Source organism: Nesterenkonia sandarakina, assembly GCF_014138825.1.
Lineage (GTDB): Bacteria > Actinomycetota > Actinomycetes > Actinomycetales > Micrococcaceae > Nesterenkonia > Nesterenkonia sandarakina.
The window spans coordinates 851,976-908,775 of sequence record NZ_JACJIH010000001.1; the positions used below are offsets into that span (position 1 = coordinate 851,976).

General features: G+C 68.4%; 52 protein-coding genes (2 of these 52 only partly in view). 15 read left to right on the forward strand and 37 right to left on the reverse strand.

The features are described 5' to 3' along the window. On the reverse strand, window positions 1-218 hold the beginning of the coding sequence (locus HNR24_RS03900) for an SOS response-associated peptidase (protein ID WP_182495063.1). The gene continues 559 nt to the left of window position 1, outside the view; 218 of the gene's 777 nt are visible here — the first part of the coding sequence; it begins with the start codon at window positions 216-218; its stop codon lies beyond the left edge, outside the window. Between the two features lie 73 nt (window positions 219-291). Then, window positions 292-507 (reverse strand): hypothetical protein, encoded by a 216-nt coding sequence (locus HNR24_RS03905; RefSeq protein ID WP_182495064.1) that lies wholly within the window; start codon window positions 505-507, stop codon window positions 292-294. 476 nt (window positions 508-983) lie between these two features. Here HNR24_RS03905 and HNR24_RS03910 point away from each other — a divergent pair, with 476 nt between their 5' ends. From HNR24_RS03910 to HNR24_RS03930, 5 genes are all read left to right on the forward strand, one after another. Beyond that, window positions 984-1,343 (forward strand): nuclear transport factor 2 family protein, encoded by a 360-nt coding sequence (locus tag HNR24_RS03910; RefSeq protein ID WP_058889294.1) that lies wholly within the window; start codon window positions 984-986, stop codon window positions 1,341-1,343. A gap of 245 nt (window positions 1,344-1,588) precedes the next feature. Next, window positions 1,589-2,737 carry an ATP-grasp fold amidoligase family protein gene (locus tag HNR24_RS03915; protein ID WP_083504959.1) on the forward strand — a complete coding sequence of 383 codons (1,149 nt, stop codon included), beginning with the start codon at window positions 1,589-1,591 and terminating at the stop codon, window positions 2,735-2,737. Window positions 2,738-2,827: 90 nt separating this feature from the next. Beyond that, a complete protein-coding gene (locus tag HNR24_RS03920; protein WP_182495065.1) occupies window positions 2,828-3,289 on the forward strand; it encodes a hypothetical protein in 462 nt (153 codons plus the stop codon). A 376-nt stretch (window positions 3,290-3,665) separates the two neighbouring features. Beyond that, window positions 3,666-5,435 (forward strand): DNA-3-methyladenine glycosylase 2 family protein, encoded by a 1,770-nt coding sequence (locus HNR24_RS03925; protein ID WP_182495066.1) that lies wholly within the window; start codon window positions 3,666-3,668, stop codon window positions 5,433-5,435. Beyond that, the gene (locus tag HNR24_RS03930) at window positions 5,432-6,016 is read left to right on the forward strand and encodes a methylated-DNA--[protein]-cysteine S-methyltransferase (RefSeq protein WP_182495067.1); all 585 of its coding nucleotides are present in this window, start codon (window positions 5,432-5,434) and stop codon (window positions 6,014-6,016) included. Before HNR24_RS03925 ends, HNR24_RS03930 begins: the two co-directional genes overlap by 4 nt. Here the strand turns inward: HNR24_RS03930 and HNR24_RS03935 are convergent. Together HNR24_RS03935 and HNR24_RS03940 are read right to left on the reverse strand one after the other, a co-directional pair. Beyond that, window positions 5,934-9,353 (reverse strand): DNA polymerase III subunit alpha, encoded by a 3,420-nt coding sequence (locus HNR24_RS03935; RefSeq protein ID WP_182495068.1) that lies wholly within the window; start codon window positions 9,351-9,353, stop codon window positions 5,934-5,936. The genes HNR24_RS03930 and HNR24_RS03935 overlap by 83 nt on opposite strands. A gap of 17 nt (window positions 9,354-9,370) precedes the next feature. After that, the gene (locus HNR24_RS03940; RefSeq protein ID WP_220477156.1) at window positions 9,371-9,721 is read right to left on the reverse strand and encodes a hypothetical protein; all 351 of its coding nucleotides are present in this window, start codon (window positions 9,719-9,721) and stop codon (window positions 9,371-9,373) included. Window positions 9,722-9,996: 275 nt separating this feature from the next. Here HNR24_RS03940 and HNR24_RS03945 point away from each other — a divergent pair, with 275 nt between their 5' ends. Beyond that, on the forward strand, window positions 9,997-10,506 hold the full coding sequence (locus HNR24_RS03945; RefSeq protein ID WP_182495069.1) for a DUF805 domain-containing protein: 510 nt from the start codon (window positions 9,997-9,999) through the stop codon (window positions 10,504-10,506). Window positions 10,507-10,550: 44 nt separating this feature from the next. Here HNR24_RS03945 and HNR24_RS03950 read toward each other — a convergent pair whose 3' ends face one another. The 5 genes from HNR24_RS03950 to HNR24_RS03965 form a co-directional block, all read right to left on the reverse strand. Further along, window positions 10,551-11,063 carry a flavodoxin family protein gene (locus HNR24_RS03950; protein ID WP_083505003.1) on the reverse strand — a complete coding sequence of 171 codons (513 nt, stop codon included), beginning with the start codon at window positions 11,061-11,063 and terminating at the stop codon, window positions 10,551-10,553. An 80-nt stretch (window positions 11,064-11,143) separates the two neighbouring features. Beyond that, window positions 11,144-12,634, reverse strand: a complete 1,491-nt coding sequence (locus HNR24_RS03955; protein WP_182495070.1) for an NCS2 family permease — start codon at window positions 12,632-12,634, stop codon at window positions 11,144-11,146. Window positions 12,635-12,698: 64 nt separating this feature from the next. Beyond that, window positions 12,699-13,640, reverse strand: a complete 942-nt coding sequence (locus tag HNR24_RS03960; RefSeq protein ID WP_310735383.1) for an ion channel protein — start codon at window positions 13,638-13,640, stop codon at window positions 12,699-12,701. Window positions 13,641-13,663: 23 nt separating this feature from the next. After that, on the reverse strand, window positions 13,664-13,972 hold the full coding sequence (locus HNR24_RS13940) for a voltage-gated chloride channel family protein (protein WP_259392399.1): 309 nt from the start codon (window positions 13,970-13,972) through the stop codon (window positions 13,664-13,666). Between the two features lie 58 nt (window positions 13,973-14,030). Next, on the reverse strand, window positions 14,031-14,435 hold the full coding sequence (locus HNR24_RS03965; RefSeq protein WP_220477157.1) for a phage holin family protein: 405 nt from the start codon (window positions 14,433-14,435) through the stop codon (window positions 14,031-14,033). A gap of 159 nt (window positions 14,436-14,594) precedes the next feature. On the opposite strand from HNR24_RS03965, the gene HNR24_RS03970 reads away from it, so the two are divergent. The 3 genes from HNR24_RS03970 to HNR24_RS03980 all read left to right on the forward strand — a co-directional run bounded on the left by HNR24_RS03970 (window position 14,595) and on the right by HNR24_RS03980 (window position 16,717). Further along, complete coding sequence (locus HNR24_RS03970; protein WP_182495072.1) at window positions 14,595-15,863, forward strand: phospholipase D-like domain-containing protein; 1,269 nt, start codon at window positions 14,595-14,597, stop codon at window positions 15,861-15,863. Between the two features lie 88 nt (window positions 15,864-15,951). Continuing rightward, the gene (locus HNR24_RS03975; RefSeq protein ID WP_182495073.1) at window positions 15,952-16,419 is read left to right on the forward strand and encodes a hypothetical protein; all 468 of its coding nucleotides are present in this window, start codon (window positions 15,952-15,954) and stop codon (window positions 16,417-16,419) included. After that, window positions 16,412-16,717: a transcriptional regulator gene (locus HNR24_RS03980; protein WP_182495074.1), complete on the forward strand. Its 306-nt coding sequence runs from the start codon at window positions 16,412-16,414 to the stop codon at window positions 16,715-16,717. Before HNR24_RS03975 ends, HNR24_RS03980 begins: the two co-directional genes overlap by 8 nt. A gap of 98 nt (window positions 16,718-16,815) precedes the next feature. On the opposite strand, the gene HNR24_RS03985 is transcribed toward HNR24_RS03980, so the two are convergent. The 3 genes from HNR24_RS03985 to HNR24_RS03995 are packed head-to-tail and all read right to left on the reverse strand — an operon-like array spanning window position 16,816 to window position 20,123. Beyond that, entirely contained in the window at window positions 16,816-17,709 is an 894-nt protein-coding gene (locus HNR24_RS03985; RefSeq protein ID WP_182495075.1) for an oxidoreductase, read from the reverse strand. A 60-nt stretch (window positions 17,710-17,769) separates the two neighbouring features. Then, complete coding sequence (locus tag HNR24_RS03990; protein WP_182495076.1) at window positions 17,770-18,504, reverse strand: response regulator; 735 nt, start codon at window positions 18,502-18,504, stop codon at window positions 17,770-17,772. Next, the gene (locus HNR24_RS03995) at window positions 18,501-20,123 is read right to left on the reverse strand and encodes an ATP-binding protein (protein WP_220477159.1); all 1,623 of its coding nucleotides are present in this window, start codon (window positions 20,121-20,123) and stop codon (window positions 18,501-18,503) included. The genes HNR24_RS03990 and HNR24_RS03995 overlap by 4 nt, the downstream gene beginning before the upstream one ends. Window positions 20,124-20,358: 235 nt before the next feature. On the opposite strand from HNR24_RS03995, the gene HNR24_RS04000 reads away from it, so the two are divergent. Further along, window positions 20,359-21,921 carry a CitMHS family transporter gene (locus tag HNR24_RS04000; protein WP_182495077.1) on the forward strand — a complete coding sequence of 521 codons (1,563 nt, stop codon included), beginning with the start codon at window positions 20,359-20,361 and terminating at the stop codon, window positions 21,919-21,921. Between the two features lie 105 nt (window positions 21,922-22,026). Here the strand turns inward: HNR24_RS04000 and HNR24_RS04005 are convergent, their stop codons facing one another. Both HNR24_RS04005 and HNR24_RS04010 read right to left on the reverse strand, forming a co-directional pair. Further along, window positions 22,027-23,388: a CynX/NimT family MFS transporter gene (locus tag HNR24_RS04005; RefSeq protein WP_182495078.1), complete on the reverse strand. Its 1,362-nt coding sequence runs from the start codon at window positions 23,386-23,388 to the stop codon at window positions 22,027-22,029. A 7-nt stretch (window positions 23,389-23,395) separates the two neighbouring features. Continuing rightward, a complete protein-coding gene (locus HNR24_RS04010) occupies window positions 23,396-23,869 on the reverse strand; it encodes an Lrp/AsnC family transcriptional regulator (protein ID WP_058889497.1) in 474 nt (157 codons plus the stop codon). 463 nt (window positions 23,870-24,332) lie between these two features. Here HNR24_RS04010 and HNR24_RS04015 point away from each other — a divergent pair, with 463 nt between their 5' ends. After that, on the forward strand, window positions 24,333-25,064 hold the full coding sequence (locus tag HNR24_RS04015; protein WP_182495079.1) for a LysM peptidoglycan-binding domain-containing protein: 732 nt from the start codon (window positions 24,333-24,335) through the stop codon (window positions 25,062-25,064). 139 nt (window positions 25,065-25,203) lie between these two features. Here the strand turns inward: HNR24_RS04015 and HNR24_RS04020 are convergent, their stop codons facing one another. Beyond that, window positions 25,204-26,262, reverse strand: a complete 1,059-nt coding sequence (locus HNR24_RS04020) for an NAD(P)-dependent alcohol dehydrogenase (RefSeq protein WP_259392400.1) — start codon at window positions 26,260-26,262, stop codon at window positions 25,204-25,206. Window positions 26,263-26,779: 517 nt separating this feature from the next. On the opposite strand from HNR24_RS04020, the gene HNR24_RS04025 reads away from it, so the two are divergent. Then, entirely contained in the window at window positions 26,780-27,619 is an 840-nt protein-coding gene (locus tag HNR24_RS04025) for a class II glutamine amidotransferase (RefSeq protein ID WP_182495080.1), read from the forward strand. Between the two features lie 110 nt (window positions 27,620-27,729). On the opposite strand, the gene HNR24_RS04030 is transcribed toward HNR24_RS04025, so the two are convergent. The 4 genes from HNR24_RS04030 to leuS all read right to left on the reverse strand — a co-directional run bounded on the left by HNR24_RS04030 (window position 27,730) and on the right by leuS (window position 34,960). Beyond that, window positions 27,730-30,243, reverse strand: coding sequence for a ComEC/Rec2 family competence protein (locus HNR24_RS04030; protein WP_182495081.1), 2,514 nt, complete (start codon window positions 30,241-30,243; stop codon window positions 27,730-27,732). Then, complete coding sequence (locus HNR24_RS04035; protein ID WP_182495082.1) at window positions 30,240-31,190, reverse strand: ComEA family DNA-binding protein; 951 nt, start codon at window positions 31,188-31,190, stop codon at window positions 30,240-30,242. Before HNR24_RS04035 ends, HNR24_RS04030 begins: the two co-directional genes overlap by 4 nt. A 216-nt stretch (window positions 31,191-31,406) precedes the next feature. After that, window positions 31,407-32,408, reverse strand: a complete 1,002-nt coding sequence (locus HNR24_RS04040) for a DegV family protein (RefSeq protein WP_182495083.1) — start codon at window positions 32,406-32,408, stop codon at window positions 31,407-31,409. Next, window positions 32,408-34,960, reverse strand: coding sequence for a leucine--tRNA ligase (leuS, locus tag HNR24_RS04045; RefSeq protein ID WP_182495084.1), 2,553 nt, complete (start codon window positions 34,958-34,960; stop codon window positions 32,408-32,410). The genes HNR24_RS04040 and leuS overlap by 1 nt, the downstream gene beginning before the upstream one ends. A gap of 77 nt (window positions 34,961-35,037) precedes the next feature. Between leuS and HNR24_RS04050 the strand changes: the two genes are divergently transcribed. After that, entirely contained in the window at window positions 35,038-36,108 is a 1,071-nt protein-coding gene (locus tag HNR24_RS04050; RefSeq protein WP_182495085.1) for an alpha/beta fold hydrolase, read from the forward strand. Window positions 36,109-36,160: 52 nt separating this feature from the next. Here HNR24_RS04050 and HNR24_RS04055 read toward each other — a convergent pair whose 3' ends face one another. Then, window positions 36,161-38,179: a primosomal protein N' family DNA-binding protein gene (locus HNR24_RS04055; protein WP_182495086.1), complete on the reverse strand. Its 2,019-nt coding sequence runs from the start codon at window positions 38,177-38,179 to the stop codon at window positions 36,161-36,163. A gap of 98 nt (window positions 38,180-38,277) precedes the next feature. On the opposite strand from HNR24_RS04055, the gene HNR24_RS04060 reads away from it, so the two are divergent. Further along, entirely contained in the window at window positions 38,278-38,973 is a 696-nt protein-coding gene (locus HNR24_RS04060; protein ID WP_259392401.1) for a TVP38/TMEM64 family protein, read from the forward strand. Here the strand turns inward: HNR24_RS04060 and HNR24_RS04065 are convergent. Continuing rightward, window positions 38,959-39,867, reverse strand: coding sequence for an EamA family transporter (locus HNR24_RS04065; protein WP_220477160.1), 909 nt, complete (start codon window positions 39,865-39,867; stop codon window positions 38,959-38,961). The genes HNR24_RS04060 and HNR24_RS04065 overlap by 15 nt on opposite strands. Before the next feature lie 68 nt (window positions 39,868-39,935). On the opposite strand from HNR24_RS04065, the gene HNR24_RS04070 reads away from it, so the two are divergent. After that, on the forward strand, window positions 39,936-40,799 hold the full coding sequence (locus tag HNR24_RS04070) for a LysR family transcriptional regulator (protein WP_182495087.1): 864 nt from the start codon (window positions 39,936-39,938) through the stop codon (window positions 40,797-40,799). A 138-nt stretch (window positions 40,800-40,937) separates the two neighbouring features. Here HNR24_RS04070 and metK read toward each other — a convergent pair whose 3' ends face one another. The 16 genes from metK to HNR24_RS04150 all read right to left on the reverse strand — a co-directional run. Then, window positions 40,938-42,155 carry a methionine adenosyltransferase gene (gene metK / locus HNR24_RS04075; protein WP_182495088.1) on the reverse strand — a complete coding sequence of 406 codons (1,218 nt, stop codon included), beginning with the start codon at window positions 42,153-42,155 and terminating at the stop codon, window positions 40,938-40,940. Between the two features lie 44 nt (window positions 42,156-42,199). After that, window positions 42,200-43,495: a bifunctional phosphopantothenoylcysteine decarboxylase/phosphopantothenate synthase gene (locus HNR24_RS04080; protein ID WP_182495089.1), complete on the reverse strand. Its 1,296-nt coding sequence runs from the start codon at window positions 43,493-43,495 to the stop codon at window positions 42,200-42,202. A gap of 32 nt (window positions 43,496-43,527) precedes the next feature. Next, window positions 43,528-43,791 carry a DNA-directed RNA polymerase subunit omega gene (gene rpoZ / locus HNR24_RS04085; protein WP_058889324.1) on the reverse strand — a complete coding sequence of 88 codons (264 nt, stop codon included), beginning with the start codon at window positions 43,789-43,791 and terminating at the stop codon, window positions 43,528-43,530. Then, window positions 43,788-44,393 (reverse strand): guanylate kinase, encoded by a 606-nt coding sequence (gene gmk / locus HNR24_RS04090; RefSeq protein WP_058889325.1) that lies wholly within the window; start codon window positions 44,391-44,393, stop codon window positions 43,788-43,790. Before gmk ends, rpoZ begins: the two co-directional genes overlap by 4 nt. A 25-nt stretch (window positions 44,394-44,418) precedes the next feature. Continuing rightward, window positions 44,419-44,739, reverse strand: a complete 321-nt coding sequence (gene mihF / locus HNR24_RS04095; RefSeq protein ID WP_058889326.1) for an integration host factor, actinobacterial type — start codon at window positions 44,737-44,739, stop codon at window positions 44,419-44,421. 125 nt (window positions 44,740-44,864) lie between these two features. Further along, window positions 44,865-45,803: an orotidine-5'-phosphate decarboxylase gene (gene pyrF, locus HNR24_RS04100; protein ID WP_310735384.1), complete on the reverse strand. Its 939-nt coding sequence runs from the start codon at window positions 45,801-45,803 to the stop codon at window positions 44,865-44,867. A gap of 59 nt (window positions 45,804-45,862) precedes the next feature. Then, complete coding sequence (gene carB, locus HNR24_RS04105; protein WP_182495091.1) at window positions 45,863-49,240, reverse strand: carbamoyl-phosphate synthase large subunit; 3,378 nt, start codon at window positions 49,238-49,240, stop codon at window positions 45,863-45,865. Continuing rightward, complete coding sequence (gene carA, locus HNR24_RS04110) at window positions 49,233-50,501, reverse strand: glutamine-hydrolyzing carbamoyl-phosphate synthase small subunit (protein WP_182495092.1); 1,269 nt, start codon at window positions 50,499-50,501, stop codon at window positions 49,233-49,235. Before carA ends, carB begins: the two co-directional genes overlap by 8 nt. Next, on the reverse strand, window positions 50,498-51,049 hold the full coding sequence (locus tag HNR24_RS04115) for a PH-like domain-containing protein (protein ID WP_058889328.1): 552 nt from the start codon (window positions 51,047-51,049) through the stop codon (window positions 50,498-50,500). Before HNR24_RS04115 ends, carA begins: the two co-directional genes overlap by 4 nt. Next, window positions 51,046-52,425, reverse strand: coding sequence for a dihydroorotase (locus HNR24_RS04120; RefSeq protein WP_182495093.1), 1,380 nt, complete (start codon window positions 52,423-52,425; stop codon window positions 51,046-51,048). Before HNR24_RS04120 ends, HNR24_RS04115 begins: the two co-directional genes overlap by 4 nt. Beyond that, window positions 52,422-53,417 carry an aspartate carbamoyltransferase catalytic subunit gene (locus HNR24_RS04125; RefSeq protein WP_179442218.1) on the reverse strand — a complete coding sequence of 332 codons (996 nt, stop codon included), beginning with the start codon at window positions 53,415-53,417 and terminating at the stop codon, window positions 52,422-52,424. The genes HNR24_RS04120 and HNR24_RS04125 overlap by 4 nt, the downstream gene beginning before the upstream one ends. Next, window positions 53,417-54,013, reverse strand: a complete 597-nt coding sequence (gene pyrR, locus HNR24_RS04130) for a bifunctional pyr operon transcriptional regulator/uracil phosphoribosyltransferase PyrR (protein WP_157075487.1) — start codon at window positions 54,011-54,013, stop codon at window positions 53,417-53,419. Before pyrR ends, HNR24_RS04125 begins: the two co-directional genes overlap by 1 nt. Window positions 54,014-54,152: 139 nt before the next feature. Continuing rightward, window positions 54,153-54,578: a transcription antitermination factor NusB gene (nusB, locus tag HNR24_RS04135; RefSeq protein ID WP_058889331.1), complete on the reverse strand. Its 426-nt coding sequence runs from the start codon at window positions 54,576-54,578 to the stop codon at window positions 54,153-54,155. A gap of 8 nt (window positions 54,579-54,586) precedes the next feature. Further along, a complete protein-coding gene (gene efp, locus HNR24_RS04140) occupies window positions 54,587-55,150 on the reverse strand; it encodes an elongation factor P (RefSeq protein WP_058889332.1) in 564 nt (187 codons plus the stop codon). A gap of 109 nt (window positions 55,151-55,259) precedes the next feature. Further along, window positions 55,260-56,417 (reverse strand): 3-dehydroquinate synthase, encoded by a 1,158-nt coding sequence (gene aroB / locus HNR24_RS04145; protein WP_083504966.1) that lies wholly within the window; start codon window positions 56,415-56,417, stop codon window positions 55,260-55,262. After that, window positions 56,414-56,800, reverse strand: the 3' portion of a protein-coding gene (locus tag HNR24_RS04150; protein WP_058889333.1) for a shikimate kinase. 171 nt of this gene lie beyond the right edge of the window; the window shows 387 of its 558 coding nt (coding positions 172-558); its start codon lies beyond the right edge, outside the window; its stop codon occupies window positions 56,414-56,416. The genes aroB and HNR24_RS04150 overlap by 4 nt, the downstream gene beginning before the upstream one ends.

Genomic DNA, 56,800 nt, shown 5'->3' on the forward strand with positions numbered 1-56,800 from the left:
CAGATCGGCAGCAGGCCCCAGCGGGCGGGGTGGAGTTCGCGCAGCAGCTCTCCGGCCTCGTCATAGCGTTCCACCAGGATCGGCACCGTGGAGGTCGGGGCGATGTTCCAGTTGGGTGCCAGCTCGAAGGCCGGGGGCTGGACCGGGCCAAGGCGTGCCCGGTTCAGATCATCGGCCAGATCCCCGGTGTCCTTAGCCATGACGTAGCGTCCACACATGGTGTGAGCTTGGCAGATGCGGGGTCACAGGGCAATCGTCGTCGATCCCCTCGGACGGCTTAGGCTCGCCGTCTCAACGCTGAGCGGAACCGGGATGTGCGCGCCTCAGGGCGAGAGCGCAGCCAGCGAATCCGGCGGTCAGAGTCCCCAGGATGACGGCCGCCCAGATCTGCGCCGACGATGGGGCGTCGAAGAGCTGCGGGATCAGCAACATCCGGGCCGAAGCCGTAAGCGCCAGCCCGAAGATGACAGCGACGATGACGATCTGTGCCGGAGTCTTTTCACTCATCTGCCCCATTCTGCGCGGAGCCGACGGGTCCCACAAGGCGCGTCCTCCATCTGAGGAGGAAGTACCCTCACAGGCATCGGAGGTCGACCAGCCTCGGACAAGCCCCTCACGGCGGCGACGGGGGCCCGTTCGTCGCACCGCTTTGCCATGTCCCATCCGTATTTCCTTCCATAGCCATGGGACTTTGCACAGAGGTGCGATAAAGCCGGGCAGGGGTGTGCGGTAGAGCCGGGGCAGCCTGAACAGCCGGCCCGTCGAGATCGGGTGCGTCTATTCGGCGACGACGCCAGGGGCACCTTCGGTGATCTCGGCGAGAGCAGCCAGATGGGCCTCCAGCGCCTTCTTGCCCTCTGCAGTGAGCCCGACCCAGGTGAGCCGGCGGGCGTCCAGCCTGGCCGAGACCTTTTCGCACAGATCCCACCCACAGCAAAGGTGACGCGGATGAGCGTAGCCTGGGCGCAGGTTACGGTGACACTATGTGGGAACCGGATTCGCAGGCATTCGCCCCGGTCAAGGCCGCAGAGCTGGCTCTGTTGTCATCGGCCGTGAGACAGGACGACGACGAGCTCTCCAGGCTGCTTTCGACCGATTTCTCGGAGATCGGCCGCTGGGGCAGGCGCTGGACCGCTGCGGAGTTGGCCGAAAGTCTGCGTCGGGAGGCCCCGCGGGAGGTCCCGCAGACCTCAGAGTGGTTGTTCAACCGACTCAGCCCCGAGCTCGTCCTGGTGAACTACCGGATCCACGGCTCCCCAGACGACAGCCGCCACACATCCCTCTGGGAGGTCCCGGACCTGGTGTTGAGGTTTCATCAGGGAACGTTCATCTCGGAGAGCTGATCTTCGCCGGCCAGCCCGGGTCCCCGGGAGCCGCACCTGCGCGTCACAGAACGCCCCAGACACTCGCAGCCATATACCTTTGAAACTGCGAAAAACGCAGACCAGAGACTTCTGGGCATCTGAGCACTGATGCTTCGACCACACCTGGACAAGACCACGGCCCCTTTCACCACGCAAGTGGCAGAAATCGACCAACAGCCCGCAGAGCTGACTCATTACGACGCGCGAAGAACCGGTATCCCTACATGACATCCGCCACACCCGATACGAAATCTGCCTTCCTGAATTTCGTAGCGGCCGAGTTTCGTAAACGCGGCTCCCAACATCGACGCGACCTGTCGAACAAGACCTACGTGCACCGGCTGCTCTCGGAGAAGACCCTCGGCGGAGAACGCATCGGACTGCCTCAGCAGTACGCAGTGCTGAGCTCCACCGCGGAGATCACCCCGGAGCTGCTGGGTGAGCGCATCGCGCTGAAGTTCGCCAATGGCTGGTCGGCCAAGGGGGTCATGCTGCTGGAACGCCGCGGCGATGATCGCTACTACGACCACATGGCCAAGCGTGAATGGACTCTCGAAGGGATCCGCGAGAAGCAGGACGCGGTGGCTGCCAAGTTTCCCGGGAAGAAAGCCGAATGGATCGTGGAAGAGCTGCTCCGCGGGATGCAGCCCGGCGCGGTGCCCTTCGACTATAAGTTCTATATGTTCCAGGGCCAGATCGGGATGGTCGCCCAGATCGACCGGAACTTCTCACCCCCACGGATGGTGAAACTCGATGGCGATCTGAAGCCATTCGTCCCCGGGCGGGACTATAAGTTCCGGCCCTCAGACATCCAGCCCGGAGTCCCGGTGGTCCCGCGCTCGGCGGTCATGCTCTCACGGTGGGCGATCGAACTTGCCAAGATGACCGACGCGCCGTTCGTACGCGTGGACCTCTACGACACAGAAGACGGACCCTACTTTGGTGAGTTCACGTTCTCCTCGGGAGCGGAGTTCAAGAAGACCGTCACCTACAGCGACGAGGTGCTCGACTACTTCGATGCCTTGTTCGCCGACGCGGAGAAGACCCTTCGGGGGGAGGTCGTCGAACCACCGCAGAACTGGAGCACATTGCTGCAGTCCACCGACGCTGAGGTGCTGGCCTCACACCCCCGGATCAGCCGCGCGCGCTATCAGCGCATCGCCGACTTCCTCTATACCCGTGGCAGTTTCGGCGGATTTCGACTGGCGCGCGCTCAGGAGAAGCTGCTGGAAGAAGGCGGAGACGCTGCAGTCAATGAGTACCTCGCCCAGGCGCATAAGTCAGCAGGACGCCGGGCTTTGGCTCGACGACCTCAGATCCCTTCCGCTCTGCATAAGGTCACGCGGCGAGTCAAGAGAAGGCTCCGCAGATAGTCGATAGCAGCCCCGGCCGCACCCCGGAGAGGATATGCCGATCTCGTCGAGGCATATCTTCCCACCAGGGAGATCTATAGGGTTGGAACAATGACACATTCCACAGCACAGACGATCTCCGAGGTCGGCCTGAGCCGGCGCGTGTCCATCCCGCTGTTCGTGCTCCTGGTCTTCGGCGCGCTGCCTGCACTCCTCTTCGCCCCCATCGGGGTCGGCATCAGCGTGCTCGCGCTGGTGGCGGTGATCGGCGCCGCCGTCGCGTTCTCTCGGGTCAGGATCATCGCCAGTGATACGGACCTGAGTGCCCGGTGCATGGGAATCTTCCATGTGAGCTTCGCCTGGGATGAGATCCTCTCGGTCCAGGAGGGCCCCGAGACCGGGGTCCTGGAAGGGGCCGGTTATCGGATTCTCCCGGGTGGAAAAGTGGGTCTCCTGGTCGGTGGTCCAAGCGTCGAGGTTCGTGATGCACGCAAGACCTATCTGCTCAGCGTCAGCGATTCTCAGCAGACCGTGCAGCAGATTCGCCGGCACCTCTCGGATGAGAGGCCCTGAGGGCGACTCCCCGGTGAGTCCAGTGCCTCAGGCCTTCCGACCTCGCGGCGCATCAGGATCAGCAGGAGATTCGTGTGGACTCCCACTCCGGGAAGGCCTGCATCACCAGCCACAGGAACAGCCACCCACCGGCCAAGTTCGCCACCAGCGTCCCGCCCCAGAGCTTGCCCAGTCGGCCGATGCCGCCCTCCTGTGCTGCACCTGGTAGCTGTGAGTCTAGGACCCGTGACGGCACGGTCTACCGTCTCTCGGGCCTCATCGGTTCTCAGGCGTACCGGATGCTGAGCGGCGTCGGATGCCGGGGGTTCCTCCCCGGAGTGACCGCCACGTCCGATTCCCGCTAGCTTTCCTCCCCGGTGAAAGGTGGAATAGAGGCATGGACCAGGAGGATGAGTTTCAGCGCCGCTACCGGGCCGTGAGGTCTCGGGATCGCCGCTTCGACGGGCAGTTCTTCACCGCTGTGTCCTCCACGATGATCTACTGCCGCCCGTCCTGCCCGGCGCAGACCCCTCAGCCGCAGAATGTCACCTTCTACTCCACCTCAGCCGCCGCACATGAGAACGGATACCGCGCCTGCAAACGCTGCCTCCCCAAGGCAGCGCCAGGCACCCCGGAGTGGAATATCCGACAGGACCTGGCCGGGCGGGCCATGCGACTGATACGGGAAGGCACCATGAACGACGGCGGCGTGGCCGCTCTCAGTGCCACATTGGGCTACAGCAGCCGGCACCTGCACCGGACGCTGCGTGCTGAACTAGGCGCCGGTCCGCTGGCCCTAGCCCGTGCCCACCGGGTCCACCTGGCCCGAAGTCTGCTGGTCAGCACGTCTCTGCCGATCACCGAGATCGCCTTCGCCTCCGGATTCTCCTCGGTCCGCCAGTTCAACGACACCGCCCGCACCGTCTTAGGTGCAGCGCCCCGCGAGATCCGCCGGCGGGCACATCGCTCTGGCGTGCCCGCAGGACCCCCTGGGCCCGGCACCACGGAGTCCTCGCCGGGTCAGCCCTTCGCGCTGCGCCTGGACCTGCCGGTGCGGGCCCCGTTCAACGCGACCGAAGTCTTCAGATTCCTCGCCGAGCGCGCGATCCCGGGCGTGGAGGCCGTCCAGTTCCACGAGGAGACGCTGATCTACGCGCGGACCCTGCGGCTGGCCCATGGCCCGGCCGCGATCCAGGTCACCGCGACTCCAGTCCAGACCTCCCCGGCTCAGCGCAGACCGTCACCGGGCCCGGCACTCTCACCAGAGCCAGCACCAGCACCAGAACCAGCACCAGCACCAGCGACCGTGCCCTCAGCAGTCCCCGCCGGGCAGGAACCAGCGCGGCGATGCCTGGACTGGCAGCTGCACCTGGAGTGCGAGCTCAGCGCCTGGGCGGACATTCCGGTCGCCGTCGCCGTGGCGCGGCGGCTCTTCGATCTTGACGCCGACCCGCTCGCTGTCCAAGACGCCCTCTCCGTTGACCCCGTGCTGGCTCCCCTGGTGGCCCGCGCCCCGGGACTGCGCATCCCGGGCACCGCGGACGGTCCCGAGTACCTGATCCGCGCCATCGTAGGTCAACAGATCTCGGTGGCGGCGGCCCGTTCCCACCTCACCCGGCTGGTCGACGCGCTGGGCACAGCGCAGGAATCATCCTTCACCGGCCTGTACCGGCTCTTCCCCACCCCGGAGGAGATCCTCGCCGGGGTCCCGGCGCCGCCCTCGCGCACCGACTCGACACTCCCCGTCGCGCTGGATCCGCAGCGGCCGCTGCGGCTTCCCGCTCGCTCCATCGCCACTGTCCGCCGCGCCGCGGCCGCGGTGGCCAGCGGTGAACTCAACCTGCACCAGGGGGCAGACACCCGAGAGCTGCACGAGGCACTGACCGCCATGCCCGGCATCGGACCCTGGACCGCGTCCTACCTGATGCTGCGCGTGCTCGGTGACCCTGATGTCTGGATGAGCGGCGACGTCGTCCTGCTGAGCAGCGCGAAGATGCTCGGACTGCTGGACCCGGAGCTGAAGAAGACCGCCGCGCACCGCAGGCTCCAGACCCATGCCCAGCGCTGGTCCCCCTGGCGCTCCTACGCCGCGATGCACCTCTGGCACGCCGCAGCCACCGCAGCCGAGCACCCGCCAGGACATACTCGAAAGGACACCGCTCCATGAAACCCCCACAGAACTCCCTGCACCACGCCAGCTTCAGCACCCCCGATGGACCGTTCAGCGTGGTGGCCAATGACAGTCATGTCCTGGCCTCGGGTTGGACCTGGGACATCGGGTCCCTGGTCGAGTTGATCCACCCGGCGCTGCGTGAGGCAGACCCTGCACCGGGCGACCAGGCTGCCGGGCCGGGGCAAGGGTCGGTGCTCACCCATGCCGCTGAGGCGGTGGCGGACTACTACGCCGGGGACACCGCGGCGTTGGACAGCGTGCCGGTGGCACAGCGCTCCGGCCCGTTCCGGGAACATGCCTGGGAGGTGCTGCGCCAGGTGGCACCGGGCGCCCCGCTGACTTACGCCAGCTACGCGCAGCGCGCGGGACGCCCGGCGGCGGTCCGCGCAGCGGCCGGGGCCTGCGCGATGAACGCAGCGGCGCTCTTCGTGCCTTGTCATCGGGTCATCCGCACCGACGGCGGGCTAGGTGGCTTCCGTTACGGGGTTCAGATCAAAGAGAGCCTGCTGCGGCGGGAAGCCGCCCCGGCACCGTCTCCCCCCGCAGATCCCAGGCTCGAGTCGCCTGCACGGTGACCGCCCGGGGACCGGTGCGCCGGATGGTGCCTTCGGCCATCAACATCTTCGCCGCGAAGAGGCACTCCCCGGTGTTGCGCTGCGCCTCTTCGAAGAAGCTCAGATCCACGCAGCCGGTACCGTCGTCGAGAGTGATGAACACGACCCGCCTGCCCGAAGCCATCGGCGGGGTCTGGGTGGCCACCCGAATGCCGGCCACCCGGACGGTGGCGCCGTTGCGCAGGGAGAGCAGGTCTTCAGCGAAGCTGACCCCGGCGGCCTGAAGCACCGGGTGGTGGATATCCATCACATGCCCGCTGGTGTCCAGCGAGGTCAGGTCCAGCTCAGTGGTGACGATCTCCTGGACCGCGAGCTCCCCCGCTCCGGTGGGCAGGTTCGCGATCTCCACATCCCCGATGGGCAGGGGCAGCTGGCCCTGGACCTGGCGGGCCGGCAGCTTCTTCGCGTACTCCAGGTTGGTGGACTCCACCCATTGGATGAGGTCCTTCCGGTGCTTGCGCCCTTCCGGCAGCAGCGCGTCCAGGGCCCCCACCTTGGCCAGATCTCGCAGCGTGGAGCGCTTCAACCGGGCCCGGTCGCGCAGATCAGCCAGGGAGGCGAAGGGCTGCTCAGCCTCGATCCGGCGCAGCTCGGCCTTCGAGATCCCCTTCAGCCCGACCAGCGACATCCGGATCCCCCATACCGGCAGCCCCGCCACCGAGGTCGCCTCCACGTGATAGCTGCTGGTGGAACGGTTGACGTCCATCGGCAGCAGCGGGATCTTCAGCCGGCGGGCCTCGGAGACCAGCAGCCGCAGCGGGTACATCCCCGGGTCATGTTCGAACAGACCGCACAGGAAGTGGGCCGGGTGGTGGGTCTTCAGCCACGCCGACTGGTAGGTGGGCACCGCGAAGGCCGCCCCATGGGCCTTGCAGAAGCCGAAGCTGCCGAAACTGAGCAGGATCTCCCAGACGCGATCGATCACCGCAGCGGAGTAGTCGCGCTTGGCCGCCTCCTCGCGGAAGAAGATCTCCACCGGCCCGGACTTGTCCTTGCTCATCGCCCGGCGCAGCTCATCGGCGACGTCCAGACCGCACCCGGTCATCGTGTCGAACATCCGCAGCACCTGTTCGTGGAAGACCACCACCCCGTAGGTCTCATCGAGGATCGGCGCCAGATCAGGGTGCGGGTAGCTCACAGCTTCATAGCCGTGACGGCGTTCCAGATAGGGCTTGACCATGCCTGAGCCCATAGGTCCGGGACGGAACAGCGAGATGTCCACCACCAGGTCGTTGAGCGTCTTGGGCACCAGCTTCCCGATCAGCTCGCGCTGCCCCGGGCTCTCGATCTGGAAACAGCCCAGAGTATGGGTGGATTGGATCATCGCGAAGGTCGCAGGATCGGCATAGTCCACGTCCTTGACCATGTCGATGACCTCCCCGGTGGTGCGTTCGAGCTCGGTCAGGGCGTAGGCGATCGCCGACTGCATCCGCACCCCCAGGACATCAAGCTTGATGAACCCCATCGGGTCCATGTCGTCCTTGTCGAACTGGCTCATCGGCAGCCCGTTGACCCCGGAGCGTTCCACCGGGGTGAGCTTGAGCAGATCGTTGTTGCCCAGGATCACCCCGCAGGGATGGGTGGAGATGTGCCGGGGCAGCCGGTCCAGCCGCTCTGAGAGATCCACCAGCAGGTCCAGCTGCTGACGCCCGGAGCTGCGCTCGGTCTCGATCCGCTCGGCCAGGCTCTGCAGCTCGGGCTTCTCCTCGAGCGCGCGGCGGAACTCCCGGGCGGGAAAACGCCACATGATCTCCGCAAGCTGATCGATCTCCTCCTCAGGGAGTCCCAGTGCGAGCCCGGCATCCCGGACCGCGCCACGGATCCGGTACGCGTTCTGCATGCTCATCAAGGTGACTCGCTGGGCACCGAAGCGTTTGAACACGGCCCGGTAGATCCGGTGCCGCTCAGAGGACTCCACATCGATGTCGATATCGGGCAGGGTGGAGCGCCTCCGAGAGAGGAAACGCTCGAAGATCAGGCCGTGCTGCAACGGATCAATCGGGCTGATCCCCAGCGCGTGGACCACCAGCGAGGAGACCGCCGAGCCGCGCGCCGCGGCACGGACCCCCATCTCGCGGATCAGCCGGGCCACCTCGGCCACGGTCAGGAAATAGGGGGCGAAGCCGAGATCGGCGATGATGCTCAGCTCATGCTCCAGGCGCGCCCGGGCGACTCCCATGCCCGCGGGGTTTTCTGGGCCTCCCAGGCCTTCTGAGCTTCCAGGGCTCCCCGCACCCGCCGGGTTCACCGGGCCCGCCGGGATCCCCGCACCCGCCGGGTTCACCGCGCTTCCTGGGCTCCCCGCGCTTCCAGGGGCGCGGCTCTCTTCGGCCTGCCGCTCGATCTCCTCCTGGGCGAGCATTGCAGCCAGACCTGCTTCACAGCGGGCACGCAGCTCCTGATCCGGATCACCTTCGATCCCGATGACGGAGGTCTCGGGCACCTTGGGCTGACCCCAGCCCATGTCCTGGACCGGGTCCAGCTGACACTGCCGACCCAGCGCCTCGGTGTGGGCCAGCAGCTCCTCGGCCGAGATCGGAGTGGTGCTCGCCGCGCAGATCTCCTCGGCCAGGGCCTTCATCGCGGCGGCGGGCTTGAGCCAGCCCTGATCGTTGGGCTGCAGCGCGGAGGTGCTGTGCAGGTCGGAGAGCACCCGCACGGCGTCGAGCACATCGGCGGTGGCCGCCTCATCGGTGCTCAGCAGCCGCACCGCATTGGTCAGCACCGGGGCGACCCGGCTGACCTGAGCCGCGCTGAGCATCCGCACGGCGTGCGCGGTGGACAGCGCCTCCCCCGGCGGCGCCAGATGCGAGACGACCTCCACCCGCAGCGCCTCACCGAGCACCTCACGCCACTGGCGCAGCAGCGCCCGCGTGCTGCGGTAGTCCCGAGAGGCCGCCGCAGACCCGATCTCACTCTCCGGTCCGGCCAGGACGAACAGACGACGGCGCACCTCACCCTCCCCGGGGGCCGCACACTCGGCCAGGTCCTGCAGGCTCACCCGGACCGCCTCACCCTGCGGGCGTTCATGAGCCCGGGAGATCAGCCGACACAGCGCCGCATACCCGCCGGAGGCGTTGCTGGCCAGGACCACGGCACGGCCGCGGTCCTCCACCGCAAGACTGACCCCGAGGATCGGTGCGACGCCCAAGTCGATGCAGGCACCGATGTGCTTGACCGCCCCGTAGAGGCCGTCACGATCGGTGAGGGCCAGCGCTGTCATCTGATCTGCCGCAGCGGCCGCGACCAGCTCCTGGGGGCGATTGGTGCCGTAGTGGCTGCTGAAGGAGCTGGCCACGTTCAGGTGGGTGAAGGTCAATGGACCCGGACCAGACGCCAGCGCCCGGAGGCCAGATGCCGACTGACATCGATGGTCTGCACCTCGGGGACCTCGGTGCGAGAGGTGGCTTCGGGCTGGACCTGCAGCCGCCACATCTCATGGGCCACCAGTCCAGGGCGACCGCGCTCTGCGCGAGGCTCCTCCACCCACCAGCTGCGCCGCTGGTACCAGCGGACCGGCGCTTCGACCACGAGGTGCCTCCGCTCTTTCCAGATCACCCGATGGGGCAGGAACTGCTCGTCGCATTCAATATCGATGGATTCGGTGAGCGTCACCGCTCCGCGGCGGGGTGCTCGGTCGGCTTCGGGACGAATAACGGTGGACATGGGCAGGCTCCTCTTTCATGTCTCTAAGAGGTATGACGAAGCCGATGGGAAGCCCGGGAGCCTCATCGTATTCGAACATACATTCGATAGCAACAGAGGTGAGCTTAGGGCTGGGCACGGACACGACTGACTGCACGCCGAGAAACGTGCAGGGGCGCGGGCCGGAACCCGATAGGACCAAGGCCCCTTCATTCCCTGACGAAATGCGACCAGAGTGTGCTTGATCGATGCGGTCTCCGGACCTGCCCTCCGCGCGATCAGATCGGGGATATCTCATGCAGCTCTACGCCGGCGAGATCACCTCGCCGATGATCGATGCTTCCGGACCAGACGCCACACTCTCCTCCTTCTTGGAGAACTACATCCAGTTCCGGGGCTACTCCACCCGTCCGGAGTTCTGGTGGCCCTTCCTGTTCCTGATCCTCGTGCACACGGCCATCGGCATGACGGCGATCATCACCATCAGCACGCTCTTCGCCGAGGATATGGTCACCGGCGCGCAGAACCTCTTCGGAGTCGCTGGGTTCTCCCCCAGCGTCTGGCTCGAAGGCTTCGGCGCCGTGTTCGCCGCGGCGATCCTCTGTCTGCATCTGCTCATCGCGGCGCTCACCGTCATCCCGCTGCTCGCGCTCACCTGGCGCCGGCTCCACGATTCTGGACTTCCCGGGTCGATGTGCCTCCTGGGGTTCATCCCCCTGGTGGGATGGCTCGTGCTGCTTCTTCTGCTCGCACGGCCCTCCGCCCCTCAGAAGCACCGTCCGGAGTTCTCCGCCGCCTGGTACTGAGCCCCGGACATCCGGTGGCGCCCTCAGGCATCACGGCTGCGCCCTCAGGCAGCGCGGGAACGCTCTGGCAGCAGCCTTGCGAGCTCGGCGCCCCACTTCGTGGCGCGATCGACCTCTCCGGGCAGAACCGGGCCCTCGTATCCCGCCACATAGAAGCTCTCCGGCTTCACCAGCAGCCGGGCGCCATGGCTGCGCAGCAGCTTGGCGGCCTTCTTGCTGGCTGTGCCGGGGAGGTTCGGACGGCGGACATGGGTGTCGAACACCGCGACCGGGAGGTTCAGCTCGCCGGCGGCGCCGATCCACTCGCGCACTCCGAGGTCCCCGGGGTGTCCGCCACGCCGGGTGGCCTCTTCGCGGGTCTGTGGCCGGCTCAGTCCGAAGGCATGGGTCGGGGCACCCAGAACGAGGAGGTCAGCCTCGCGCGTCTGGGAGGGGGCGGCGGAGCCGACGTCGAGGATCTTGCTGACATCGACGGTGGCGGCCAGACCTTCGGCGACCGCCTCGGCGATGATCTTGGTGTTTCCCCACGCGGACTCGTAGACGATCACAGCATCCATGGTGTCGTTCTCCTCTCGAGGCACCATCGTCTCGCCGCCGCTCAGGAGCACACCAGGACCTTAGGTCCCACAGGTGTCGATCAGCCGACCCCCAGGGCCTCCTGGATGGGGCCGGAGACGAAGTAGAGCACGAACAGCGCCGCGGTGATGTACATCAGCGGGTGCACCTCACGCCATTTTCCGCGGAAGACCCTGATCGCCACGTAGCTGATGAAGCCGGCCCCGATCCCGTTGGTGATCGAGTAGGAGAAGGGCATGACCACGATGGTCATGAAGGCCGGGATCGCCATCTCCACATCGGTCCAGTCGATCCGCACGATCTGCTGCATCATCAGGAACCCGACGAGCACCAGAGTGGCGGAGGCGGCCTCGGTGGGGATCACGGCTGCCAGCGGAGCCAGCACGATGGTGGCCAGGAAGAGCACTCCGGTGACCACGTTGGCCAGACCGGTGCGCGCGCCGTCGCCCACGCCCACGGTGGACTCGATGAACCCGGAGTTCACCGAGGTCGAACCCACGCCGCCACCGATGGTGCCGACCGCGTCGGCGACCATGATCCGGCGGGAGTGCGGGATCTCGCCGTCGTCGTCCTTGATCCCTCCGGCGTTGGAGACGCCCACCATGGTGCCCAGCAGGTCGAAGAAGTTCGCCAGCAGCAAGGTGAAGATCGCCAGGGTCGCGGCGACCACACCGATGCTCTCCCAGGAGCCCAGCAGGTTGAAGTCACCGATCAGGCTCAGGTCCGGCATGGTCAGCCAGTCCTGGTCCAGGGTCGGCACCGTCAGGCCCCAGCCGTAGGGGTTCTCGGTGCCGTCCTGGGCGACCTGCGGGCCGATCCGGAAGACCGACTCCAGGGTGATGGCGAGCACTGTGGCCCCGACGATCGAGTACAGGATCGCGCCCCGGACCTTCGCGGCCCACATGGCGAACAGGGCGAACATGGCGAGCAGGAAGATCAAGATCGGCCAGCCATAGAGGGATCCCCCGACGCCGAGCTCCAGTCCGGTGCTGCCGTTGTTCTGGATGAAGCCGGCATTGACCATGCCGATCAGCGCGATGAAGAGTCCGATGCCCACGCTGATCGCGATCTTCAGCACCCCAGGAACGGCGTTGAAGATCGCGGAGCGGAAGCCGGTGAGCACCAGGAGCAGCAGGATGACACCTTCGATGACCACCAGACCCATGGCATCGGCCCAGGTCATCCCGGGAAGCACCACGATGCCGTAGGTGATGAAGGCCGAGAGCCCCAGGGAGGAGGAGACCGCCATCGGGAACTTGCCGATGACCCCCATCAGGATGGTCATCAGACCGGAGATCAGCGAGGTCGCCGCGGCGACGGCGGGCAGGTTCGGCTCGGAGCCGCCGCCCAGGAAGCTGCCGGTGGAGTCGGCTGAGGCGCCGATGATCAGCGGGTTCAGCACGATGATGTAGGACATCGCGAAGAAGGTCGCCAGACCACCACGCACCTCGCGGCCAAGACTGGATCCGCGGGCCGTGATGTGGAAATACCGGTCGAGGAAGCCGAGCTGCTTGGGCGCGGAGGTCTGGGAGGCGGGGCTCTGAGTGCTCACGGAGCACTACCTTATGGCCCCGCAAGGAGTTCCGACCAACGGAATTCACCCGAGGAGACCGGGGTCACGCCGGGAGCTGCTCCTGCTCCTTGCGCACCAGCATCTTCGGAGCCCGCATGACCAGGAGCCAGACCGGAAGCACCACCACGCAGAGCAGGGACAGCAGGGAGATGTCCCCCGCCACCAGGACCGCGATGAACAGGGCGATCCACCCGTCCCGACACTCGGCCAGGACCGCGCCGAGCACTCCACAGGCCAGGGCAAGGCCCAGCGGTGTCCCGGGGAGCACCGTCTGAACGAGCAGGCCCACCGCTGCCCCGATGAACACCGCTGGGAAGATCCGGCCGCCGCGGAAGCCTGCTGTGGCCGCGATGAGCAGTGCGGTGAGCTTCACGGCCGCGATCAGCAGCAGCTCAGAGGTGGTGTAGTCCTCCGCATGAGCGACCAGCTCTGCCATCTGCTGACCTCCCTTGAACAACGTGATCGGACCACCCAGCGCCCCGAGGGCGCCCAGGATGACGCCTCCCAGAGTCGTGTAGAGCAGCGGGTGGCGAAGCCGGCGGAAGAGCCCATGCAACCTGCCGAACACGAAGGCCCCGGCGAGGATCACCAATGCAGCGGCGCAGGCGACGAGGCCCCCGATCAGGAGATCCGAGGGTTCTGGCACGCCCAGCGGCGGCACGTCCGTGAGTCCCAGCTGCGGTCCGTGGAGCAGCCTCATGGTCAGCGACCCCGAGGCGGCGGCGAGCAGCGGCAGGAACAGCCGGTCCCACAGTGCGCCAGCGCCAGGGGCCTTCGCCACCACACCGGTGAGCACCAGCGCCGCGGCCACCGGAGTGCCGAACAAGGCACCGATGGTGCCCGCGGCCGCCATCATCACGATCAGCCGCACCTCGAGTGCGGGCCGGAACCGCGCGAGCAGCGCCACCAGGATCGCGGTGTTGATCGCGATCACCGGCGATTCGGGGCCGAGGCTCACCCCACCGGCCAGGACCAGGACGCTCACCAGCACCAGTCCCGGCAGGGCTGTCAGGGCCAGCGGGGGCCCATCAGCTCCACGGTGGCGGAGTCCTCCCCGGCACCGCCTGGAAAGAACGAGACGATCAGTGCGACGCCCAGCCCCACGGCAGTCAGCACCCCGAAGATCCACCAGCCCGAGTCGGGATCCGAATCCCAGGCCTCAGGCAGCCTCTCCCAGAGGAGCTGCTCCAGCAGGTGAGCTGCGCCCTCCACGAGGAGAAGTCCCAGGGCGGAGACCACGCCCACGAGGATCGCGGGGACGCAGAGCCGCAGAAGTGTGCCAGCCGTGGGTGCTTCCTGTGCCTGTGCGGGTGGCATGGGCGTCAGAGCCTCTGTCCTGGATCACCGTGCACGACGTGGTCGGGCGCACCCAGGCTCAGGCGATGGCCTGCCGGATGTTCTTCTCCTCTTTGCGCTTGTCCCACCAGCGTTTGAGCACGAGATATCCCAGGATCCAGGTTCCCAGTGCGGTGACGATCCAGACCAGGAGCGGGGCGAAGACCCACGCGGTGACCCCCGAGATGGTCAGCCCGTCCGGCACCAGGGTCGCGATCCAGAGTGCCAGGAAGGTTGATATCAGACCCACGCCTCCGAGGATGGCGGAGGCGTACTGCCGTGCCATGTTGAACACGAACGGCCCCAGCACGGCCTGCGCCAGGACGAAGACCAGGACGGCGGTGATGAACCCCGAGGCCTGCAGCGTGACCCCATCGACCAGGGTCTGAGCGAGCAACAGCCCCAGGGAGGCCATCACCACGTTGATGGCGGCTTGAAGCAACATGCGAATCATGGCGATCCCTCTTCCAGGAGCTTCGCTGACCGGCGATCACCGGCCAGCGCCAGCGTGTTGAGATGGACGAGATGCATCCGGTACCTCCATGAGAATCCTCGAGACACCGGGGGTCAAGAGATGGGGGCTTCACCCGATTAGAGTGACTCCATGAGCCTCTTCACGACCCGCCAGACCCGCCTGATCAGCCTGCGGCCTCCGCGGCGGACTCTTCCGCTCGTCGTCGCCGGCTCGGCGCTGGCCGTGCCCACGCTCACCGCGGTCTCGGTGGTGGCGCTGGATCTGATTAAGCACCGCGGCCGGAAGGATCGTGACGCGCAGCGCCCCGGGACGTTCACCGCCCGGATCGACGAGACGCCGATGGATATCTACACCGACGGTGGAGCGCTCTACGGGGACATGCTCGAGGCGATCAACACCGCCCAGGACACGATCCTGATGAAGACCTACATCTGGAAGAACGATGAGGTCGGTCAGAAGTTCATCGACGCCTTCAACGCGGCGGCTCGTCGCGGGGTCAAGGTCTTCATCATCTACGACGGCTTCGCGAACCTGGTCGTGCCGCGCAGCTTCTACGCCCAGCTCTCGGACGAGGTCCAGGTCTATCGCATGCCCGCAGCCGGTCGCAGCTTCTGGAAGGCCCCTATCCGGTCCACCGGGTTCAACCACTCCAAGATCCTGGTCGTCGATGACACCGTCGGCTTCGTCGGGGGATACAACATCGGATCGCTCTACGCACAGAAGTGGCGCGACACCCACCTGCGCGAAGTCGGCCCCGCGGTCTGGGGCCTGCGCCAGACGATCGCCCGGCTCTGGAACGAGGACCGCCCCGCGGACCAGCAGATCCCCTGGATCGCACCGGATAACTGGAACCCCGCGGTCCGCGTGGTCGCGAATCTTCCCGTGGACCTGGTCTACCCGATCCGGAACATGTATCTGAAGGCCATCGAGCGGGCCAAGGACCGAATCTGGATCTCGACCCCGTACTTCATCCCGGACCAGCAGATCCTGCGCGCCCTGAAGCTCGCCGCGGAACGCGGGGTCGACGTGCAGGTCATGGTGCCCAAGGATTCCAACCACGTCCTCGCCGACTGGGTCTCCCGCGGGTTCTTCGGGGAGATGCTGGACTCAGGGATCTCGATCCTGCTCTATGCCAGCAGCATGATGCACTCCAAGACCGCCACGATCGACGGTGAATGGTCCACGATCGGCACGGCCAACATCGACCGGCTGTCGCTGTCCTTCAACTACGAATCCAACGTGGAGGTCATCGACCCGGGGTTCGCCGCCGAGATGGAGAAGGTCTTCCTCAGCGACCGGGAGCACTGCGAGATCGTCAGCACCGACAGGTGGCGCGAACGGCGCCCCATGGCGCGGCTGACCGAGTGGGCGCTGATCCCGTTCCGGCCGGTGCTCTGAGCACCCCTTCCCCCTCGCCCAGGCCGTCCGGAACACCGGCACCAGATTTCACTTGCCGCTATGGAAAACCACACTTAGACTTTCCGGCATGGAAAAGAACTCTTCGGGCGTCTCTCCCACCGAGGCCGCCTCTGCCCTGGACACGCTCACCGAGGACCGAGCACGCCTGGCGTACCGGGTGGAAGTCCCGCGGACGCTCATGGCCGCCTTCGGAGGCGTGGCGGCGTGGTGGGTGGCCTCCGCGGCGAGCACCTCTCCCGGGGAGCACTATGAACCCCCAACCTCGGGGTGGCTGGCCCTGGTCGGCGCGCTGATCATCACCCACCTCCTCCAGCGCGAGACCGGCCTGCGGCTGCGCAGCATGGGAGCCCGCGCGGGCTGGGCCCTCGCCGGGATTCTGGCGGCATGTCTGGTGCTCTTCAGCGTCTCCCTGGGCCTGGTCTCCCTCGGTCTTCCCTGGGCGGTGGCGCTGACTGCCCTGGTCGCCTTCGTGACGACGACGTGGCTTGCCGGACTCGCCTACCGCAGCGCCCTGGAGGAGCTGCGGCGTGACTGAGGCCCGGTTCGACGAGACCATCCACGCGCCGGTGCGGCTGCGCATCTGCGGCCTCCTGCGACCGGTGGATCACCTGGACTTCGCGGTGCTGCGTGACACGCTCCAGGTCTCGGACGCCACGCTCTCGAAGCACCTGAAGACCCTCTCCGCCGCCGGCTATGTGTCCTCGAGCAAGGCCGCCTCGACCGGTCGCGGAGACTCCCGGCAGATCACCTGGCTTCGCCTCACCCGCACCGGACGCTCCGCCTTCGCCGCTCATGTCCAGGCGCTGCAGGAGATTGCCGGGGCAGCGGGCTGAGGGCCGCCGCCCGCACCCTCCAGTCGCAGCCCGCACCCTTTGGCAGCCGCCCACGACCAGTGCCGAAGCCGGCCACAGGTCCGAGGCAGCTGGGGCGGCTACTCGGACCCGAGGCCGAAGCGAATCCCGGTGAGCTCCTCCGAGACCTCCCAGAGTCGCCGGGCAAGGTCGGGATCGCTGGCCCTGGCTGAGCGCCCGACCAGGGACGGGCTGCCGTGCAGCTCCCAGCGCCCGTCGGGACCGACATAGCTGGCGCCGGGCAGCTCCTGGGTGGCGGCGAACAGGCTCGGCAGCGCACCCTGCTCACTGGTCTGCGCCAGCAGCCGTCCGGCGAGATCGACGGTGGCGACCAGCGGCTTGCTGCGCCCCTGCGTGCCGAGGTTGGTCGCGGAGTACCCGGGGTGGGCGGCGAGGGACTGCACCCGGGATCCGCCGCGGCGCAGTCGGCGCTCGAGCTCCAGGGTGAACAGCAGGTTGGCGAGCTTGGACTGACCATAGGCCTCTGCCAGGGAGTACCGGCGGGTGCGCAGCGCCAGGTCCTCGAAGTAGATGTCTCCGGCGCGGTGCGCCCCCGAGGCCAGGGTGATCACCCGATCGCACACCTGCGGCAGGAGCAGATTCGTCAGCGCGAAATGCCCCAGGTGGTTGGTGCCAAGCTGGAGGTCGAATCCGTCCTTGGTGAGGGACCCTCGGCCTCCGGCGACCCCGGCATTGTTGATCAGCAGATCCAGCGGCCCACTCCAGGCGGCCGCGAAGTCCCGGACCGAGCCCAGATCCGCCAGGTCCAGCCGACGCACCTCGGTGCGCCCGGGCATGGCCGCCGCGGCGGTGTGCCCGCGCTGTTCATCTCGCACCGCGAGCACCACATGCGCCCCGGCACGGGCCAGCGCGCTCGCCGTCGCGAAGCCGACCCCGCTGTTGGCCCCGGTCACCACAGCGGTGCGGCCGTGGAGGTCCGGAAGGTTCGCTGCGGTCCAGGTGCGCCTGCTCATGGCATGAGCCTAGTCAATGCGACACCGACGGCGGGGTCCGGCCTGCCCTGCGGCCTCGGCTCAGGGAACCCAGCGGTAACGGTGTTCTGGTCGTCCGGCCTGGCCGTAGCGCAGCGTGAGCTCAGCGCGACCTTCGGCGCACAGGTGCTCGAGATAGCGGCGGGCGGTGACCCGGGCGATCCCGGTGCTCTCCGAGACCTCGACGGCGGAGACATCGCCCTGCCGCGAGCGCAGCTCACGGGCGACCCGTTCGGCAGTGGCCGCGGTGAGGCCCTTGGCCATGGAGCGCGACGCCATCGGGCGCATCATCCCGAAGAGCGCGTCGACGTCGCTCTGGGTGACGGTGGCCAGTCCGGACATTCGCTGGCGGGCGGCCGCGTAGCGCTCCAGCTGATCGCGCAGCTGGCGCAGCGGGAAAGGCTTGATCAGATAGTGCAGCGCACCCATCGCCATGGCCGTGCGCACATGCTCGACGTCGCGCAGCGCAGTGATCAGCAGGACGTCGACCACACCGACCTCGCGCAGCCAGGTGGAGCTCCGGAGCTCCTCAAGCACCGCCAGCCCGGTGCGGTCGGGCAGGAAGAGATCCAGCAGCACCAGGCCCGGACGGTGGCGGCGGACCGCCTCGAGGGCCTCGGCGGCGGTGTGGGCGGTGGCCACCACCGTGAAGCCGGGCATCGAGTCGACCATCTCCTGGTGATTCCGGGCCACGCGGACGTCGTCGTCGACGATCAGCACGGGAACCTGGGCGGCGCCCGCCGGTCCGCGGGAGCTCGGGGCTGGCGAGCGGGTCATGGCGTGCACACCTCAGCTCGGATCGGCAGGTAGGCGCAGAAGCTGGTCTCTGGGTCCTGCTCCACGGTGACCGAGCCGCCGCGTCTGCGGCAGGCCTGGTGCACCAGGGCCAGGCCCAGGCCGCGCCGACCTGCGGAGTCCTTGGTGGAGCGCCCGATGCTGAAGATCTCCTCGGCGATCCCGGGGTCCAGACCTGGGCCTGAGTCGATGACGCGGACCTCGACGAGACCCTCGGTGACCTCGCCGTGCTGTCTGACCATCAGCTCCACCGCCCCGTCCACGCCTGCCGCGTCCATGGCGTTGTCCACCAGGTTCCCGATCACCAGCAACAGATCATCGCGCAGGTCGTGGGGGCTGCCGGCGGGCAGCGCCGAGAGTTCGGAGAGGCTGAACTCCACGCCGCGCTCGGCGGCCTGGACCGACTTGGCGAGGACCAGGGCCGCGACGGTGAGGTCCTCGATCCGGGCTGCGATCTCGGCATCGGCCCCGGAGGTGGCCAGTGAGAGCTCGCAGAGGTAGTCCTGGGCCTGGTCCACACCGCCAAGCTCCAGCATCCCGGAGACCGTGTGCAGCCGGTTGGCGAACTCGTGGCGCTGTGCGCGCAGCCCGTCGGTGACGGTGCGCGCCCCGTCGAGCTGGTCGCTGAGCCGGGTGAGCTCGGTGCGATCGCGCAGCGTGACGACGACGCCGCCGTCGGCCTGGCGCATGCGCACCGGCCTGCGGTTGCAGACCAGGATCAGCCCATCCACGCTGAGCAGCAGATCCTCCCCCGGCTCTGGTCCGGTGAGCACCTTCTGAGCGTCCCGGCTGAGGCCCAGCTGCGCGGGGGTGCGTCCCAGGTGGTCGGCCGGCAGACGCAGCAGTTCGCGGGCCGGGGTGTTGGCCAGCACGACGCGCCCGTCGCGGTCCAGGCCGATCACCCCTTCGCCGATGGCATGCAGCAGCGCCTCACGGTCATCGAGCAGTGCGGTGATCTCCCGCGGTTCCAGACCGTGGGTGTCTGCGCGCAGCCGACGGGCCAGCATCCGGGCTCCCACCGCCCCGATGCCCACGGCGAGCGCCGCGGCGGCCAGGATCAGCGGGAGCTCACGCACCGAGGCCAGCCGGACCTCGGAGGCCTGCACGCCGACCGAGACGAATCCGATGATCTCCTCGGCCTCATTGGCGATCGGCACCCTGGCGCGCATCGTCAGACCCGCGTGCCCGTGCTCCACGCCGGTCCAGCTCTCCCCCGCCAGCACCGGCGCCGGGTCCAGCTCGGGCGCGCCACCGATCGCGTCGGGGTCCGGGTGGGACTGTCGCAGCCCGTCGGCGTCGGCGATCATGATGTATTCGTAGCCGCTGGCCTGACGCAGCGTCTCGGCCCACGGGGCCAGGATCTCGGCTGGGTCCTCGGTCTCCAGCGCGTCCTGGACGGTGGACATCACCGCGACAGACTCCGCCATGGTGAGCACTCGCTCCTGGTACTGGGCGCGGACCTCCAGGTATTGGTTCACTCCCCACAGCAGGCTCACCAGAGTCACCGCCCCGACCAGCAGCCCGATGTTCCATCGGAAGAGCCGGCGGACCAGCGAGACCTCGCCTGGGGCGGCTGAGGCTCCGGATGAGGCCACGGGCACGGCTGCTGCTCCTTCGGATGCGGGTGTGGGTCTGAATCGGGATCTGGATCATGGTCTGGGCCTGAGACATTCTCTGGCCCGGGAGAGCCGGTCTCCGCCGACACTGAGACCAATATGACCAATATTGCGTGGACCTGCACAAAACTGTGGGCCCGATCACAGCCGTTCCATGCTGTCATCTGGCTCACATTCGTGCCGCTGATCGATCCCCCACGCGCATCGAGGAGAAAAAATCATGCTCAGCCTAATCGGCCTGGCGGTGATCGTCACCATGACGACGCTGCTGATCATGGGGCGCATCGCGCCTATCGTCGGACTGACCGTGATCCCGTTCGCCGGCGCGCTGCTGGCCGGCTTCAGCTTCACGGAGATCGGCGACTTCTTCGGAGAGGGTATCGGCGCGGTCCTCGACGTCGCGGTGATGCTGATCTTCGCCATCCTGTTCTTCGGGATCATGAACCAGGCCGGGCTCTTCGAACCCCTGGTGCGGCTCACCGTGAGACTGACCCGCGGAAACGTGATCGCGGTCTGCGTGGGCACGGTGCTCCTGGCGGCGGTGTGCCACCTCGACGGCGCCGGGGCCTCCACGTTCCTGATCGTGATCCCGGCCCTGCTGCCGCTCTACCGACACCTCGGGATGAGCCCCTACCTGCTTCTGCTGCTGGCCGGCATGAGCATGGGGGTGCTGAACATGCTCCCCTGGGGCGGACCCGTGGCGCGCTCCGCCGCCGTCGTGGGCATGGACCCGATCGAGCTGTGGCGTGGACTGATCCCGGTACAGGTCCTCTGCCTGGTGATGCTGGTGGTCACCGCGGTCCTGCTGGGGCTGCGCGAGCAGCGCCGCATCGCCGCCCGCGCCGGGTCCCCGGTGCACCCTGAGACACTGTCCGGTGACCAGAGGCAGGAGCGGATCGAGGAGCACGAGCTCGTCTCCGCCTCGACCCTCGGCTCAACCCAGGGCTCGACCCAGGGCTCGACCCAGGGCTCGACCCCCGGCGCCGGGAGCCGCGGCAGCACCGGAAGATTTGGCAGCACCGGAGGCTCGGGCGACTCAGGGGGCAAGGGCAGCGCGGGAGGCTCTGGCGAGACTGCGGAGACCACTCACAGCGCTCGGGCTCACGAATTCACCGGCGAGGCCGATGACCTCTGGGGCGGGACCGAGAACGCCGCGGCGACCCCGCGGTGGCGGATGATCGTGAACACGCTGCTGGTCTTCGGGATGCTGGCGCTGCTGATCTCGGACATCCTGCCAGCCCCGCTGGCGTTCATGCTGGGCCTCAGCGCGGCCCTGGTGATCAACCACCCCAAGGTCAGCGACCAGATGGAGACGTTGAAGATCAACGGCGGCGCTGCCATCACCACCGGCGCGATCGTGCTGGCCGCAGGCTGCTTCCTGGGCATCCTGGAGGAGTCCGGGATGCTGGAGTCGCTCGCCACCGACGCCGTGGCGATCCTCCCTGGTGCGCTGATCCCCTACCTGCACCTGATCGTCGGGGTGTTCGGTCTGCCCCTGGAACTGCTGCTGAGCACCGATGCCCACTACTTCGCGCTGCTTCCAGTGGTGGAGGGAGTCTCCACGCAGGCCGGCGTGAGCACCCTCGCAGTGGTCTACGCCGTGCTGGTCGGAAACATCATCGGCACCTTCATCAGCCCGTTCTCCGCAGCATTGTGGCTGGCGCTGGGCCTGGCCGGCTGTGACATCGGCAAACACATCCGGTACTCCTTCGTGCCGATGTGGATCTTCTCGGTGGTCGCCCTGGTGCTCGCACTGGCGCTGGGCCTGATCCCCTGGAGCTGAGGTGCTGGGGTGCTGAGCACTGAGGTGCTGACCGGTGAGCTGTTCACCCCACGGCCATGCCAGCGCACTCACCGGGTCAGCGCGTTCGGCCCTGATGCGCGCAGTTCAGAGCACGTCGACCCGGCGACCGGCGAGCAGTCCCACCAGCGCCATCACGACGACGGCGCCGGCAATGATCCACAGAACCAGCGACCAGGACCCGGAGAGCTCGAACAGGCTGCCGGCGAGCAGCGGACCCACCGCGGCGAGCAGGTACCCCACCCCCTGCGCCATCCCGGAGAGGCGACCGGCCTCCCCCGCAGTCCGGGCGCGCATGCTGATCAGGGTCAGCCCGGCCAGCAGGTTCCCGCCCGAGGCGAAGCCGACCACCAGCGCCCAGACCGGCATCGCCGAGGGGAGCAGGATGATTCCCAGCACGCCGAAGAACATGATGCCCGCCAGCGCCACGATCACCGCACGTTGATCCGCGGCACGCTGCATGATCGGCCCCGTCACCAGGCTCGCGAGGATCCCGATGGCCTGATACGCGCCGAGCCAGAACCCTGCCGCGGCGTCGGTGACTCCGTGGGAGGTCTGGATGGCCGGGAACCAGGTCAGCATCAGGTAGAAGATCCCGGACTGCAGGGCGAAGTAGGCGGTGACCTGCCAGGCCACGGCGGAGCGCCACATGGATCGGCCTAGGGCGCCCGGGGCTGGGGCCTCGGGGAGCGAGCCGACGTCGTCCCTGGGGGCAGGGTCAAGGCCCTCGGTGGAGTCGTGAGCGGCCGGTGCTGCCCCGGCGTCGGGAGCTGCCGGGCTCGCATCATGGTGCTCCGGAGCGTCAGTGGAACCCAGCTCCGGCCTGGACGCTGCTCCAGCCGCTGGGCGCGGTGATGCGCCGCGGCGGCGAGGGGTTCCGAGCCGGACTCCCCACAGCGCTGCAGAGATCAGCGCGAAGATCGCGGAGATCCCCAAGGTGAACTCCCACCCGGTGGCCGCTGCGACCGGGACCGCGCTGCCCGACGCGATGGCCGCACATCCCACCAGCACCGCCGTGTAGAGCCCGGTCATCACCGGGACCCGAGCGGGGAAGTCTCGCTTGACCACTGCCGGGACCAGCACGTTGCCCACCCCGATGGCTGCGCTGAGGATCACCGTTCCCGCAAAGAGGGAGAACCCGCCCAGCGGCAGCGACCGCAGTGCCGTGCCCACCCCCAGCAGCAGCAACGAGACGAAGATCGTCCGCTCCAGTCCCCAGCGGCGCCCGAGCGCTGCCACGAAGAGCGCGACCACGCCGAAGCCCAGGGCGGGAATCGCGCCCAAGAGCCCCAGCGCCGCCGGACCAAGACCGGTGTCTTCACCGATCCGTTCGATCAGCGGGCCCACCACCGTGATGGCAGGACGCAGGTTCGCCGCCACGATCAGCACCGTGATCACCATCAGCAGGTGCGGCAGTCGCGTGGGCGGGGACGGCTCGGCTGCGCTCACCCCCGGCTCACTCGTCGAAGGACTTCCCGGTGTTCAGATGCGGGCGCTGGCTCTTGATGATCTTCATCGGGAAGGCGGAATCTGTGCCCTGCACCCCAGGGATGGTGAGCACCTTCTTGGTGAGGAACCGCTCGTAGGCGTGGAGGTCGGCTACGGCGACGCGGACGAAGTAGTCCGGGGAGCCGAAGAGTCGCAGCAGCTCCAGGACCTCCTCGTACCCGGCCATCGTGTTCTCGAAGCGTTCTACGGTCTCCCGGTCCCCCCACTTGAGCTCGATGTCCAGTCCGACTTCGAAGGACTGCCCCAGCGATTCCGGGTTGATGTCCGCGGTGTAGCCAAGGATGACACCCTCGGCCTCCAGCCGCTGCACCCGCCGCAGGCAGGGTCCAGCAGTGAGCCCGACTTTCTGGGCAAGGGCCGCGTTGGAGATTCGACCATCTTCCCGCAGCGCCGAAATGATTGCGCGATCCACACCGTCCATCACCCGATTCTTGCACCAGATCAGCCGCGATGACGGTTGCAGCACCAAAATTCCCACATTGTGGAAGCGGCTCTGCGCGCAGCGAGGGCACCGAAGCGCGGGGACAGCCACCGACTCTCGTCACTCACATGTTATTCACAGAAACGTTGATAACGGGTAGATAACGAAGGCTGTTCCCCGTGATTCCGGGGTTTTTGTGGGCCTCAGGGTCCCTGTACCCCGGTTGACGCAATCAAACCGAGACCTTTTACTGGTTATCGGACATCTTCTGTGATGCCGCCGTGACGACTGGGCCTCCGTTCCCAGGCCCGCACACGGCGTCCCGGAAGCACCGGAGTCGGCTGCCCACCACCGTCCATGCCGACTCAGGTGAAACTTGACCGCTACACATCATGAAGGCGGACGGTGGCACGAGGACGGCCCGGGAGGGTCACGAGTGCAGGGACTTCGGGACTCAACTCTCATGCAGACCAAGCAGACTTTCAAGAAGGTTCTCGGCGGCGGACTTGCTGCTGCCACCCTGGCCGGTGCAGCCGTTGTGGCTCAGGCTCCTGCTGCAAGCGCCTCGGGCCAGTGGGACCAGCTCGCGCAGTGCGAGTCCGGTGGCAACTGGTCGATCAACACCGGCAACGGCTACTACGGCGGCCTGCAGTTCTCCCAGCAGTCCTGGCAGGCAGTGGGCGGCTCCGGTCTGCCCAGCGAGGCCAGCAAGTCCGAGCAGATCAGCCGCGCGCACGCACTCTGGGAGATCCAGGGCTGGGGCGCATGGCCCTCCTGCTCCTCCCAGCTCGGCCTCTCCGGCAACCCCGGTGGCGGCGGCGGCTCCACCAGCACTGCTCAGAGCGGCTCGACCTCCGAGCAGTCCGCTCCGCAGCAGGAAGCTCCTGCTCCGGCTCCCCAGCCGGCCCCTGAGCCAGCACCCGCTCCTGAGCCAGCCCCCGAGCCGGCACCTGCTCCCGCACCGGCCCCCGAGCCCGCGCCGGTCGAGCAGGCACCCGTCGAGCAGGCACCGCAGCAGACCCAGGTGCAGACCTCGGGCGAGACCTACACCGTGCAGTCCGGCGATTCGCTCTCCAGCATCGCCAACGCTCTGGGCCTCGACTGGAACGACATCTGGAACGCCAACACCGACACCGTCCAGGATCCCAACCTGATCTTCGTCGGCGACCAGCTGAAGCTGCCCGTCGCAGGCTGATTCAGCATCGTGCCGTCAGGCACACCACTTGGGGGCGTCAGCGCACAGCTGACGCCCCCAAGCTGTCTGATCATCCGGGTCCAGCACCAGGGCGCCAGACCTGGCCCGCCCTGCCCGGGATCGCTGCCGTGAGCAGCCATCAACCTTCTGCATCGGGGGCAATGGTGATCGCGACCTTCCCGCGCACCTCCCCGGCTTCAAGATGCTGCATCGCCTCTGGGACCTCCCCCAGCGAGAAGGTCCTCTCCAGGCTGGGCACGATCCGCCCGCTCTGGAAGTAGCCGGCGAGCCGATCCAGGTCACTCCCGCGTTCCTTGGCCGCGAGCATGCTCAGCCGCTGGCTCACGAACCGAGACAGCAGAGGCGCCCGCAGGTTTCTGCCGAACCCTCCGGTGAAGTCACCGCCTCCCTCACCGCCGACGACGACGGCGGTCCCCTTCGGTGTCAGAGCACGCCGCAGCCGGGCAAGCGTGGGGTTGCCTGCGATATCAAGGATCAGATCGTAGCGGGAGCTTCCGTCAGCGAAGTCCTCCCGGGTGTAGTCCATGACATGATCCGCGCCGAGGGATCGGACGAAGTCCTGCTTGTCAGCACTGCAGACGCCTGTCACCCCTGCTCCGAACTCCTTGGCCAGCTGCACTGCGAAGCTGCCAACACCGCCGGAGGCACCGAGGATCAACACCTTCTGCCCCGCTTGCAATTCACCCACGTCACTCAACGCCTGCAGGGCTGTTCCGGCGGAGATGGGGACGACTGCGGCCTGCTCGAAGCTGAGGTTGCCCGGCTTCTGGGCCAGTTTGGTCTCTGAAACCGCGGCGTACTCGGCGAAGGAGCCTCGGGACATCCCGTAGACCGGCTCGCCCACGGCGAACCTGGTCACCGCAGAACCAACCTCCGCGACCGTTCCGGCGACGTCGATTCCCGGCACCAGATTCTTCGGGCCTCGGAAGCCGAATCCGATGACCCGCAAGAGATAGGGTCGGCCAACCATCATGTGCCACGTTCCGCGGTCCAGGCCCGCCGCGCGAACCTGCACCAGCACTTCGTTCTCGGCGATCACGGGTCGGGGGATCCTTGCGAGACCGAAGACGCTGCTGGAGCCGTACCCGGCCTGCACGATCGCCTGCATCGTGGACTTCTCCTGCGGTGTAGGGCGTGGCGCGCCGCGCGAGGTGCTGTGCTGTCTCTGCGTTCTCATGATGTCTTCCCAGTGCGATGACGGGCTGCGCCTGTGGACGCCGAGCCCTGGTGCTGTAGTCGTTCAAGGAACGGGTCTGCCGGGCCAGCACGCCGCACTGATGGAGGCTCTGAGGGCTCGGCCAAACGCCGAGTGCACAACGTACGTCTTGGTGGTGCGGGGCTGCTATAACCCGGGGCCAGGATCTGCTGGTGTCTGCGAAGTCGAGGATCAGGTCGCACTCGGGTGCAGTGTCGAGGAAGCCCTCCCGGGTGCAGTAGAAGAACCGAGTCCTGGAAGTGGCGAGCCAATGCTGCGGAGGAGAATACTCGCGGTCCCGCTCCACAGGTGCAAGCCCACCTTGTGTTGTGCCCCAGCTCACCGATACGTACGCTGAAACTGTTGCAGGCCGACAGGCCTTCGAAGCGCAGATATCGGTGAGGAACGACCTGGAGCAGCCCGGCTGTGACGCTGAGGACGAAGCCGATAGAGCGGTCGCGTCACGGTGTGCAGATCCGTCCCATCCCAAGGAGACGACATGTGTCGCTGGCTAGCGTATTCGGGTTCCCCTGTCCGGCTGGACGACCTGCTCTACAAACCCGTCAACTCTCTTGTCATGCAGAGCAAACACTCGCGCCTCGGAGCCGAGACCACCAATGGCGACGGCTTCGGGATCGGTTGGTACGGCACGGAAGAAACCCCCGGGGTCTTCCGCAGCACAGAACCTGCTTGGCACGATCGAAACCTGCGTGAGCTCGCAGGGCAGGCATCCGCAGGCCGCGTCTTCGCGCACATCCGCGCTACGACCGGCACAGCGGTGCAACAGACGAACTGCCACCCGTTCCGCCACGGCCGGTGGCTCTGGATGCATAACGGGATGCTCGCGGGCTTCTCAGCGATGAAACGTGACCTGGCCATGGCGGTAGAGCCCAGCCTTTACCCCGAGATCGAAGGATCCACGGACTCCGAGCTGTTCTTCTACCTCGCGCTGACCTTCGGGCTGGAGCGGGACCCCCGCGCGGCAGTCGCCGAGGCAACCGGATTGATCGAGGATGTGGGACGGCGACACGGCGTCGAGCACCCGGTACAGATGACGGTCGCGACCACCGACGGGAACACGACCTGGGCCTTTCGCTACTCGAGCGAGAGGAACTCGCGATCACTCTTCCACAGCAACGACATCTCGACCCTGAAGGCCCAGTACCCGGAGCACTCGCTGCTCCATGGGCTCTCCGAGGACACCCGGTTGGTGGTCTCTGAGCCGCTGGGAGACCTTCACGGTGCCTGGCAGGAAGTGCCCGACGCCACATGCGTCGTCGTCCACGGAGGCGAGGTCGAGCTGTACCCGTTTTCGCCATCCATGTCGGCCATCGCCTGAACCCGAAAACGCCTCAGCTCAGACTCTGACGTCGCCAGGTCAGTCAAGAGAGACTCAGTCCGGGAACCAGCGACCAGGCCGCTGGGGTACGTTGCGTTCACCACTCCCGGTCAGGGAACAGCCTCCGCCTCCAGACCATCTGCATCCACAGTGAAGACCACCATGCCGTGCAGATCAGTGCGGTAGACCGCGGCGCCCAGTCCCTCCAAGGTGCCGATGATCTCCGCTGAAGGGTGCCCATAGGAGTTCTCCTCCCCCACCCCGATCAGTGCCGCCGTCGGCCGGGTCGCCTCCAGCACCTGCGTGCCCCCGTTGGATGCCCCGTGATGAGAGACCTTCAGCAGATGAACCCCCTCGGGTGCTCCCACCCGACGCAGCAGCGAGGCAGCGACCTCCTGTTCCATATCGCCCATGGCCAACAGGCGCAATGGTTGCTCTACAGAACCCACTGTTGCCGCAGGCAGGTCTGGATCCACGATCTCGAAGAAGACAACCAGGGAGTTGTCATTGGCCTCGGCGTGATGGGCCTCGGCGGCCCACACGGTCAGGCGGACCTGGACCCCGCCCAGGAACTCGAAGGTCTCACCAGCCTCAGGGCGGTGCACCGGCACATCCACCGGCAGCTCCGCGACGGACTCCACCTCGGTGCCCACGTCCCAGTCTGCACTGCCGGCATGCAGGACCAACCCCGCATCCCGATCTTGGAGGACCCCCGGGGTCCCGCCGTAGTGGTCGCGGTGTTCATGGGTGAGCAGCAGCGCCTCGACAGTGTCCACCCCGAGCTTCTCCAGACATCGGTCCGCGAGCAGCGGGTCCTCTCCGGTGTCCACGATGACCCCGGCGGCCTCTTGGGTTCGCACCACCAGCATGTCTCCCTGGCCCACATCACACAGCGCCACCTGCCACTGATCGAGACCTCGGGTGGGCGTCAGCGCGGTCACCGGAAGCACCAGCGCGAGCACAGCACCCGCCATGCCGGCGAGCAGAAGCACCTGCCACAGACGGAAACGCTCCACCAGGCCCCAGGCCAGGACCACTGCCGCGAAGACGTAGAGCACCACCAGCGCCCAGCCCAGCCACCCCTCGGGCCAGGGGGCGGTGGCCTGCGGCAGCCCCGAGGCCACCCGTCCGATCAGCCCGAGGCAGGCTGCCGCCCAGCCGCAGCACCAGAGGATCGGCACCGCCAACCAGGGCAGCGTCGTGGAGATGACTGCCGCGAAGGTGCCCGGGACGGTGATGAACGGCACGAACGGGGCGGCCAACACGTTGGCAGGGATGGCGTAGGTGCTCATCGACGCCGAGAGCGGCAGCAGCACCGGAGTGACGAAGAGCTGCGCCGAGAACGCCAGAGCCAGCGGAGCCGCCAGCACCATCGGCAGGAAGCCTTCGAGCCGCTCACGGATCCTGGTTCCCAGCACCACGATCCCCGCGGTGGCCGCCGCACTCAGCTGGAACGCCGGTTCCATCGCGTAGAACGGGTCAAACACCAACAGGCCCAACACACAGAGACACAGCAGCGCGAAGGCAGACCGTCCGCGACCGGCGAAGAGGGAGACCGCGGCGATGCTGCCCATCACACCGGCACGGATCACGCTGGGCTCCGGGTGGACCAGCAGCACGAAGAGCACCAGACCGATCAGTGAGACCGGGACGCTCGTCCAGCGCGGAGCGCGCAGCAGCCGCACCAGACCGATCAGCGCCCCCATGACCAGGGCGCAGTTGGCGCCGCTCACCGCGGTCAGATGGCTCAAACCAGCGGCGCGCATCGCCTCGCTGAGCTCCTCGTCCTGGTGCGTGCGGTCCCCCAGGATCAGACCCGGCAGCAGCGCCGGGGCGTCACCGACCGCGGGAGCAGAGGCCGCCGCGGTGGCCGAGCGGAGGCCGTTGAAGACCTCGGTGAACTCGGTGCGCGGATCGGCGGGCAGCTGCTGCAGGGGCTCGCCGAACGGGAAGACCAGGGCGGTCTCCCGCTGGCCCGGGCCCGTCGGGCTGAGCTTCACCAGCCCCTGGTACCGATGGCCGGTGACCAACGACAGCGCGCCCACCCTGGACTCTGCAGAAGGGCGACCCTCGGGCTGACCGGCATGCTCCCCGGCAGTCCCGCCGGACGGCTGGCCAGCTGGCTCCGCAGAGGGCAGGCCAGGTGGCTCCGCAGCGGAGTCTTGGATGATCACCACGGGAGCGGCGAGGGGACGTGGGCGGTCCTCCCCGGAGAGGACCGCAGTCTCCACCGTCGCCGCAGCCGCGATTCGGGTCTGGCCGTCGAACCCCGGGGTGCTGAGCACCTCCGGCTGGGCCGAGACCCGCAGCGTGACCAGGACCGGGGCGTCACCTGCCACCGCCGAGACCCACCCGCTGCTGTGATGCTCCCGGGCTTCGGTCCCGGCCTGGAACGCGACGGCACCGGCCAGGACGCAGCAGAGCAAGATATGCAGCGGCGCCGCCGCAGTGCTCAGGCGGTGCAGGAGCCAGGCCCCCAGGGTGGCCAGCGCCCCCGCGCCCAGCAGGGCCCACCCCAGGTAGAGCGCGTGCTGCCAGGGAAGATGCACCGCTGCCAGAGCTGCGGCCCAAGAGGTCAGAGCGGCCGGAAGCAGCCGCAGATCCAAGGGCTTCCCCGCGGTCACCAGGTCACCAGACCCTCCACATCTGCCAAGATCACCGGCCCGATCCCGCTGACCCCGGCGAGCTCCTCCAAGGAGCCGAAGGCCCCGTTGGTCTCGCGGTGGTCGATGATCCGCTGCGAGAGCGCGGGGCCGATCCCCGGCAGCTCATCCAAGGTCGCCGCGTCGGCCGTATTGAGGTTGATCAGCTCCCCAGCCCCCGCCCCGACCGCTGCCCCTTCTCCAGAAGCTTGCCCCGAGCCATCTCCAGCCCCTTGCCCAGACCCGGGCGGCGCCCCTTGCCCGACCTCCGGCCCGGTCCCCTGACCGGCCCCCTCACCTGCTCCCGCGTTCGGCCCGGGAGCACCTGTCGCTCCAGCCGCCGGTGGCCCTGTCCCCGCCTTGAGCTCCTCCGGTGTGGGCACCCAGATCAGCGCACCGTCCTGGACCGGCGTGGCGAGGTTCAAACCACCGGGGTCTGCCTTGGAGGTCATCCCGCCGGCGGCCTCGATCGCCTCATGTACTCGCGCACCGGCGCTGAGCTCCACCACACCCGGGGACTCGACTGCTCCTCCGACATGGACCACCACCGGGCTCGCGTCCTGCGCCTCAGGTGCTCCCAGCGGGGTCCGAGCGTTCGCGGGCGCACCCGGTGACTGCGATGACCCAGCGCCCTGACCCGGGTCAGCGACCCCTGGGCCCTCCGGCTGCTCAGGCCCGCTGGCCTGCGCGGGATTCTCAGATGCGCCGAGGCCGGGCTGCCCCTGCCCTGGCTGTGGTGGCTCCGGCACAGCTGACTGCTCCGAGAGACCCGCGAGCCAGGAGACCGCCAGCCAGGTCAGCAGACCGATGACGATCACGAGCACTCCGGCAAGTCTCAACCGGATGCGCGCCGGAGCGGAGTGCTCACGCTCCCGGTCCGCGCGCAGCCGCTCGCGCCGCGTCAACTGATCCTCAGGCCAGACCTCCATGACAGACACGCTAGAAGCCCTCACCGCTGGGCGGCCCGGAAGGACCTCTGCTGTGCGCAGCGGATGGCCACGGCGTCGTCGGCGGATGGCTGGGGCAAACCCCCGGGCGCCGCGGGGCGCGAAGCCGGCCCGGCCCCACCGGGCCAGCAACCGGGTCTTCAGCAGGGGTCTTCAGCAGGGTCTGCAGGAGAGCCTGCGCCCGGGTCTATAGGTGAGTCAGCGGGTGCCGGGAAGTTCCGGGTTCAGTGACACCGCGAGAGCACCCAGACCGAGATGGGCGGCGAGCACGGGGGGAAGGTCCACTACCGGTATCGGGCTGGCCGAGAGCGGACCCAGCGCCTCGGCAAGCTCCAGGGCCTGGGCCTGGTTGCCGAAGCCGTGCACGGCGAGGCGCGGGGCGGTCATGCCGTGGGCCTGCTGCGCGACCCGGTCCTGGAGCCGCTCCAGCGCCCGTGGCATGGTGCGGGGTCGCTCGACAGGGTGGATCTCCCCCTCGACGAGCTGCAGCAGCGGCTTGACCCAGAGCAGCCCGCCGATCAGCGTGGACATCGCGTTGATCCGGCCGCCGCGGCGCAGCTGGTCCAGGTTCGGCAGCACGAAGAGCGACTCTGCCTGCTCGGCGCTGCGCGTGGCGGCCTCCGCCACCGAGGCCGAGGACCCGCCGAGCTGGGCGGTGATCGCCGCGTCGATCACCGCGTGTCCCAGTCCCAGACCTGCCTGTCCGGAATCGATCACGGTGACCGGGAAGTCCAGCTGACCCGCAGCGAGCCGCGCCGCCTCCACGGTGCCCGAGAGCTTCGCCGAGAGGTGGATCGACACGACCCCGGCGTAGCCCTGAGACTGCAGCGCCTGATAGGCCTGCATCAATCGTCCCGGGGACGGCCGAGACGTGCGCACCGGACTCCCCACGGCCAACGCCATCGGAAGATCCCGGTCCAGGTCAGGGCTGGTCTCCGGGTAGATCTGGTCCCCGATCATCACCGGGATCGGCACCGAGATGATGTTCGCCCCGACGGGACCCAGCAGCACCTCCTGGGTGCCGCGATCCACCGGAAGCGAGGAGGAGGAGTCCGTGACCACCGCGATGCGCCCCTTCCTGCGGCGCAGGTGGGGTCTGCGCCCCGGCACGGCGGCCCGCCGTGCCAGCAGGTCGGCCTCGAGGGCGCTGCGCCATCGGGCCAGACTCTGCTGGCAGCGTTCTGCCGGCCGGGGGTTCATCAGCCGGTCACGACGTTGACCAGCTTCGGTGCGCGCACGATCACCTTGCGCACCCCGCCGCCGTCGGCGATGTACCTCTGGATCCGGGGCAGCGCCAGCGCCTGTGCCTCGAGGTCTTCCTCGCTGATGTCTGCGGCGACCTCCAGCTTGTCGCGCAGCTTCCCCTTGACCTGGACCACCGCGGTGACGGTGTCCTGGACCAGCAGGGACTCATCAACCGAGGGCCAGGCGGAGTTCGCCACTGAAGGCTCGTGGCCGAGCATCTCCCACATGTCTTCAGCGGTGTAGGGCGCCACCAGGGAAAGGATCTGCGCGGTGACCTCCGCGGCCTCGCGGACCGCCGGGTCGGCCGCGCCGGCGCCGGAGTCGATCTCCTTGCGGGCGGCGTTGACCAGTTCCATGGTGCGGGCGATGACGACGTTGAACTTCTTGTCCTCGATCAGCTGCGCGGCGTCCTGGATGGTGCGGTGGGTGACTGCGCGCAGCGCCGTGGCGCCGCTGGCCGGGTCCGCCACCGCCTCGGAGGAGACGTCCTGGGCCAGTCGCCAGGCGCGGGCCAGGAACTTCGCCGAGCCCGAGGGTGAGACGTCGGCCCAGTCCACATCGTCTTCCGGCGGGGAGGCGAAGACCATGGTCAGCCGGACCGCGTCGACCCCGTAGATGTCGAGCTGCTCGCCGAGGTTCACCCCGTTGCCCAGGGATTTGGACATGGCCTTGCCGCCGTTGAGCACCTGACCCTGGTTCAGCAGCGCCTTGAACGGCTCGGTGAAGTTCACCAGTCCCAGGTCGAAGAGCACCTTGGTGAAGAACCGGGAGTAGAGCAGGTGCAGGATGGCGTGCTCCACCCCGCCCACGTACTGGTCCACCGGCAGCCACTTGTTGATCTCCTCGCTGGGGAAGATCTCGGCGTCGTTGGTGGGGTCGATATAGCGCAGGTAGTACCAGGAGGAATCCACGAAGGTGTCCATGGTGTCGGTGTCCCGGGTGGCGGGGGCACCGCAGGACGGGCAGTCCACATTGACCCAGTCGCTGGCCCCGGCCAGCGGGGACTTGCCCTTGGGCGCGAGCTGTTCCCCGCGCATCCCGGTGGGCAGCTTGACCGGCAGCTGGTCCTCGGGCACCGGGACCTCGCCGCAGTCGGCGCAGTGGATGATCGGGATCGGGGCGCCCCAGAAGCGCTGCCGGGAGAGCAGCCAGTCGCGCAGCCGGTAGTTGACCTTGGCCTCGCCCACGGTGTTCTCTGCGAGCACCTCGATGGCGCGGGCGATCGCGGCGTCCTTGTCCAGGCCATCCCAGGCCGGGGAGTTGATCGCAGTGCCCGCACCGGCGGTGGCGATGCCGGTCTCCGCCGGGTCCTCCTCGCCAGTGTCGACGACGACGCGGACGTTGAGCCCCATGGTGCGGGCGAACTCGAGGTCGCGCTGGTCATGGGCGGGCACGCCCATCACGGCGCCGGTGCCGTAGTCGGCGAGCACATAGTCCGAGGCCCACAGCGGGAGCTCCTCGCCGGTGATCGGGTGGATCGCGTAGCGGCCCAGGAAGACACCGGTGCGTTCCCGCTCGGCGGACTGGCGCTCGATGTCCGAGACGCTGCCCAGAGCATCACGGTAGGCCTGGAGCTCGGCACGCTGGCCCTCGGTGACCAGCTCCATGGCCAGGTCGGCGTCGGCGGCGACCACCATGAAGGTGACCCCGTAGAGAGTGTCCGGGCGGGTGGTGAACACCTCCACCGGAGGGTGGTCTGCGGCGTCGGGAGCAGAGCTGATCTCATAGCGCACCGAGGCGCCGGTGGAGCGGCCGATCCAGTTGCGCTGCATGGAGAGCACCCGGTCGGGCCAGTGGCCCTTGAGCTCGTCCATGTCTTCGAGGAGCCGGTCGGCGTAGTCGGTGATCTTGAAGTACCACTGGTTCAGCGACTTCTTGATCACCGCGGTCCCGCAGCGTTCGCAGGCGCCGTCGACGACCTGCTCGTTGGCCAGAACAGTCTGGTCCTTGGGGCACCAGTTGACCGGGGAGTCCTTCTTATACGCCAGGCCCTTGCTGTAGAACTGCAGGAACAGCCACTGGGTCCACCGGTAGTAGGACTCGTCGGAGGTGTGCAGCCGGCGGGTCCAGTCGGTGCTGATCCCGTAGCGCTTGAAGGACGCCGCCTGGGTCTCGATGTTCGCGTAGGTCCAGTCCGCCGGGTGGGCGTCGTTCTTGATCGCGGCGTTCTCCGCGGGCAGCCCGAAGGAGTCCCAGCCGATCGGGTGCAGCACGTTGTAGCCGCGCAGCCGGGCATACCGTGCCGGGATGTCCCCGATGGCGAAGGCCTCGGCATGGCCCATGTGCAGGTCCCCGGAGGGGTACGGGAACATGTCCAGCACGTACTTCTTCTCCCGGTCATCGGCCGGGTCCACCACGAAGGTGCCCTGTTCCTCCCAGAGGGGCTGCCAGCGGGCCTCCATCTCCTGGAAGGAGTACTGCTTCTTCTCGCCCTGGGAGTCAGCCGAAGGGCTGCTGGGCTGCGTCGCAGTGGTATCGGCTGCAGCGGTTTCGCTCGCGTGGCTCACCTGGGGGGCACCTCGTCGTCGTCGGGTCGTATCTTGGACCCCGCCAGTCTAATTGAGTTCCCCGCTAGGCTGGGCCAGTGATCCGCACCTGGACCGAGCACCCAGCCCGAACTGGAATCAGACGAGACGTCTCGCTGGACTTTGCCTGCCCCGAGTCTGACGGCCAGGCCTCCGAGGACGACGGCGCGGCCCGGCTGAGCACCGCTGCGGCAGTCTGGCACTACCCCGCCCAGGTGTCCGCACCTGCAGACTCGGCGCGACCCGCCCGGCGGCTGCTGCTGATCCATGGGTTCCGCGGGGATCATCATGGGATGGCGCTGATCGTCGACGCGCTGCCCGAGTTCGAGATCTTCGTCCCAGATCTGCCGGGCTTCGGCGCGACGCCGCCGCTGCGACGCGGCGCGGGGGGCCTCGCGGAGCATACCCTCGGAGCCTATGCCGCCTGCGTGGAGGCGCTGGCCCAGGCGCTGGACCTGGGACCCACCGACGTGCTGGTGGGCCACTCCTTCGGCTCGATCATCGTCGCGGCGCACGCCGCGCAGACCCACCCAGCGGCGCACGCCGCGCAGACCCACCCAGCGGCGCACGCCGGGCAGAACCTCCCGGCCGATCCCGCGCCGGAGTCGTCTCAGTCCCGACGTTGGGCGGGTCTGGTCCTCTTCGCCCCGATCAGCAATGACATCTTCACGGGCACCCTGCTGCCCGGGGCGGCCGCCGTGGACCTCTACTACCGCGCCAGCGGCAGACTGCCTGCACGGTGGGCGCAGGTCCTGCTGCGATCCCCGGCGGCGCAGGCGGTCACCAACGCGTCGATGATTCTCGCCCGCGCCCCGGAACAGGTGGCCTACATCAAGGACCAGCACCGTCGGTACTTCAGCGGCTATTCGGATCCCGACACCCTGCTGCAGGCGTATCGAGCCTCCAGCCGGCACACCGTCACGGAATTCGCGCCCAGTCTGGATCTGCCGGTGCTCTTGGTGCCGGGCGCGCAGGATCAGCTGAGCACTCCCGCCGGGCAGCGGCGTCTGCGCCGGATGCTGCCGCAGGCTTCCGCCGAGGTGCTGCGCGGCACCGGTCATCTGCTGCACTACGAGAAGCCGGCCCAGGCGGGCCGGGCGCTGCGCCGCTTCGTCGCCGCGCTGGACTGAGCGCCGGCAGGATCCGAAGCCGCCGCCCTGACGTCCCGATCAGAACTGCGGGTCAGAACTGCAGACTCTCGATGTCATCCAGCGCGATCCGCAGGCCTCGGCCACCGCGCGCCGCGCCAGGAGGTGCAACGCTGTGCGTGCGCCGGATCCTTCGGATCTCGGTGACCACGTTGGCGGCCTCGGCATAGCCGAAGAACAACAGATACCGGTGCCGGCCATCCTCCAGCGGGGCCGGGCCGATCCAGGCGCGTCCCTCCGGCAGCTGCACCTGGACCAGGAACGCCTCTGCCTCTGCCGGGTCACCAGTGAGGCTGAGCATCCGCTGCGCCGGGGGCAGCCCGAGCTCCAGACGGTTGTAGAGCTCTCTGCGGGCGTAGCCCACGGGGTCCCAGCGCACCAGCGCGGCAGTGAGATCCTCCGCCTCGGCGGTGATCACCACGGTGCCTCCGTGAGTCTTGTGCGGGCGCACCAGAGAGGCGGCGCGGAACCAGCGGGAGAGCACCCGGCGCGGCACGTCGAGACCCTCGCGGCTGAGCTGGGTGTCCCCGTCGAGCAGCAGAGCTGTGGCATAGCCGGTCTGCGCCACCGGCTCCACCCCCGGGGTGCTGACCACCAGGGCCGGCTCCTGGCCGACCTCGGCGATCGGGTGATCAGAGGTGGAAGAGATCACCGGGGTGTTCGGGAAGGCGCGGCCAAGCTCCTGGGCGGTGCGATCGGCCCCGCGAGTGCCGGCACGGAAGGTGGTGGACCCGCACTCGGTGCAGCGGTGATCCCGATGGTGCAGACCGCACCAGCGGCACTTCAGCGTCCGGGACTGCCCGTGGTGGGCCGGCAGGCTCAACGGTCCATGGCACTGCGGGCACTGCTGGCGGCTGCGGCACCGCTCGCAGAGCACCGCTGGGATGAACCCGCTGCGCGCGACCTGCACGAGCACCGGCCCGTGCTGCAGACCGTCCCTGGCGGCCTTATACGCGGCAGCGGGGAGCCGGGCCTGCCGGAAGGCCGGCTCGCGCTCCTGCTCATAGGAGTCTGCCGTGGCGATCATCCGGGGCGCGGCGCCGCGGCGCTCCTCACGCTCGGGCGCCGCCTCGGTCAGCCAGCCGCGCTCGACGAGTCGCTGCACCTCCAGGCTCCGGGAGGTGGAGAGGAACACCAGCTCCGCACCGGACTGCACGGTGCGCAGCAGCGCCACCTCGCGGACATGGTGGTAGGGAGCCCGGGGCGCGGCGTGGGTCTGCTCGGCGTCTTCGAAGACCATCAGCAGACGGAGCCGAGCCACCGGGGCGAATACGGCGGAACGGGTGCCCACTGCCACCCTGGCCTGCCCGTAGCGCAGCTGGAGGAAGGATCGGTAGCGCGCCGAAGGGCCCATCTCTGCGGTCAGCTGGACGGCGACCCCGCTGCCCAGTGAGCCGGTGAGCACCTCCATGAGGGCTTCGACGTCGCGCTGGTCCGGAACGACGACGACGGCGTCCCCCTCCCCCGCAACACACTCCCGCACCCGGTCCAAGACCTGCGCCGTCCAGGACTGCTCGCCGTAGGACTTCAGCGCCAGTGCGGCGCTGCGGGGTCGCGGGTTTCCCGGGTCAAGCTGGACCTCGGGGACGCGCAGGCCGGCGAAGTCCTTCTCCACCCGCGCTGCCCCTGGCGGGATGGCTGCGCGCAGCACGTCTGCGGTGACCCCGGCTCCGCGTTCCGCGACCTGCTGCGAGAGCTGGAGAATGTCCTCGGAGAGCACCGGCAGGGCGGTGACGAGCTTGGTGATCAGCGAGAGCCGGGAGGCGGTGGAGGGCTCCTGCTTCCGGCGCAGGACGTAGCCGGTCATCTCCCGTCCGGAGAACCGCAGCTTCACCCGGGACCCGGGCACGATCTTCTCCGCCAGATCGATGGGCACCACGTAGTCGAAGGGACGGTCGAGGTGCGGCACGGCGGATTCCAGCAGGACTTCGGCCACGGGCAGGTCCTCGGTGGCCCCGGCGGGCAGCTGCGGAGCCGGCTGGGGCGCCAGCGAGTCCAACAGGGCAGGTTGGTTCGACGGCTGCCCTGCCTGGGATGCCGGCTCCTGACCCACGCTGATCCACCCCCTTCACCGAGATCTTCACGAGATTTCTGCTGCCCTGCGATCGTATCGCTCGGCACGGACACGCACAGATGCGTAGAGTTGCGACAATGAGTCAGAAAGCCCTCGGTCCCGCCTGGGGCTCCTTCATCCGCAACGCGCTGCTCGTGGCAGTGCTGGCAGGCATGATCTATGCCGCCTTCAACCTGCGGCTGCCGCCCTTGGACGAGCTCCAGCAGCGTATCGAGGACTACGGCTGGGCCGGCTGGATGGTGTTCATCGCGCTCTACGCCGTGGTGGCAATGACGCCGATACCGGTCACCGTCATGGCGGTCAGCGGCGGACTGATCTTCGGCACGCTGGAAGGAAGCCTGCTCTCAGTGATCGGAGTGCTCATCGGCTGCTTCGCCGCGTACCACCTGGCCCGACTCCTGGGCACCCAGGCCGTGCGGAAGCTGCTGGGCTCCCATGGTGAGAAGGTGGAGTCCCATCTTCACGACGCCGGGTTCGAGGCCGTCTTCGCTCTGCGGCTCACCCCGGGGGTCCCCTATTGGCCGGTGAACTACGGCAGCGGTGCCTTCGGCGTCTCCCAGCGCGACTTCGTGGTGGCCAGCATGATCTCCACCGTGCCGGGACAGGTCTCGCTCGTGGCGCTGGGAGCGTTCATCGCTGATCGCACCATCGTCAACGGCGTGGTGATCGGCGTGACCTGGGCCGTGGTGATCACTATGACCATCTGGGCCTATCGCAGCTGGCGCGGCAGCTCCAACCACCGCCTGCCGGGCGCTGAATCAACCGCTGACTGAGAGGCTGGTCCTGGCTCGGGGGCCGGTCCCAAGACCGGCGCGGGCTCCCCCGGCGAGTGTCAGTCCGTTGCTGAGCACCACCAGCAGCACACCGGTCCAGCCCAGCAGATCGATGTCCTCACGCAGGAAGACCGCACCCACCACTGCTGCAAAGAGCGGGTTCAAAGACATGCCGAGCCCGAACATGAGCGCAGTGATGTGTCGCAGCACGATCAGATCCAGGGCGTAGGGGACGGCGGTGGCCAGCAGCCCGGCCGCTGTCGCGTAGAGGAACGCCTCAGGAGGAAGTGTGACGTTCCACAGGATGACAACCGCCATCGGGATCATCGCCGCCGAAGAGAGCAGGGTGGCCACCGCCGTGCCCTGCACCCCTGGCACCCGCTGCCCGACCGTCCGGTTCGTGAGGATGTAGCCGGCCCAGCAGAGTGCGGCTGCGGCAGCCAGGCCAAGTCCGAGCAGGTCGCTGGTGGGGCCGGGGCGGGTCAGCAGCACCACCCCCGCCAGGGCCAGCAGCGCGCAGAACAGGTCTCGGCCGCGACGGGAGGACAGCAGCGCGACACCCAGGGGACCGAGGAACTCGATGGTGACCGCAGTGCCGAGACCGATCCGGTCCACGGCTGAGTACAACGCGGTGTTCATACCGGCGAAGAAGAACGCCAGCAGCGCCACGGCACGCCACTGGCCAGCACTGAAGCGCCAGAACCGGGGGCGCGCGATCGCGCAGAGCACCACGCTGGCCACCACCTGCCGGGCGGCGACCACGCCTATCGGGGTGAAGGTGGAAAAGGCCAGCGAACCGATGGCGGCTCCTGACTGGGTGCTCAGCGCGCTGGCGGAGATCACCGCCAGGCCTCGTCCTGGACGCCCGGCAAGGGGCGAGTCTGATCTGGTCATGTCACGAGTCTCAGCCCACCCATCGCATACGCATAATGCATGAAAGAGGTCTGGTATACGCTAAGCGTATGGCATGGGAGCTCAGGCACATCCGTACCCTGGTCGCGATCGCGGAGGCGGGAAGCTTCACCGATGCCGCGATCGGGCTCGGGATCTCCCAGGCGCAGGTCTCCCGGACGCTCGGCGCCCTGGAGCAGCACTGGGACGTGCGGCTGGTCCGTCGGGGTCCCCGGGAAGCGGCGCTGACCGCGCAGGGCCAGCAGGCGGTCCGCCGGGGGCGCCACCTGCTCGCCCTCGCCGAACAGATGGAGGCAGAGACCCGGGGCCAGCAGAGGCTTCGTCTCGGTTACGCCTGGGCGGCAGTCGGGCGACATACCCGCGCGATGCAGCGCAGCTGGGTCGAACGGCAGCCCGGGGTCGCGCTGACGCTGATCCGAGGCACAGGACCGCTGGCGGGGCTGTCCGAGGGCCTCGTGGACGCTGCGATCGTGCGGACCCCACCTCCCCAGGGACGCTTCGACTCCGCGCTCGTCGGCCTCGAGCGACGCGTGGCGAGCTTCCCCGCGGAGGATCCGTGGGCTTCCCGACGACGCCTGAGGATGGCGGACTTCACCGATCGGGCCGTGCTGGTGGACAGCCAGTCGGGGACCACCTCCCCGGCGCTGTGGCCGGCGGAGCAGCGCCCTGACACCGCCGCTGAGGTCGACAGTGTGGATGCCTGGCTCGACGCGATCACGGCCGGCGTGGGCATCGGGGTCAGCTCAGAGGCCACCGCACACCAGCATCAGCGTGCCGGGGTGCTCTACCGGGTGATCTCCGACGCCCCGCCGGTCCAGGTGAGGCTGGTCTGGCACCGCGGGGAACGCTCCCAGACGATCGCGGCGCTGCAGCGCCTGCTGACCGAGCTCTACGCTGAGTCAGACCAGCACTGAGTCAGACCAGCACTGAGCCAGACCAGCGTTCAGTCCGACCAGCACTGAGCCAGATCAGCGTTCAGTCAGACCCGCGCTGGGTCGGGCCAGAGCTGAGTCAGGTCAGCGCTGAGTGAGCCCGGGGCGGACTCAGCCGGGTCAGGCGTTGAAGAAGGACTTCAGCGCCTCGACCCGGTCCAGGCGCTCCCAGGGGAAGTTCTCGCCGTCGCGGCCGAAGTGGCCGTTCCTGGAGGTCTCACGGTAGATCGGGCGCAGCAGGTCCAGGTCCTCGATGATGCCCAGTGGACGCAGGTCGAAGACGGCGTCGATCGCGGCCGAGATCTGCGCCGGATCCACCTTCTCGGTGCCGAAGGTCTCCACGTAGATGCCCACCGGGTGGGCACGTCCGATCGCGTAGGCGATCTGGATCTCGGCGCGGTCAGCGAGCCCTGCAGCGAGCACGTTCTTCGCGACCCAGCGCATGGCGTAGGCGGCGGAGCGGTCCACCTTCGAGGGATCCTTGCCGGAGAAGGCGCCGCCACCGTGGCGGGAGAATCCGCCATAGGTGTCCACGATGATCTTGCGTCCGGTCAGCCCGGCGTCGCCCACAGGGCCGCCCACCACGAACGGACCCGAGGGGTTGATGATCTCCGAGAGCGTGCCCAGGTCCAGCCCGGTGTGCTCCAGCACCGGCGCGATGACCTGGTCGCTGATCTCCGCCTGCAGCTGCTCCTGGGAGGTCTCTGCGGTGTGCTGTGTGGAGACCACCACAGTGTCGAGGCTGACCGGGCGGTCGCCGTCGTAGCCGATGGTGACCTGGGTCTTGCCGTCGGGACGCAGATAGGCCAGCTGGCCGTCCTGGCGGACCTTGGTCAGCTGGGCGGAGAGCTGGTGGGCCAGCGAGATGGCGCTGGGCATGTAGCTGGGGGTCTCGTTGGTGGCGTAGCCGAACATGATGCCCTGGTCACCGGCGCCCTGGGCGTCGCGGCGGTCCTCTGCCCCGCCGCGGGCCTCCATGGAGTTGAACACCCCGGCGAAGATCTCCGGGGACTGCTGGCCGATGGAGATCGAGACGCCGCAGCGGGCGCCGTCGAACCCGTTGGCGGAGGAGTCGTAGCCGATGTCGAGCAGCGTGTTGCGCACGATCTGCGGGATCTCCACATAGCCGGAGGTGGTGACCTCACCGGCCACATGCACCAGTCCGGTGGTGGTCAGCGTCTCCACCGCCACCCGGGAGTTCTTGTCCTCGGCGAGCATCGCATCGAGGATCGCATCGGAGATCTGATCACAGATCTTGTCCGGGTGCCCGATGGTCACAGATTCGGAGCTGAACAGGCGCAGCGAGGACCCAGCCGCGGGGGTGTTGGAATTCGTCACCCGGTCATCCTACGGCAGGCCGATCGGCACCTGAGAAGCCTGCTTCACACGAGGTAAGCGGCGGCCGCGGAGATGATCGCCTCGGCTGCCTGGTGCTTGGTTCCGCGCAGGGTGGTCACCGGCGCGGAAGACTCGGCGAGCGTCGGCGAGGTGAGGATGTGGATCTCGGTCTCATCCTGACCGAAGACCAGCGTCTCCCCCACCTGGTTGAGCACCAGCAGGTCACAACCCTTGCGCAGCAGCTTGGCCTGGGCCAGCTGGAGCGGATCGACCTCGGCGCTGCCGGTCTCTGCGGCGAAGCCGACGACGACGCCTGGCCCGGTGCCCGCGGACCGCCGGTGCTGGACCGTCTCGGCAAGGATGTCGGGGTTGCGCTCCAGAGTGATCACCGGGTTCTCGCCGTCCTCGGTCTTCTTGATCTTCTGCGCCGCGTAGGAGGTGGGGCGGAAGTCGGCGACGGCGGCGGCCATGATCAGCAGGTCGGCCTCCGGCGCGCGGCGTCCGACGGCGGCCTGCAGCTGCTCGGCGGTCTCGATGCGCTCCACGGTGATGTTCGCGACGTTCTCAGGTGCTTCGACGTCCATGATGCCGGCGATCAGGTGCACCTGCGCCCCGGCGGCGGCGGCGGATTCGGCCAGGGCGATCCCTTGCTTGCCGGAGGATCGGTTGCCCAGATAGCGCACCGGGTCCAGGGGCTCCCGGGTGCCGCCGGCGGTGACCACCACGCTGCGGCCCAGCAGCGCCGGCTGCGCCTGGGGGTCCGGCGCGTAGAAGGTCCCGGCACGGGGGGCGTAGGCGTAGGTCGGGCCTTGGATCTCGGCGAGCAGCTCGCTGACCCGTTCGAAGATTTGCTCAGGTTCAGGCAGTCGACCGGGCCCGGTGTCTTTGCCGGTGAGCCTGCCGGTCGCGGGCTCCATGACCTCTGTTCCTCGGCCGCGCAGGACCTCGACGTTTTCCGCGGTGGCCGCGCTGTTCCACATCTCGGTGTGCATGGCGGGCACCAGCAGCACCGGCGCCTCGGTGGCCAGCAGCGTGGTGGTGAGGAGGTCATCAGCCATGCCGGCACGGGCCCTGGCCAGCAGATCTGCCGTGGCGGGGGCGACGACGATCAGGTCGGCCTCCTGGCCGAGCCGGACATGGCGGACCTCATCGACTCCGGAGAAGACCGAGGTGGTGACCGGCCGGCCGCTGATCGCCTCCCAGGTGGCGCGCCCGACGAACTTCTCCGAGGCGGGAGTGGGGATCACGTCCACCTGGTGGCCGGCTTCCCGCATGAGTCGCAGCAGGTGGACCGCCTTATAAGCGGCGATGCCGGCACTGACTCCTAGAACGATGCGCATCCGGCCAGGTTACCTCGCGGGGTGCTGCGGGATCAGGAGGCGGGGTTGACCGCGGGGTGGTTGACCAGCAGGTCTTCGTTGATCTCGCGCAGCGCGATGGACATCGACTTCTCGTTGAGCTTGGTGTCCACCAGCGGCCCGACGTATTCGAAGAGCCCCTCGTGCAGCTGAGCGTAGTACGCGTTGATCTGGCGAGCGCGCTTCGAGGCGAAGAGGACCAGCGAGTACTTCGAGTCGCTCTTCTCCAGGAGGGAGTCGATCGACGGGTAGATGATGCCTTCGGTCTGCTCAGTCACTTGGGGAGTTGTCCTTCAGATTGGGGTGATGCATGGGTGAAGCCCATGCGGGCTACGAGTTCGGCTGCGGCCCGGTCGAGCTCGTCGTTGATGATCGAGACGTCGAATTCCTGCTCGGCAGCAAGCTCTATCTTAGCCGTTTCCAGCCTGCGCTGCTGTTCCTCCTCGGATTCGGTGCCTCGACCGACCAGTCGGGACACCAGGTCCTCCCAGGACGGGGGCGCCAGGAAGACGAACTGCGCCTCCGGCATGGTGGCTCTGACCTGGCGTGCTCCCTGCAGGTCGATCTCGAGCAGGACCAGCTTTCCTGCGGCGAGAGCGGCGTCCACGGTGGAGCGCAGCGTGCCGTAGCGGTGCGTGCCGTGCACGGTGGCCCATTCCAGGAACGCCCCCTGCGCGACGAGCTCGTCGAAGCGCGCAGGCTCGATGAAGTGATAATCGACACCGTCGACCTCGCTGGGCCGCGGCGGGCGGGTCGTTGCCGAGACCGAGAAGTGCACCTCTGGGTAGTGGGTGCGGATGAATCGGCTCAGCGTCGACTTCCCGACGGAGGTCGGTCCGGCGAGCACGGTGACGGCGGGACTGCCGGGGACTGCTGACAATGCACTGGCTCCTTGGGCTGGATGGTCACCCCAATTCTGCCAGAAACTCCTTCAGTGCTCGTCGCTGCTTGACCCCGAGCCCACCGAGCCGACGGTTCACCGAGATCCCCAGGTCTTCCAGCGCCTTGGTGGCGGTGACCCGGCCCACACCGGGAAGAGATTCCAGCAGCTCCAGGGTCTTCAGCCGAGCGACCGCCTCTGAGCTGCTCGCTCGTTCCAGGACCTGATCGAAGCTCAGGCCCCCGTTGCCGAACTCCTTCTTCAGCTGGGCCCGCTCGACTCGCGCGGCAAGTGCCTTGCGGCGGGCGGTGTCCCGCTCTTCCTTGGTCAGTTCTCGCAGTGCCACGATTCTCCCCCAACTTCCGTGGTGCAGTCGCTCGGAACGGTTTTCTGCGGACGGCACCAGGTGATATGGAGCAGAATCTAGTGGCTGGAAGGTGGAACAGCAATAGAGAGCGGCCTGCGGAGTTTTCAGCCCAGATCCGCGGTCGCTGACTCAATGGCCCTGGTCAGCGAAACCGGGTCGGGTCCGTGCCGCAGCACGCCCCGGGAGGAGTTCACCAGGACCTGTCTCGGGTAGCTGGCGCCGAAGCCGGTGCGCAGCGCCTGGGCGTCGGCTCCCTGGGCTCCGTAGCCGGGTGCCAGCAGCGGCATCCGGCCGGCCCTGAGATCGATCCCATGCTCGGCGGCGAGCCGCGCCGTCGTGGCGCCCACGACCAGTCCGATGCTGCCCAGCTCGGCCGCGCCGGGGTCTTCGCCCGCGGCACGGGTCAGTGCTGCGGAGGCGGCGGCCGCCTCGACCGCGATCTGACCGGCCACGGTGACTCCCTGGGCGTCGCGGGCTAGCTGCACCTGCTGGCCTTCCGGGTTCGAGGTCAGCCCCAGCACGAAGAGACCGGCCTGATGCCGGGCGGCGGCCTCGACCGCGGGCTGCAGCGAGCCGAATCCCAGATACGGGCTCACGGTGAGCGCATCGGCGCCGAAGTCAGCCTCCGGGTTCAGCCACGCCTCGGCGTAGCCGGCCATGGTGGAGCCGATGTCACCGCGCTTGGCGTCGGCGATCACCAGCAGTCCGGCCGCACGGGCCTGGTGCTGGACCTCGCTGAGCACCTGCATGCCTGAGACCCCGAACCGTTCGAAGAACGCGACCTGGGGCTTGAGCACACCGACCCGGCCGATGCAGGCCTCGAGCACCCGGGCGCTGAACTCGCGCAGTCCCGCGGCGTCCTGGGTCAGTCCCCAGTCGGTGAGCAGCTGCGGGTGCGGGTCCAGACCCACGCAGAGCCGACCGTGGACTCGCATCGCGGCGGCGAGCCGGCTCCCGAACGTGGCCCCGGGGGCCACGCCGGCCGGGACGCTCGGCTCCTCCGTACCAGCCGGCGCGCTCGGCTCCTCCGTACCAGCCGGCACAGTCGGCTCACCCGCACCGGCCGGCGCGCTCGGTTCCCCCGCGCCGGCCGGGACCGATCTCATGCCCCGCCCTGACCGATGAGCTCCGCCTGCTTCGGCAGCCCTCCCTGATGTGATCGCTCAGCCTGGTGGCGCTGCGCTGCCTGCTGCAGCCGCTCGGCGTGTTCCTGCAGCGAGGCCACGGACCAGCTGAACTGGCCCAGCGCCTCGATGGCCTGCACCGCGGCGCCGAACTCGGCCACGGTGGTGATCACCGGGGTGCCCACCGAGGTGGCAGCGGCGCGGATCTCGTAGCCGTCGCTGCGGGCGTCGCCGCCGGAGGGGGTGTTGATGATCAGGGCGATCTCCCCGCTCTCCACCCGCTCCAGGATGGTCCCGCCCTGGGTGTCGGCGTCGGCGATCTTGGCCACTGTGGTGGTCTCGACCCCGTTCCGGCGCAGCACATCGGCGGTGCCCCCGGTGGAGACGATGGAGAAGCCGAGGTCGGCCAGGCGCTTGACCGGCATGATGATCGCCCGCTTATCCCGGTTGGCCACTGAGACGAAGACCTTCCCGGCGGTGGGCAGCGGGTTGTTCGCCGCCTGCTGGGCCTTGGCGAAGGCGGTGTCGAAGTGCTTGTCGATGCCCATGACCTCGCCGGTGGAGCGCATCTCCGGGCCGAGCAGGGAATCGACCACGCGACCCTCGGGGGTGCGGAAGCGTGCGAAGGGAAGCACCGCCTCCTTCACCGAGACCGGGGCGCCCGGGGGCAGCTCGGAGCCGTCCCCGGTGGCCGGCAGCAGACCGGAGAGCGGGTGGCCGGAGCCTTCCCGGAGCGCCGCGATTCTGACCCCGGTGCCAATGTGCGCGGCGGCCTTGGCCATCTGCACCCCGGTGGCCTTGGAGACGAAGGGCACGGTGCGGGAGGCGCGCGGGTTGGCCTCGATCACGTAGAGGATGTCCGAGGCCAGGGCGAACTGGATGTTGATCAGTCCCTGCACCCCGACTCCCTCGGCGATGGCCCGGGTTGCGACCCGGACGCGTTCCAGGACGTCGGGTCCCAGGGTGATCGGTGGGAGCACGCAGGCGGAGTCCCCGGAATGGATCCCGGCCTCCTCGATGTGCTCCATGATGCCGCCCACGAAGAGCTGCTCGCCGTCGTAGAGCGCGTCGACGTCGACCTCGATGGCGTCTTCCAGGAACCGGTCCACCAGCACCGGATGCTCCGGGGTGACCTCGGTGGCGTTGGCGATGTAGCGCTCCAGCCCGGGCTCGTCGTAGACGATCTCCATGCCGCGTCCGCCGAGCACGTAGCTGGGCCTCACCAGCACCGGGTAGCCGATGGAGTCCGCGACCCGCTTGGCGTCCTCGAAGCTGACCGCGGTGCCGTTCTTCGGCGCGATGAGCCCGCCGCGCTGGAGCACCTGGTCGAACTCGCCGCGGTCCTCGGCGAGGTCGATCGCCTCCGGGGAGGTCCCCAGGATGGTGACCCCGGCGTCGGCGAGCTGCTGGGCGAGCTTCAACGGGGTCTGCCCGCCGAGCTGGACGAAGACCCCGGCCACTCCCCCGGTGCGCTCCTCGGCAGCGATCACCTCGAGCACGTCTTCCAGGGTCAGCGGCTCGAAGTAGAGCCGGGTGGAGACGTCGTAGTCGGTGGAGACCGTCTCCGGGTTGCAGTTGACCATCACGGTCTCGTAGCCGGCCTCGCGCAGCGCCATGGTGGCGTGGACGCAGGAGTAGTCGAACTCGATGCCCTGACCGATCCGGTTGGGTCCGGAGCCCAGGATGATCACCGAGGGCGCCTCGTGCTGGAGGATCTCGTCCTCGAGGTCGTAGGAGGAGTAGTGGTACGGGGTGAAGGCCTCGAACTCCGCGGCGCAGGTGTCCACGGTCTTGTACACCGGGCGGATGCCCAGCGCGTGGCGGACCCCGCGGACCACTGCGGCGTCCATATGCCGCAGCGCGCCGATCTGCTCATCGGAGAAGCCGTGCCGCTTGGCCAGGCGCAGCGCCTCGACGTCGAGCTCCGGCGCCGAGGCCACCGCCGTAGCGGTCTCGTTGATCAGCTGCAGCTGGTCCAGATACCAGGGGTCGATCCCGGTGATCTGGTAGACCTGCTCGATGGAGGCCCCGGAGAGCAGCGCCCGCTGCACCTGGTGCAGCCGATCGGTGGTCGCCGTCGCCATCTTGCTCAGCAGCTGCTCGAGCTCCTCGGGCTCGGCCCGGGTGAAGTCGAACTCGCTGCCGCGCTGTTCCAGGGAGCGCAGCGCCTTCTGCATCGCCTCGGTGAAGTTCCGGCCGAAGGCCATCGCCTCGCCCACGGACTTCATCGTGGTGGTCAGCGTGGGGTCCGCGGCGGGGAACTTCTCGAAGGCGAAGCGTGGGACCTTCACCACCACGTAGTCCAGCACGGGCTCGAAGCTGGCCGGGGTCTTCTGGGTGATGTCGTTGGGGATCTCGTCCAGCGTGTAGCCCAGGGCGAGCTTGGTGGCGATCTTGGCGATCGCGAAGCCGGTGGCCTTTGAGGCCAGCGCCGAGGAGCGCGAGACCCGGGGGTTCATCTCGATGACGACGACGCGGCCGGTCCCGGGCTCGATGGCGAACTGGATGTTGCAGCCACCGGTGGCGACCCCGACCTCGCGGATCACGTTGATCGAGATGTCGCGCAGCCGCTGGTACTCCCGGTCGGTCAGCGTCATGGCCGGGGCCACGGTGATCGAGTCCCCGGTGTGCACGCCCACCGGGTCGAAGTTCTCGATGGAGCAGACCACGACCACGTTGTCCTTGGAGTCGCGCATCATCTCAAGCTCGTACTCCTTCCAGCCCAGGATGGACTCCTCCAGGAGCACCTCGGTGGTCGGTGAGTACTGCAGCCCGGCGCCGGCGATCCGGTGCAGGTCCTCCTCGTTATAGGCCATCCCGGAGCCCAGTCCGCCCATGGTGAAGGAGGGGCGCACCACCATCGGGTAGCCCAGCTCCTCCGCGGCGGAGAGCGCCTCCTCCATGGAGTGCACGATCAGCGACTTCGCCGACTCCGCCCCGGAGCGCTCCACCACGCCCTTGAACTTCTGCCGGTCCTCGCCGAGCTCGATGGCGGCGATGTTGGCGCCGATCAGCTCCACGCCGAACTTCTCCAGCACCCCGTCCTTGTCCAGCGCGATCGCGGTGTTCAGCGCGGTCTGCCCGCCCAGGGTGGGCAGCAGCGCGTCGGGGCGCTCCTTCTCGATGATCTTCGCGACCACCTCGGGGCTGATCGGCTCCACGTAGGTGGCGTCGGCGAACTCCGGGTCGGTCATGATGGTGGCCGGGTTGGAGTTGACCAGGATGACCCGCAGGCCCTCCTCCTTGAGCACTCGCAGGGCCTGGGTGCCGGAGTAGTCGAACTCGGCGGCCTGTCCGATCACGATCGGCCCGGAGCCGATGACCATGACGGACTTGAGGTCTTGACGCTTAGGCATTGAGTGGGTTCCCTCCGCGGGTCTCTGGGGCTGGGGTGAGGGCAGGGTCGTGGCTGATCGGGGTCACGGTGTCTGCGCCGGTCTGGGTGCTGGCATCGGTCATCAGCTCGACGAAGCGGTCGAAGAGGTAGGCCGAATCATGCGGGCCGGCGGCGGCCTCGGGGTGGTACTGGACGCTGAACGCAGGGATGTCCAGGCAGCGCAGGCCCTCCACGACGCCGTCGTTGAGGCTGGAGTGGCTGACCTCGACCCGGCCGAAGCGCTCCTGCGGCGCGGTGAGCACCTCACCCACCGGCGCGTCCACGGCGAAGCCGTGGTTCTGCGAGGTGATCTCCACCTTGCCGGTGGCGTGGTCCATCACCGGCTGGTTGATCCCGCGGTGCCCGAACGGCAGCTTATAGGTCCCGAAGCCCAGGGCTCGGCCCAGGATCTGGTTGCCGAAGCAGATCCCGAAGAACGGGGTCCGGGCCTCGAGCACCTCGCGCAGCAGCTCGATCTGGTTGGCCGCGGTCGCCGGGTCACCGGGCCCGTTGGAGAGGAAGACCCCGTCGGGGCCCAGGGCCTGGATCTCGGCGAAGCTGCTGGCGGCGGGCAGCACATGCACGCGCAGCCCGCGTTCGGCCATCCGCACCGGGGTCATGGTCTTGATGCCCAGGTCGATGGCGGCAACGGTCGCCACGATCTCATCGGTCCAGCCATGCTCGTGCGGCTCCACCACGTAGGCGGTGTCGGTGGAGACCTCTTCGGCCAGCCGCGCCCCGGCCATCGATGGCTGGGCCCTGACCTCGGTGATCAGCTCGGCGATGGGGCGGGCTGCCTGGTCACCGGAGAAGATCCCGGCCTTCATCGCCCCGGCGCTGCGCAGATGCCGGGTGATCGATCGGGTGTCCACGTCCTTGATCCCGACGATTCCCTGTACCTCCAGCTCCTCGTCCAGGGTGCGCCGGGAGCGCCAGTTCGAGGGGCGGCGGGCGGCGTCGCGCACCACGTAGCCGGCGACCCAGATCTTGCGGGACTCGGCGTCCTCGTCGTTGATCCCGGTGTTGCCGATGTGCGGGGCGGTCTGCACCACGATCTGCCGGGCGTAGGACGGATCGGTGAGCGTCTCCTGATAGCCGGTCATCCCGGTGGCGAAGACCGCCTCGCCCAGGCGGGCTCCCCGGGCCCCGTAGGCGGCGCCGCGGTGCACGGTGCCGTCCTCGAGGACGAGCACAGCAGGGGCGGGGGCGGTCACGGGTGTGGCGGTGGTGTGCTGGGTCATGTTGGTGTTGACTCCTCGTCGGAGGGACGGATGACGGATGTGAGCTCGTCGAGGAGCTCCTGATGGGCCTCGGCGCGGCGGGCCCGGAAGGCGGTCTCCACAGACTCCTCGCCGAGCCGCCAGCCGATGATGACGGCGCCGTCGCGCTCCACGAACTTGCCCACCACCCCTCGGTCGGTGCGCACGTGCTCCAGCGAGGCGGCGGGGATCAGGTAGTTCCGGGCGCCGGAGCGGAAGACGGCGACGCCCTGGGGGTGCACCTCCAGGCGCCCGTTGGTGCGCAGGCCCAGCTCGTGGACGGCGATCCGGTCCAGGTAGTCCCCGGCCTTGACGGTGCCGATCACCATGCCTTCCGCGGCGGCGCGCGGCTGCTCCTCGAGCAGCGCGGCGGGGACCTCCTCGGGCGCCGGGAGATCGGCCTGGCGACGTTTGCGGCCGCGCCAGCCCAGTCGGAGCAGGCCCAGCAGCACCACGATGATGCCCAGGGCGATCCATAGGTAGTTCAGATAGGTGCCGGTCATGTCTGCGGCGGTGGTCGCCAGTGTCATGCGCCCACCCCTGTGGCCGTCGCCTCGGCGGCGGGGCGGGGCAGCGGGGTGTTGAGCTCGCCGTCGAGCACCACCGGGTGCCCGTGCAGGAAGGTCGCGCGCACCGCGCCGGGCAGCTCCATGCCGCGGAACGGCGAGTTCCGGCCCTTGCTGGCGTGACCGGCGGGGTCCACGATCTGGATGGCCTCGGGGTCCACCAGGACCAGGTTGGCGGGCTCGCCGTTCTCGATCGGGCGGCCCTGCTGGGCGTGCCGGTAGATCCGCGCCGGGACGCTGGAGGTGACCTCCGCGAAGCGTCGCCAGTCCATGAGCCCGGTGTTGATCATGGTCTCGATCACCACCGGCAGCGCGGTCTCCAGTCCGGTCATGCCCATGGCCGCGGCGGACCATTCGCATTCCTTGGCCTGGGTGGGGTGCGGGGCGTGGTCGGTGCCGATGATGTCGATGGTGCCATCGGCCAGCCCGGCGCGCAGCGCCTCGACGTCGGCGCCGGTGCGCAGCGGCGGGTTGACCTTGTACACCGGGTCATAGCCGCGGACCAGCTCGTCGGTGAGCAGCAGGTGATGCGGGGTGACCTCGGCGGTGACGTCGATCCCGCGCTCCTTGGCCCAGCGGATGATCTCCACCGAGCCTGCCGTGGAGACGTGGCAGATGTGCAGCCGGGCCCCCACGTGCTGGGCCAGCAGCGCGTCGCGGGCGATGATCGACTCTTCGGCCACCGCGGGCCAGCCGGGCAGGCCGAGGATCGCAGAGACGTCGCCCTCGTTCATCTGGGCACCCTCGGTGAGCAGCGGCTCCTGGGCGTGCTGAGCGATGAACCCGTCCACGGTCTTCACGTATTCCAGTGCCCGGCGCATCAACACCGGGTTGTGCACGCACATCCCGTCGTCGGAGAACATCCTCACCTGCGCCGAGGACTCCGCCATGGCGCCGAGCTCGGCGAGCCGTTCCCCGGCGAGCCCGACGGTGACCGCGCCCACCGGGTAGACCTCGGTCCAGCCCGAGGCCCGGCCCAGCCGGTGCACCTGTTCCACGACGCCGGCGGAGTCTGCCACCGGGGAGGAATTCGCCATCGCGTGGACCGCGGTGAACCCGCCCTTGGCGGCCGCGCGGCTGCCGGTCTCCACGGTCTCAGCGTCCTCGCGGCCGGGTTCGCGCAGGTGGGTGTGCAGATCCACCATGCCCGGGAGCAGGACCAGGCCTTCAGCCTCAATCGTGGTGACCTGGCTGTCCGGCTCGGACCGCAGCCGGTCGGCCTCGACCCGCGCCTGGGGCCCGAGCGCGGCGATCCTGCCCTCGGCGAGCAGCACATCCACGGGGGTCTCGCCGTAGGGCTGCGCCTGAAGGATCAGGGTGGCAGTGGGGGTGGTGCTCATGCAGTATTCCTCTCTGAGCTGCTCAACAGCAGGTGCAGCACGGCCATGCGGACGGAGACTCCGTGGGAGACCTGGTCCAGGACCTGGTTCATCGGCGAGTCGGCGGCGGCGGCGGAGATCTCGACGCCGCGGTTCATCGGCCCGGGGTGCAGGATCATCGGGGTCTGACCGAGCGCTCCGCGGTGGGCTTGGAGACGGGCCAGCCGCTCATCGGTGAGTCCCCAGCGGCGGGTGTACTCCGCAGCGGTGGGGAAATACGCGCCGCCCATCCGTTCCGCCTGGACCCGCAGCATCATGATCGCGTCCGGTCCGGCGTCGGGCCCGGAGCCCAGCGCCTCGTCGAGGCTGTAGAACACGCTCACCGGCCACTTCTCAACGCCTACCGGCAGCAGCGTGGCCGGGGCGACCAGTCCGACGTCGGCGCCCAGGGTGCGCAGCAGCCAGATGTTGGAGCGGGCCACCCTCGAGTGCAGGATGTCCCCGACGATCAGCACCCGCATACCGGTCAGGTCGGTGCCGCGCGGGTCCTGTCCCTGGGCGGCGGAGAAGCCGCGGCGCAGCGTGAGTGCGTCCAGGAGCGCCTGCGTGGGGTGTTCGTGGGTGCCGTCCCCGGCGTTGATCACCGCGCAGTCGGTCCAGTCCGAGGCGGCGAGCTGGGCGGCGGCCCCGGAGGCCCAGTGCCGCATCACGATTGCGTCGGCCCCGATCGCCTCCAGGGTCTGCACGGTGTCCTTCAGCGACTCCCCCTTCGAGACCGACGAGCCCTTGGCGGAGAAGTTCATGACATCGGCGGAGAGCCGCTTGGCGGCGGCCTCGAAAGAGATCCGGGTGCGGGTGGAGTCTTCGAAGAACAGGTTCACCACGGTGCGCCCGCGCAGCGTGGGCAGCTTCTTGACCTCCCGGGTGGAGACCGCGGCCATCTCCTCGGCGGTGTCCAGGATGCTCAGCGCCTGGGTGTGGCTGAGGTCTGCAGTGGAGAGCAGGTGTCGCATCAGCGCTCACCCGCCGGGGACTTCACGCTGCGACCGCGCTGGATGACAACGGCCTCCTCGCTGCGCGGAACCCCGTCGATCTCCTCGAGGAGCACCGAGACCCGCTCGTCGCGGGAGGTGGGGAGGTTCTTTCCGACATGGTCGGAGCGGATCGGCAGTTCACGGTGGCCGCGGTCCACCAGCACGGCGAGCCGGACCACGGCGGGGCGACCCAGGGCCTGCAGCGCGTCCAGCGCGGCGCGCACCGTGCGTCCGGAGTAGAGCACGTCATCGACCAGGACCACCGTGGCGCCGTCGATCCCGGCTCCGGGGATCGTGGTCGGCTCCGGAGTCCGGGCGCCGTGGGCGCGCAGATCATCGCGGTAGAGCGTGATGTCCAGGGATCCGATGGCCTGCGCCGGGTCGAAGCCGGGGTCGATCCGGGCCAGTCGCTCGCCCAGGCGGCGGGCCAGAATGGTCCCGCGGCGTGGGATGCCGAGCAGCAGGAGACCTTCGACCCCGCGATGGGACTCGACGATCTCGTGGGCTATGCGTGTGAGTGCCCGGTCCATATCGGCGGCGGACATCACATGAGAGGTCTCGGGTGAGGGTGTCACCGGATGACTCCTTCCTCGCCTCACTGGACGATGTTTAAAGGAAGTCTGGATCTTCAGTTATCCGCTGCGCACGCCCGTTCTCGACTGAGCCTGCGCAACGATCATCGCGGCGCGACGTTTCCGTGCCGCGTCGCTGTGCTCACTCTACGTCGTCGACCTCGACCAGCGTGGGCTTGAGCTGCTGGAGCCTGCCGAGCAGGCCGTTGACGAAGCTGGGCGAATCATCGGTGGAGAGCTCCTTGACCAGCGCGACCGCCTCGGCGACCGCCACGTTGTCCGGGATCTCGGTGTTGCACAGCAGCTCCCAGGCCCCGATGCGCAGCGCCATCAGGTCCACCCGGGGCATCCGCTCCAGGGTCCAGCCCCTGGCGTAGGTGGCCAGGATCTCGTCGATATGCGCCTGTTCGGACTTCACCCCGTCGATGAGCTCCAGGACGTAGTCGTTGACGATCAGGTCGTTGCGCTCGCGCCGGACCCGCAGCACCTCGAAGGGGTCCATATCGCGCTGTTCAGCCTCGAAGAGGATCTCCAGGGCCCTACGGCGGGCTTTGCTTCGCTTTGCCACTGCGGGGATCAGTCCGTGACTCGGCCGAGGTAGTCCGAGGTCCGGGTGTCGACCTTGACCCGAGTGCCCTGGTCCACGAACAGCGGGACCTGGATCTCGTGGCCGGTCTCCAGGGTGGCCGACTTGGTGCCGGCGTTGGAGCGGTCGCCCTGCAGGCCCGGCTCGGTGTAGGTGATCTCCAGGATCACCGAGGGGGGCAGGTCCAGGTAGAGCGGGGTGCCGTCGTGCAGCGCGATGGTCACCTCGTGTGATTCCAGCAGGAAGTTCGCGGCATCACCGACCACCGTGGCGGGCACGGTGATCTGGTCGAAGTCGCGCAGGTCCATGAAGACGAAGTCGTCGCCGTCCTGGTAGAGGTACTGGTAGTTCGAGCGGTCCACCGTGGCGAACTCCACCTTGGCTCCGGCGTTGAAGGTCTTGTCCACGGCCTTGCCGGTGCGGATGTTCTTCAGCTTGGTGCGAACGAAGGCGCCGCCCTTGCCCGGCTTGACGTGCTGGAACTCGAGCGTGTTCCACAGCTGTCCCTCCAGCTTGAGGACGGAGCCGTTCTTGATGTCATTCGAGCTGGCCACAGTCTGCCTTTCCTGGGTGTTGAGGGCATGGAGTGCTTGGCGCGCCGCACTCTTGCGCGGCGGGCGCTCCACGCGGCGCCAATCGATTGTACAGGCTCCCCGGCGCGGCTCAGAGCGAGATCATGCTGCCGGTCTCGGGCTGTGCGATCTCCTGGTAGGTCGCGAAGAGGATCGAGGCGTCCGGGATCTCCACGGTGACCGGCTGTCCCTGGCCGCCCAGCAACACGAATCGCAGCTGGTCCCCGCGGTTCTTCTTGTCCCGGCGGATGCCTTCGAGCAGCTGGCTCCACCGGTCGTCGCGGTAGCTGGTGGGCAGCCCAAGCAGGTTGAGCACCGCGTGGTGACGGTCGGCGGTGGCGTCGTCGAGCCGTCCCAGGCTGCGCGCCAGTTCGGCGGCGAAGATCATGCCCACCGAGATGGCCGCGCCGTGGCGCCACTGGTAGCGCTCGGCGAGCTCGATGGCGTGACCCAGGGTGTGGCCGTAGTTCAGGGACTCGCGGACACCGGACTCCAGCGCGTCCTGCCCCACCACCTCGGCCTTGACCGAGATGGCGCGCTCGATGAGCTCGCGGATCTGCCAGGAATGCGGGTTCTGCGCCTGTTCCGGGGCCGCCTCGATGATCTCGAGGATCCGCTCGTCGGCGATGAAGCCACATTTCACGACTTCGGCCAGGCCGGCGACGAGCTCGTTGCGCGGCAGGGTGAGCAGCGTGTCCAGATCGGCGAGGACTCCGGCGGGCTGGTGAAAGGAGCCCACCAGGTTCTTGCCCTCAGAGGTGTTGATCCCGGTCTTCCCGCCCACGGCGGCGTCGACCATGCCCAGCAGCGTGGTGGGCATGTGGACCACGCGGATCCCGCGCAGCCAGGTGGCCGCCACGAATCCGGCCGCGTCGGTGACCGCACCGCCGCCGACGGCGACGATCGCGTCGGAGCGGGTGAAGTCGTTCTGTCCCAGGACCTGCCAGCAGAAGGCGGCGACCTGGATGTGCTTGCCCTCCTCGGCGTCGGGGATCTCGGCGACCAGGGCCTGGTATCCGGCCTTCTCCAGGTCTTCGCGGACCACGTCGCCGGTGGCGCGCAGCGCCCGCGGGTGGATCACCAGGACGCGTTCGGCCTGCGGGCCCACCAGGGACGGCAGCCGGGAGAGCAGTCCGTTGCCGATGATGACGTCATATCCCAGCTCCTGACCGCCGGTGCCGGCACCCTCTCCGACGGTGATGATCGTGGGCTCAGGGGCAGAAGCCTCGGTCTCGGCCTGGTGGCTCATACGTTTGGGTCTCTCCTGGGGGTGTGGTTGAGGGCTCGCACGATGTTCTCGACGCGGGCGTCGATGTGGGCATCGTCCGGGGTCATGACGATATCAGCGCAGTCTCGATAGATCTGCTCGCGCTCGGCATAGATGCGTCTCCAGGACCCGACGGGATCCTCGCCGAGGATGGGTCGGGTGGAGCCGTCGCCGAGGCGCAGCGCCGCCTGGTCCTCGGTGAGGTCCAGCATGATCACCAGCTGCTCTCGCAGCAGGGCGCGGGTGGTGGCGCTGAGCACCGCCCCGCCACCGAGGCTGATCACCGAGGGTCGTGGGGAGTCGAGGAGCTCCGCGACGATGCTCTCCTCCTCGGCGCGAAAGTCCTGTTCCCCGTGGAGTGAGAA

What these genes read in the sequence shown, in the direction of transcription:
- HNR24_RS03905 (WP_182495064.1), bottom strand. Translation starts at nt 507, where the DNA reads ATGAGTGAAAAGACTCCGGCACAGATCGTCATCGTCGCTGTCATCTTC.
- HNR24_RS03910 (WP_058889294.1), top strand. Translation starts at nt 984, where the DNA reads ATGTGGGAACCGGATTCGCAGGCATTCGCCCCGGTCAAGGCCGCAGAG.
- HNR24_RS03915 (WP_083504959.1), top strand. Translation starts at nt 1,589, where the DNA reads ATGACATCCGCCACACCCGATACGAAATCTGCCTTCCTGAATTTCGTA.
- HNR24_RS03920 (WP_182495065.1), top strand. Translation starts at nt 2,828, where the DNA reads ATGACACATTCCACAGCACAGACGATCTCCGAGGTCGGCCTGAGCCGG.
- HNR24_RS03925 (WP_182495066.1), top strand. Translation starts at nt 3,666, where the DNA reads ATGGACCAGGAGGATGAGTTTCAGCGCCGCTACCGGGCCGTGAGGTCT.
- HNR24_RS03930 (WP_182495067.1), top strand. Translation starts at nt 5,432, where the DNA reads ATGAAACCCCCACAGAACTCCCTGCACCACGCCAGCTTCAGCACCCCC.
- HNR24_RS03940 (WP_220477156.1), bottom strand. Translation starts at nt 9,721, where the DNA reads ATGTCCACCGTTATTCGTCCCGAAGCCGACCGAGCACCCCGCCGCGGA.
- HNR24_RS03945 (WP_182495069.1), top strand. Translation starts at nt 9,997, where the DNA reads ATGCAGCTCTACGCCGGCGAGATCACCTCGCCGATGATCGATGCTTCC.
- HNR24_RS03950 (WP_083505003.1), bottom strand. Translation starts at nt 11,063, where the DNA reads ATGGATGCTGTGATCGTCTACGAGTCCGCGTGGGGAAACACCAAGATC.
- HNR24_RS13940 (WP_259392399.1), bottom strand. Translation starts at nt 13,972, where the DNA reads ATGCCACCCGCACAGGCACAGGAAGCACCCACGGCTGGCACACTTCTG.
- HNR24_RS03965 (WP_220477157.1), bottom strand. Translation starts at nt 14,435, where the DNA reads ATGTTGCTTCAAGCCGCCATCAACGTGGTGATGGCCTCCCTGGGGCTG.
- HNR24_RS03970 (WP_182495072.1), top strand. Translation starts at nt 14,595, where the DNA reads ATGAGCCTCTTCACGACCCGCCAGACCCGCCTGATCAGCCTGCGGCCT.
- HNR24_RS03975 (WP_182495073.1), top strand. Translation starts at nt 15,952, where the DNA reads ATGGAAAAGAACTCTTCGGGCGTCTCTCCCACCGAGGCCGCCTCTGCC.
- HNR24_RS03985 (WP_182495075.1), bottom strand. Translation starts at nt 17,709, where the DNA reads ATGAGCAGGCGCACCTGGACCGCAGCGAACCTTCCGGACCTCCACGGC.
- HNR24_RS03990 (WP_182495076.1), bottom strand. Translation starts at nt 18,504, where the DNA reads ATGACCCGCTCGCCAGCCCCGAGCTCCCGCGGACCGGCGGGCGCCGCC.
- HNR24_RS04000 (WP_182495077.1), top strand. Translation starts at nt 20,359, where the DNA reads ATGCTCAGCCTAATCGGCCTGGCGGTGATCGTCACCATGACGACGCTG.
- HNR24_RS04010 (WP_058889497.1), bottom strand. Translation starts at nt 23,869, where the DNA reads ATGGACGGTGTGGATCGCGCAATCATTTCGGCGCTGCGGGAAGATGGT.
- HNR24_RS04015 (WP_182495079.1), top strand. Translation starts at nt 24,333, where the DNA reads ATGCAGACCAAGCAGACTTTCAAGAAGGTTCTCGGCGGCGGACTTGCT.
- HNR24_RS04020 (WP_259392400.1), bottom strand. Translation starts at nt 26,262, where the DNA reads ATGAGAACGCAGAGACAGCACAGCACCTCGCGCGGCGCGCCACGCCCT.
- HNR24_RS04025 (WP_182495080.1), top strand. Translation starts at nt 26,780, where the DNA reads ATGTGTCGCTGGCTAGCGTATTCGGGTTCCCCTGTCCGGCTGGACGAC.
- HNR24_RS04035 (WP_182495082.1), bottom strand. Translation starts at nt 31,190, where the DNA reads ATGGAGGTCTGGCCTGAGGATCAGTTGACGCGGCGCGAGCGGCTGCGC.
- HNR24_RS04040 (WP_182495083.1), bottom strand. Translation starts at nt 32,408, where the DNA reads ATGAACCCCCGGCCGGCAGAACGCTGCCAGCAGAGTCTGGCCCGATGG.
- HNR24_RS04060 (WP_259392401.1), top strand. Translation starts at nt 38,278, where the DNA reads ATGAGTCAGAAAGCCCTCGGTCCCGCCTGGGGCTCCTTCATCCGCAAC.
- HNR24_RS04065 (WP_220477160.1), bottom strand. Translation starts at nt 39,867, where the DNA reads ATGACCAGATCAGACTCGCCCCTTGCCGGGCGTCCAGGACGAGGCCTG.
- HNR24_RS04070 (WP_182495087.1), top strand. Translation starts at nt 39,936, where the DNA reads ATGGCATGGGAGCTCAGGCACATCCGTACCCTGGTCGCGATCGCGGAG.
- HNR24_RS04080 (WP_182495089.1), bottom strand. Translation starts at nt 43,495, where the DNA reads ATGCGCATCGTTCTAGGAGTCAGTGCCGGCATCGCCGCTTATAAGGCG.
- carB (WP_182495091.1), bottom strand. Translation starts at nt 49,240, where the DNA reads ATGCCTAAGCGTCAAGACCTCAAGTCCGTCATGGTCATCGGCTCCGGG.
- carA (WP_182495092.1), bottom strand. Translation starts at nt 50,501, where the DNA reads ATGACCCAGCACACCACCGCCACACCCGTGACCGCCCCCGCCCCTGCT.
- HNR24_RS04115 (WP_058889328.1), bottom strand. Translation starts at nt 51,049, where the DNA reads ATGACACTGGCGACCACCGCCGCAGACATGACCGGCACCTATCTGAAC.
- HNR24_RS04120 (WP_182495093.1), bottom strand. Translation starts at nt 52,425, where the DNA reads ATGAGCACCACCCCCACTGCCACCCTGATCCTTCAGGCGCAGCCCTAC.
- HNR24_RS04125 (WP_179442218.1), bottom strand. Translation starts at nt 53,417, where the DNA reads ATGCGACACCTGCTCTCCACTGCAGACCTCAGCCACACCCAGGCGCTG.
- aroB (WP_083504966.1), bottom strand. Translation starts at nt 56,417, where the DNA reads ATGAGCCACCAGGCCGAGACCGAGGCTTCTGCCCCTGAGCCCACGATC.